Annotated in this window: 55 protein-coding genes, 1 tRNA gene and 2 pseudogenes (1 of these 58 cut by a window edge); 25 read left to right on the top strand and 33 right to left on the bottom strand. The window is 70.3% G+C overall.

Annotated elements, in window-relative coordinates; genetic code table 11:
• Window positions 1–103: 103 nt before the first annotated feature.
• Together ACWPOB_RS09300 and ACWPOB_RS09295 are read right to left on the bottom strand one after the other, a co-directional pair.
• Window positions 104–691 carry a hypothetical protein gene (locus ACWPOB_RS09300; RefSeq protein WP_455400620.1) on the bottom strand — a complete coding sequence of 196 codons (588 nt, stop codon included), beginning with the start codon at window positions 689–691 and terminating at the stop codon, window positions 104–106.
• A gap of 129 nt (window positions 692–820) precedes the next feature.
• Window positions 821–1,024: a cold-shock protein gene (locus ACWPOB_RS09295; protein ID WP_005248460.1), complete on the bottom strand. Its 204-nt coding sequence runs from the start codon at window positions 1,022–1,024 to the stop codon at window positions 821–823.
• A gap of 391 nt (window positions 1,025–1,415) precedes the next feature.
• On the opposite strand from ACWPOB_RS09295, the gene ACWPOB_RS09290 reads away from it, so the two are divergent.
• Entirely contained in the window at window positions 1,416–3,761 is a 2,346-nt protein-coding gene (locus ACWPOB_RS09290) for a DEAD/DEAH box helicase (RefSeq protein WP_455400619.1), read from the top strand.
• Between the two features lie 9 nt (window positions 3,762–3,770).
• Here ACWPOB_RS09290 and ACWPOB_RS09285 read toward each other — a convergent pair whose 3' ends face one another.
• Genes ACWPOB_RS09285 through ssd form a run of 7 tightly spaced genes read right to left on the bottom strand, consistent with a single transcriptional unit; the run spans window position 3,771 to window position 8,331 of the window.
• Window positions 3,771–4,115 (bottom strand): Rv3654c family TadE-like protein, encoded by a 345-nt coding sequence (locus ACWPOB_RS09285; RefSeq protein WP_455400618.1) that lies wholly within the window; start codon window positions 4,113–4,115, stop codon window positions 3,771–3,773.
• Window positions 4,112–4,426: a TadE family type IV pilus minor pilin gene (locus ACWPOB_RS09280; RefSeq protein WP_100059187.1), complete on the bottom strand. Its 315-nt coding sequence runs from the start codon at window positions 4,424–4,426 to the stop codon at window positions 4,112–4,114. The genes ACWPOB_RS09285 and ACWPOB_RS09280 overlap by 4 nt, the downstream gene beginning before the upstream one ends.
• A gap of 17 nt (window positions 4,427–4,443) precedes the next feature.
• Window positions 4,444–4,647, bottom strand: a complete 204-nt coding sequence (locus ACWPOB_RS09275) for a DUF4244 domain-containing protein (protein WP_100059186.1) — start codon at window positions 4,645–4,647, stop codon at window positions 4,444–4,446.
• A gap of 42 nt (window positions 4,648–4,689) precedes the next feature.
• Window positions 4,690–5,328: a type II secretion system F family protein gene (locus tag ACWPOB_RS09270; RefSeq protein WP_455400627.1), complete on the bottom strand. Its 639-nt coding sequence runs from the start codon at window positions 5,326–5,328 to the stop codon at window positions 4,690–4,692.
• Complete coding sequence (locus ACWPOB_RS09265; protein WP_455400617.1) at window positions 5,292–6,092, bottom strand: type II secretion system F family protein; 801 nt, start codon at window positions 6,090–6,092, stop codon at window positions 5,292–5,294. The genes ACWPOB_RS09270 and ACWPOB_RS09265 overlap by 37 nt, the downstream gene beginning before the upstream one ends.
• Window positions 6,089–7,261, bottom strand: a complete 1,173-nt coding sequence (locus ACWPOB_RS09260) for a TadA family conjugal transfer-associated ATPase (RefSeq protein WP_455400616.1) — start codon at window positions 7,259–7,261, stop codon at window positions 6,089–6,091. The genes ACWPOB_RS09265 and ACWPOB_RS09260 overlap by 4 nt, the downstream gene beginning before the upstream one ends.
• Window positions 7,258–8,331 carry a septum site-determining protein Ssd gene (ssd, locus tag ACWPOB_RS09255; protein ID WP_455400615.1) on the bottom strand — a complete coding sequence of 358 codons (1,074 nt, stop codon included), beginning with the start codon at window positions 8,329–8,331 and terminating at the stop codon, window positions 7,258–7,260. Before ssd ends, ACWPOB_RS09260 begins: the two co-directional genes overlap by 4 nt.
• Window positions 8,332–8,709: 378 nt before the next feature.
• Here ssd and ACWPOB_RS09250 point away from each other — a divergent pair, with 378 nt between their 5' ends.
• Window positions 8,710–9,552, top strand: a complete 843-nt coding sequence (locus ACWPOB_RS09250; protein ID WP_455400614.1) for an HAD-IB family hydrolase — start codon at window positions 8,710–8,712, stop codon at window positions 9,550–9,552.
• 409 nt (window positions 9,553–9,961) lie between these two features.
• Here the strand turns inward: ACWPOB_RS09250 and ACWPOB_RS09245 are convergent, their stop codons facing one another.
• Window positions 9,962–10,714, bottom strand: a complete 753-nt coding sequence (locus tag ACWPOB_RS09245) for an oxidoreductase (RefSeq protein WP_455400613.1) — start codon at window positions 10,712–10,714, stop codon at window positions 9,962–9,964.
• 204 nt (window positions 10,715–10,918) lie between these two features.
• On the opposite strand from ACWPOB_RS09245, the gene acs reads away from it, so the two are divergent.
• A complete protein-coding gene (gene acs, locus ACWPOB_RS09240) occupies window positions 10,919–12,856 on the top strand; it encodes an acetate--CoA ligase (protein WP_455400612.1) in 1,938 nt (645 codons plus the stop codon).
• 71 nt (window positions 12,857–12,927) lie between these two features.
• Here the strand turns inward: acs and ACWPOB_RS09235 are convergent, their stop codons facing one another.
• On the bottom strand, window positions 12,928–14,301 hold the full coding sequence (locus tag ACWPOB_RS09235; protein WP_455400611.1) for an MFS transporter: 1,374 nt from the start codon (window positions 14,299–14,301) through the stop codon (window positions 12,928–12,930).
• A 196-nt stretch (window positions 14,302–14,497) separates the two neighbouring features.
• On the opposite strand from ACWPOB_RS09235, the gene nhaA reads away from it, so the two are divergent.
• From nhaA to ACWPOB_RS09220, 3 genes are read left to right on the top strand one after another with little or no spacing between them, the layout of a single operon-like run.
• Window positions 14,498–15,715: a Na+/H+ antiporter NhaA gene (nhaA, locus tag ACWPOB_RS09230; protein WP_455400610.1), complete on the top strand. Its 1,218-nt coding sequence runs from the start codon at window positions 14,498–14,500 to the stop codon at window positions 15,713–15,715.
• Entirely contained in the window at window positions 15,712–16,212 is a 501-nt protein-coding gene (locus ACWPOB_RS09225; protein WP_006945547.1) for a phage holin family protein, read from the top strand. Before nhaA ends, ACWPOB_RS09225 begins: the two co-directional genes overlap by 4 nt.
• A gap of 8 nt (window positions 16,213–16,220) precedes the next feature.
• Window positions 16,221–17,165 carry an alpha/beta fold hydrolase gene (locus ACWPOB_RS09220; protein ID WP_455400609.1) on the top strand — a complete coding sequence of 315 codons (945 nt, stop codon included), beginning with the start codon at window positions 16,221–16,223 and terminating at the stop codon, window positions 17,163–17,165.
• Between the two features lie 12 nt (window positions 17,166–17,177).
• Here the strand turns inward: ACWPOB_RS09220 and ACWPOB_RS09215 are convergent, their stop codons facing one another.
• From ACWPOB_RS09215 to nth, 4 genes are read right to left on the bottom strand one after another with little or no spacing between them, the layout of a single operon-like run.
• Window positions 17,178–18,368, bottom strand: a complete 1,191-nt coding sequence (locus tag ACWPOB_RS09215; protein WP_100057385.1) for a MarP family serine protease — start codon at window positions 18,366–18,368, stop codon at window positions 17,178–17,180.
• Window positions 18,365–19,063, bottom strand: coding sequence for an NUDIX hydrolase (locus ACWPOB_RS09210; protein WP_100057384.1), 699 nt, complete (start codon window positions 19,061–19,063; stop codon window positions 18,365–18,367). The genes ACWPOB_RS09215 and ACWPOB_RS09210 overlap by 4 nt, the downstream gene beginning before the upstream one ends.
• Window positions 19,060–19,695, bottom strand: coding sequence for a TlpA family protein disulfide reductase (locus ACWPOB_RS09205; protein WP_455400626.1), 636 nt, complete (start codon window positions 19,693–19,695; stop codon window positions 19,060–19,062). Before ACWPOB_RS09205 ends, ACWPOB_RS09210 begins: the two co-directional genes overlap by 4 nt.
• A gap of 37 nt (window positions 19,696–19,732) precedes the next feature.
• A complete protein-coding gene (gene nth, locus ACWPOB_RS09200) occupies window positions 19,733–20,527 on the bottom strand; it encodes an endonuclease III (protein WP_165038364.1) in 795 nt (264 codons plus the stop codon).
• Between the two features lie 72 nt (window positions 20,528–20,599).
• Between nth and ACWPOB_RS09195 the strand changes: the two genes are divergently transcribed.
• On the top strand, window positions 20,600–20,869 hold the full coding sequence (locus ACWPOB_RS09195; RefSeq protein ID WP_029547213.1) for a hypothetical protein: 270 nt from the start codon (window positions 20,600–20,602) through the stop codon (window positions 20,867–20,869).
• A gap of 198 nt (window positions 20,870–21,067) precedes the next feature.
• A complete protein-coding gene (locus ACWPOB_RS09190) occupies window positions 21,068–21,742 on the top strand; it encodes a Crp/Fnr family transcriptional regulator (RefSeq protein ID WP_003935274.1) in 675 nt (224 codons plus the stop codon).
• A 63-nt stretch (window positions 21,743–21,805) separates the two neighbouring features.
• Here the strand turns inward: ACWPOB_RS09190 and ACWPOB_RS09185 are convergent, their stop codons facing one another.
• The 3 genes from ACWPOB_RS09185 to ACWPOB_RS09175 form a co-directional block, all read right to left on the bottom strand.
• Window positions 21,806–22,594: an MBL fold metallo-hydrolase gene (locus tag ACWPOB_RS09185; RefSeq protein ID WP_455400608.1), complete on the bottom strand. Its 789-nt coding sequence runs from the start codon at window positions 22,592–22,594 to the stop codon at window positions 21,806–21,808.
• Between the two features lie 67 nt (window positions 22,595–22,661).
• Window positions 22,662–23,141, bottom strand: a complete 480-nt coding sequence (locus ACWPOB_RS09180) for a RidA family protein (RefSeq protein ID WP_100055819.1) — start codon at window positions 23,139–23,141, stop codon at window positions 22,662–22,664.
• Window positions 23,142–23,146: 5 nt separating this feature from the next.
• The gene (locus tag ACWPOB_RS09175) at window positions 23,147–23,311 is read right to left on the bottom strand and encodes a DUF4177 domain-containing protein (protein ID WP_006945567.1); all 165 of its coding nucleotides are present in this window, start codon (window positions 23,309–23,311) and stop codon (window positions 23,147–23,149) included.
• A gap of 42 nt (window positions 23,312–23,353) precedes the next feature.
• Here ACWPOB_RS09175 and ACWPOB_RS09170 point away from each other — a divergent pair, with 42 nt between their 5' ends.
• Both ACWPOB_RS09170 and ACWPOB_RS09165 read left to right on the top strand, forming a co-directional pair.
• Window positions 23,354–24,367, top strand: coding sequence for an ArsA-related P-loop ATPase (locus tag ACWPOB_RS09170; RefSeq protein WP_100055820.1), 1,014 nt, complete (start codon window positions 23,354–23,356; stop codon window positions 24,365–24,367).
• A complete protein-coding gene (locus tag ACWPOB_RS09165; protein WP_455400607.1) occupies window positions 24,364–25,503 on the top strand; it encodes an ArsA family ATPase in 1,140 nt (379 codons plus the stop codon). The genes ACWPOB_RS09170 and ACWPOB_RS09165 overlap by 4 nt, the downstream gene beginning before the upstream one ends.
• A gap of 25 nt (window positions 25,504–25,528) precedes the next feature.
• Here the strand turns inward: ACWPOB_RS09165 and ACWPOB_RS09160 are convergent, their stop codons facing one another.
• Window positions 25,529–25,852 carry a WhiB family transcriptional regulator gene (locus ACWPOB_RS09160; RefSeq protein ID WP_026137870.1) on the bottom strand — a complete coding sequence of 108 codons (324 nt, stop codon included), beginning with the start codon at window positions 25,850–25,852 and terminating at the stop codon, window positions 25,529–25,531.
• A gap of 301 nt (window positions 25,853–26,153) precedes the next feature.
• Here ACWPOB_RS09160 and ACWPOB_RS09155 point away from each other — a divergent pair, with 301 nt between their 5' ends.
• Window positions 26,154–28,505: a penicillin-binding protein gene (locus ACWPOB_RS09155; protein WP_100055833.1), complete on the top strand. Its 2,352-nt coding sequence runs from the start codon at window positions 26,154–26,156 to the stop codon at window positions 28,503–28,505.
• A gap of 42 nt (window positions 28,506–28,547) precedes the next feature.
• Here the strand turns inward: ACWPOB_RS09155 and ACWPOB_RS09150 are convergent, their stop codons facing one another.
• Window positions 28,548–29,024 carry a GatB/YqeY domain-containing protein gene (locus tag ACWPOB_RS09150; protein WP_100055822.1) on the bottom strand — a complete coding sequence of 159 codons (477 nt, stop codon included), beginning with the start codon at window positions 29,022–29,024 and terminating at the stop codon, window positions 28,548–28,550.
• Window positions 29,025–29,089: 65 nt separating this feature from the next.
• Here ACWPOB_RS09150 and ACWPOB_RS09145 point away from each other — a divergent pair, with 65 nt between their 5' ends.
• From ACWPOB_RS09145 to ACWPOB_RS09135, 3 genes are all read left to right on the top strand, one after another.
• On the top strand, window positions 29,090–30,043 hold the full coding sequence (locus tag ACWPOB_RS09145; protein WP_100055823.1) for a metallophosphoesterase: 954 nt from the start codon (window positions 29,090–29,092) through the stop codon (window positions 30,041–30,043).
• A 54-nt stretch (window positions 30,044–30,097) separates the two neighbouring features.
• Window positions 30,098–30,171: transfer RNA gene (locus ACWPOB_RS09140), tRNA-Pro, on the top strand.
• A gap of 195 nt (window positions 30,172–30,366) precedes the next feature.
• Window positions 30,367–30,792, top strand: a complete 426-nt coding sequence (locus ACWPOB_RS09135) for a DUF5994 family protein (protein WP_455400606.1) — start codon at window positions 30,367–30,369, stop codon at window positions 30,790–30,792.
• Window positions 30,793–30,812: 20 nt separating this feature from the next.
• Here ACWPOB_RS09135 and ACWPOB_RS09130 read toward each other — a convergent pair whose 3' ends face one another.
• Window positions 30,813–31,535 carry a TetR/AcrR family transcriptional regulator C-terminal domain-containing protein gene (locus ACWPOB_RS09130; RefSeq protein WP_100055834.1) on the bottom strand — a complete coding sequence of 241 codons (723 nt, stop codon included), beginning with the start codon at window positions 31,533–31,535 and terminating at the stop codon, window positions 30,813–30,815.
• 116 nt (window positions 31,536–31,651) lie between these two features.
• Here ACWPOB_RS09130 and ACWPOB_RS09125 point away from each other — a divergent pair, with 116 nt between their 5' ends.
• The 4 genes and pseudogenes from ACWPOB_RS09125 to ACWPOB_RS09110 form a co-directional block, all read left to right on the top strand.
• Window positions 31,652–31,780, top strand: coding sequence for a hypothetical protein (locus ACWPOB_RS09125; protein ID WP_455400605.1), 129 nt, complete (start codon window positions 31,652–31,654; stop codon window positions 31,778–31,780).
• A 66-nt stretch (window positions 31,781–31,846) separates the two neighbouring features.
• Window positions 31,847–33,067, top strand: a complete 1,221-nt coding sequence (locus ACWPOB_RS09120; RefSeq protein WP_100055824.1) for a fatty acid desaturase family protein — start codon at window positions 31,847–31,849, stop codon at window positions 33,065–33,067.
• A gap of 70 nt (window positions 33,068–33,137) precedes the next feature.
• Window positions 33,138–33,683: pseudogene (locus ACWPOB_RS09115) on the top strand (ABC transporter substrate-binding protein); the annotation flags it as partial.
• A pseudogene (locus tag ACWPOB_RS09110) lies at window positions 33,674–34,993 on the top strand (GMC family oxidoreductase); the annotation flags it as partial. The pseudogenes ACWPOB_RS09115 and ACWPOB_RS09110, both read left to right, overlap by 10 nt.
• A 231-nt stretch (window positions 34,994–35,224) precedes the next feature.
• Here the strand turns inward: ACWPOB_RS09110 and ACWPOB_RS09105 are convergent.
• From ACWPOB_RS09105 to ACWPOB_RS09095, 3 genes are all read right to left on the bottom strand, one after another.
• On the bottom strand, window positions 35,225–35,971 hold the full coding sequence (locus ACWPOB_RS09105) for a maleylpyruvate isomerase family mycothiol-dependent enzyme (RefSeq protein WP_100055825.1): 747 nt from the start codon (window positions 35,969–35,971) through the stop codon (window positions 35,225–35,227).
• A gap of 65 nt (window positions 35,972–36,036) precedes the next feature.
• The gene (locus ACWPOB_RS09100; protein WP_455400604.1) at window positions 36,037–37,488 is read right to left on the bottom strand and encodes a family 43 glycosylhydrolase; all 1,452 of its coding nucleotides are present in this window, start codon (window positions 37,486–37,488) and stop codon (window positions 36,037–36,039) included.
• 140 nt (window positions 37,489–37,628) lie between these two features.
• Window positions 37,629–39,404 (bottom strand): cholesterol oxidase substrate-binding domain-containing protein, encoded by a 1,776-nt coding sequence (locus tag ACWPOB_RS09095; RefSeq protein WP_455400603.1) that lies wholly within the window; start codon window positions 39,402–39,404, stop codon window positions 37,629–37,631.
• Between the two features lie 291 nt (window positions 39,405–39,695).
• Here ACWPOB_RS09095 and ACWPOB_RS09090 point away from each other — a divergent pair, with 291 nt between their 5' ends.
• Window positions 39,696–40,826: an LLM class flavin-dependent oxidoreductase gene (locus ACWPOB_RS09090; RefSeq protein WP_165038379.1), complete on the top strand. Its 1,131-nt coding sequence runs from the start codon at window positions 39,696–39,698 to the stop codon at window positions 40,824–40,826.
• A gap of 13 nt (window positions 40,827–40,839) precedes the next feature.
• On the opposite strand, the gene ACWPOB_RS09085 is transcribed toward ACWPOB_RS09090, so the two are convergent.
• The 4 genes from ACWPOB_RS09085 to ACWPOB_RS09070 all read right to left on the bottom strand — a co-directional run bounded on the left by ACWPOB_RS09085 (window position 40,840) and on the right by ACWPOB_RS09070 (window position 44,526).
• Window positions 40,840–41,634 (bottom strand): metal-dependent hydrolase, encoded by a 795-nt coding sequence (locus ACWPOB_RS09085; RefSeq protein ID WP_100055827.1) that lies wholly within the window; start codon window positions 41,632–41,634, stop codon window positions 40,840–40,842.
• A gap of 144 nt (window positions 41,635–41,778) precedes the next feature.
• The gene (locus ACWPOB_RS09080; protein ID WP_100055828.1) at window positions 41,779–42,252 is read right to left on the bottom strand and encodes a Dps family protein; all 474 of its coding nucleotides are present in this window, start codon (window positions 42,250–42,252) and stop codon (window positions 41,779–41,781) included.
• Window positions 42,253–42,549: 297 nt separating this feature from the next.
• Entirely contained in the window at window positions 42,550–44,010 is a 1,461-nt protein-coding gene (locus ACWPOB_RS09075; RefSeq protein WP_455400602.1) for a catalase, read from the bottom strand.
• An 84-nt stretch (window positions 44,011–44,094) separates the two neighbouring features.
• Window positions 44,095–44,526, bottom strand: a complete 432-nt coding sequence (locus ACWPOB_RS09070) for a Fur family transcriptional regulator (protein ID WP_100055829.1) — start codon at window positions 44,524–44,526, stop codon at window positions 44,095–44,097.
• 137 nt (window positions 44,527–44,663) lie between these two features.
• Between ACWPOB_RS09070 and ACWPOB_RS09065 the strand changes: the two genes are divergently transcribed.
• Together ACWPOB_RS09065 and ACWPOB_RS09060 are read left to right on the top strand one after the other, a co-directional pair.
• Complete coding sequence (locus ACWPOB_RS09065) at window positions 44,664–45,464, top strand: DUF5602 domain-containing protein (RefSeq protein WP_100055830.1); 801 nt, start codon at window positions 44,664–44,666, stop codon at window positions 45,462–45,464.
• A 2-nt stretch (window positions 45,465–45,466) separates the two neighbouring features.
• On the top strand, window positions 45,467–46,264 hold the full coding sequence (locus ACWPOB_RS09060; RefSeq protein ID WP_455400625.1) for a DUF5602 domain-containing protein: 798 nt from the start codon (window positions 45,467–45,469) through the stop codon (window positions 46,262–46,264).
• Window positions 46,265–46,280: 16 nt separating this feature from the next.
• Here ACWPOB_RS09060 and ACWPOB_RS09055 read toward each other — a convergent pair whose 3' ends face one another.
• Genes ACWPOB_RS09055 through ACWPOB_RS09040 form a run of 4 tightly spaced genes read right to left on the bottom strand, consistent with a single transcriptional unit; the run spans window position 46,281 to window position 50,692 of the window.
• On the bottom strand, window positions 46,281–46,907 hold the full coding sequence (locus tag ACWPOB_RS09055; RefSeq protein WP_455400601.1) for an acetoacetate decarboxylase family protein: 627 nt from the start codon (window positions 46,905–46,907) through the stop codon (window positions 46,281–46,283).
• The gene (locus tag ACWPOB_RS09050) at window positions 46,900–48,615 is read right to left on the bottom strand and encodes an FAD-dependent oxidoreductase (protein WP_455400600.1); all 1,716 of its coding nucleotides are present in this window, start codon (window positions 48,613–48,615) and stop codon (window positions 46,900–46,902) included. Before ACWPOB_RS09050 ends, ACWPOB_RS09055 begins: the two co-directional genes overlap by 8 nt.
• Window positions 48,612–50,117, bottom strand: a complete 1,506-nt coding sequence (locus ACWPOB_RS09045; RefSeq protein ID WP_455400599.1) for a flavin-containing monooxygenase — start codon at window positions 50,115–50,117, stop codon at window positions 48,612–48,614. The genes ACWPOB_RS09050 and ACWPOB_RS09045 overlap by 4 nt, the downstream gene beginning before the upstream one ends.
• On the bottom strand, window positions 50,114–50,692 hold the full coding sequence (locus ACWPOB_RS09040) for a TetR/AcrR family transcriptional regulator (protein WP_100056815.1): 579 nt from the start codon (window positions 50,690–50,692) through the stop codon (window positions 50,114–50,116). Before ACWPOB_RS09040 ends, ACWPOB_RS09045 begins: the two co-directional genes overlap by 4 nt.
• Before the next feature lie 197 nt (window positions 50,693–50,889).
• Between ACWPOB_RS09040 and ACWPOB_RS09035 the strand changes: the two genes are divergently transcribed.
• The 4 genes from ACWPOB_RS09035 to ACWPOB_RS09020 all read left to right on the top strand — a co-directional run bounded on the left by ACWPOB_RS09035 (window position 50,890) and on the right by ACWPOB_RS09020 (window position 56,076).
• Window positions 50,890–52,056: an acyl-CoA dehydrogenase family protein gene (locus ACWPOB_RS09035; RefSeq protein WP_100056814.1), complete on the top strand. Its 1,167-nt coding sequence runs from the start codon at window positions 50,890–50,892 to the stop codon at window positions 52,054–52,056.
• Window positions 52,057–52,105: 49 nt separating this feature from the next.
• On the top strand, window positions 52,106–53,629 hold the full coding sequence (locus ACWPOB_RS09030) for an acyl-CoA synthetase (protein ID WP_455400598.1): 1,524 nt from the start codon (window positions 52,106–52,108) through the stop codon (window positions 53,627–53,629).
• 25 nt (window positions 53,630–53,654) lie between these two features.
• Window positions 53,655–54,995, top strand: a complete 1,341-nt coding sequence (locus tag ACWPOB_RS09025) for an MFS transporter (protein ID WP_455400597.1) — start codon at window positions 53,655–53,657, stop codon at window positions 54,993–54,995.
• 235 nt (window positions 54,996–55,230) lie between these two features.
• Window positions 55,231–56,076: a PhzF family phenazine biosynthesis protein gene (locus ACWPOB_RS09020; RefSeq protein ID WP_455400596.1), complete on the top strand. Its 846-nt coding sequence runs from the start codon at window positions 55,231–55,233 to the stop codon at window positions 56,074–56,076.
• A 46-nt stretch (window positions 56,077–56,122) separates the two neighbouring features.
• Here the strand turns inward: ACWPOB_RS09020 and ACWPOB_RS09015 are convergent, their stop codons facing one another.
• Window positions 56,123–56,342: the 3' portion of a DUF3703 domain-containing protein gene (locus tag ACWPOB_RS09015; protein ID WP_100056812.1), read on the bottom strand. The gene runs 122 nt beyond the window's last position; only the last 220 of its 342 coding nucleotides appear in the window; the start codon falls outside the window, past its right edge; it ends in the stop codon at window positions 56,123–56,125.

Genomic DNA, 56,342 nt, shown 5'->3' with positions numbered 1-56,342 from the left:
TGTCGTGCTTCTCCCCGACATGTATACCGACCCGTTCCCCGGACGCGGCCATACACAGGGTCGCACACCTGCGACGGAAGGCCCGTCACGTGTGATGCGGCGCCTACCGCACGCGCGGCCAGATCTGCCGCGCGCGGGGGTCGTCCGGCGGTGCCCCGATGTTCTCGACGAGACGCATCAACCTGCGTCGCCCGGACACCCGCAGGCCCGGTGCGGCGCCGCGCGTACCGATCAGCGTCGGCGCGATCCCGGCGCGCATCAGCGACTGGGCCAGCACCGCGTGGGTGTCCGGGGCGTGCGGATCCAGCCCCAGCACGTAGCGCTCGCCCTCGGCCTCGGCGCGGCCCGCCGCGAGCACCCATGCCCGCAGGGCTCGCGAGCCCGGCACCCATCCCGCCGGCACCGCCTTCACCGCACCCCGTGTCCATTCGGCCGCCACCGGGACGAGTTCCGGTAGGGCGGCGGTGCGCACCAGCGGGTGTCCCTCGTCCGTCCGGGTGACCTCCGGGGACAGCGCGGCCTGCGCCATCAGCTCCGCGATCGCGTCCGCCCGCCACGGCTCGTCCACGACCACGGAGATCCGTGCGCCGTCACCGGAGACCACCGCGTGGCCGTGCGCGGCCAGCAGGCCGCCGAGGTCGGCCGGGTCCGGGGGCATCTCCTCGGCCCCGAAGAACGACAGTTGGCTCACTCACCCGCCCTTCCTCCGCTACCTGCCGCAGAAACAGATCGTCCCCCCTCACCGATGGTGACGGGGGACGATCGAGGCTTCGGTCCCTGCGGACCGAGTCACGTCAGGCTCCGGCAGGAGCGTCGACGATCAGACCGCGCGAACGCCGGTGGCCTGCGGACCCTTGGTGCCCTGGCCGACCTCGAACTCCACGCGCTGGTTCTCCTCCAGGGTGCGGAAGCCGCTGCCCTGGATCTCCGAGTAGTGGACGAAAACGTCGGCGGAGCCGTCCTCGGGAGCGATGAAGCCGAAGCCCTTCTCCGCGTTGAACCACTTCACAGTGCCCTGTGCCATGCTTTTCCTTCTCTTTCTAACACCGGATGCGGCGGTTCGCGGGCGAGCGAGCCGCCGGGCCGGTTCCGACCGCTGTACTTCTTGATCCCCCCACAGGAAGAGCAAAGCACCGCGCTCGCAACCATCGATCCTGCGAGCCGTGCACTTTCTCAAGTCACCGAACACAGAAGCTGCGACCGATGTCAGTGAACCACGTTCCGGGCGCCGACAACAGTAGGCGGGCGCACAATTCGCCCGAAAATTTGATCTTGTATATCCCGACGGTAGGATTACTCGTCGGTACGGTTACGTCGATGTTACCCCGCGCGCGACCGGACACCGACCGAACGCCGGGAGCGATGGCCTACTACGCTGGTTTCCCATCCCGACCGCATCCTCCGGAGTACCCAGTGTGACCAGCTCGCCGCACCGCCGTCCCGTCGGCGACGGGCCGTCGAGCTTCGGCCACGAACTGCTCGAGCGGGTGCTTGCCGGCACGCCGGCCTCGGAGCATCCCCTCACCCACAGCGCGGACCTGCCCGCCCGCGACGTTCGCCACAGCGACTGGCCGGACTGGGCGTCCGACGCCGTCGTCCGGGCTCTGCGCGCCACCGGCGTGCCCCGGCCGTGGAGCCACCAGACAGAGGCCGCCGACCTCGCCGCCGGCGGGGAGCACGTCGTCGTCTCCACCGGCACCGCCTCGGGCAAATCCCTCGCCTACCAGCTGCCCGTGCTCACCGCCCTCGCCGAGGACCCGCACGCCACCGCGCTGTACCTCTCCCCCACGAAGGCGCTCTGCGCGGACCAGTTGCGCGCCGTCACCGACGTGACCGCCGCCGAGCCCGAACTCGGTCACGTGCACGCGTGCGCCTACGACGGCGACACCTCCACCGAACTGCGGCAGTGGGCGCGCAGCCACTCGCGGTGGATCTTCACCAACCCCGACATGCTGCACATGTCGATGCTGCCCGGGCACGCCCGCTGGTCCCGGTTCTTCCGCCGGCTGCGCTATGTGGTGGTCGACGAGTGTCACTCCTACCGCGGCGTCTTCGGCTCCAACGTGGCTCTGGTGCTGCGCCGGCTGCGGCGGATCGCCGCGCGCTACGGCGCCCGGCCGGTCTTCGTCCTCGCCTCCGCCACGACCGCCGACCCCGGCGCCGCGGCGTCCCGGCTCGTCGGCGCGCCCTGCCGGGAGGTGACCGAGGACGGCTCCCCGCACGGACCTCGCACCGTCGCGCTGTGGGAGCCGCCGCTGCTCGAGCAGGTGACCGGCGAGAACGGTGCCCCCGTGCGCCGCGCCGCCGGAACCGAGGCCGCCCGCATCCTCGCCGACCTCGTCGTCGAGGGTGCCCGCACCCTCGCCTTCGTGCGGTCCCGGCGCGGCGCCGAACTCACCGCGCTCGGCGCGCAGCGGCTGCTCGCCGAGGCCGCCCCCGAGCTCGTCGATCGGGTCGCCGCCTACCGCGCCGGTTACCTCGCCGAGGAGCGCCGCGAGCTCGAGGCGGCCCTGGCGGACGGCCGGCTGCTCGGTGCCGCCAGCACCAACGCCCTGGAACTCGGCATGGACATCGCCGGCCTCGACGCCGTCGTCGTCGCCGGATTCCCGGGTACCGTCGCGTCGTTCTGGCAGCAGGCCGGCCGGGCCGGGCGCCGCGGTGCGGGATCGCTGGTCGTGCTCGTCGCCCGCGACGATCCGCTCGACACCTACCTCGTGCACCATCCGGCGGCGCTGCTCGACAAGCCCGTCGAGGCGACGGTCACCGATCCCACCAATCCGTACGTGCTCGGCCCGCAACTGCTGTGCGCCGCACTCGAGCTGCCGCTCACCGACGCCGAGGTCGAGGAGTTCGGTGCGGCCGACGTGCTCGCCGCCCTGGCCGCGCAGGGAGCGATCCGACGGCGCCCGCACGGGTGGTTCGTCACCCCGGACACCCGTCCGCACTCCGACATCGACATCCGCGGCGGCATCGGCACCCAGATCGCCATCGTCGAGTCGGACACCGGACGGATGCTCGGCACCGTCGACGGCGGCCGTGCACCGGCGACCGTGCATCCGGGAGCGGTGTATCTGCACCGCGGCGAGTCGTTCGTCGTCGACGAGTTGCACCTCGACGACGGGATCGCGCTCGTGCACGCCGAGGACCCCGAATGGTCCACCTCCGCGCGGGAGATCACCGACATCGTCGTGACCGCCGTGGCGGAGCAGCGCTCGCTCGGGCCGGTGACCGTAGGCCTCGTCGAGGTCGAGGTGACCCATCAGGTGGTCTCGTACCTGCGACGGCTGCCGTCCGGCGAGGTGCTCGACAGCACCGACCTCGACATGCCGTCCCAGTGCCTGCCGACGCGCGCGGTGATGTACACCGTCACCCCCGAACTGCTCGACCGGTGCGGGATCGGACCGGAACGGGTACCCGGCGCGCTGCACGCCGCCGAGCACGCCGCCATCGGCCTTCTGCCGCTCGTGGCGACGTGCGACCGCTGGGACATCGGCGGCGTGTCCACCGCGGTGCACCCGGACACCGGGCTGCCCACCGTCTTCGTCTACGACGGGCATCCCGGGGGCGCCGGTTTCGCCGACCGAGGGTACGCGCGCATCGCCGAGTGGCTCGGTGCAACCCGCGCGGCCGTGACGGCCTGCGAATGCGCCGCCGGTTGCCCGTCGTGCGTGTACTCCCCCAAGTGCGGCAACGGCAACGACCCGCTCGACAAGGCCGGAGCGGTCGCGTTGCTGGGCGCGGTGCTCGACGCCCTCGCCTGACCTCGCGCCTCACTCGGCCGGCCCCGCCCGCGCGATCGCCCGGGCCTGCCGCCCAGCCGGCAGCGACACCTCGGCCCCGACCTCGACGACGGCGTCCCAGCCGTCGACGGTGCACGAGCGCACCTGCACCCGCATCCGCGCCGCGATCCGGTCCGCCTCCGAGCATGCGGTGCCCGACCCGCGATCGAGCGCACCGGCCACCGCCAGGGCCGCCAGGTCGGCCGCCGCCTGCGCCCGATGCCGCGTCGCGACCCCCGCACCCATCTGCACGAGCAGCCCGGTGACCACGATCAGCGCGACCGCGACGAAACACCCCACCACGCTCGCACTACCCCGCTCGTCCCCGAATGTCACTGCACCACTTCCGGTTCGAGCACGGCCACCGCCTCCGCCGTGAGGGTCACCATCGGCAGCAGCGGACCGTCCGCCGTCACCGTCGCCACGACGAGGTCACCGTCGGGGCGCACGGAGATCCGTGCGCCCTCCGGAGCGACCCGCGCCGCCACCTCCACCGCTCGCGCCCCGTCGCCGCGAGCCGCGAGCCGGGCGGCCTCCCGCGCCGCGTCCTGACACCGGAGCTGATTCGAAACACACAGCACCGCACCGAGACACAGCACGAGAACACTCACCAGCGCGGTGAGGGCGATCGCCGCCTCGACGGTCACCCCGCCGTCGTCCCCGCTCACACCGCCGTGTTCAGCGCGCGCTCGACGATGCCGGTGAGCGCGGTGACGATGTTGTCGCCGGTGACCACCGTGTACAGCACGGCACCGAACGCCGCCGCGGCGATCGTGCCGATCGCGTACTCCGCGGTGGACATGCCGTCCTCCGCCGCGACGGCATCGCTCAGCCGCTGCGCCGTCGCCCGAATCCCGTTGCCTACCATGGTTCCTCCCCTCCTTCGGCGCGGACCGTCCGCGCCGACGTCTCACAACAGCCCGTCGCCGAGCACGCGTCCCGCGAGCCCGATCACGACGGGCACGATGCCCAGGCACACGAACGCCGGCAGGAAACACAGCCCGAGCGGGCCGCTGACCAGAACCCCGGCGCGCTCGACGGCCGCAGCCGCCCGGTCCTCCGCCTGTTCGCGCTGTCGCTCCGCCACCTCGGCGACGATGCCCGACAGCGGGGCACCGGACCGTGCCGATCTCCGCGCCGCGCGGGCGAAGGCCTCCAGCGCCTCCGTCTCGGCGCCGGAGCCGTCCGACGTCGCGTCGCCGAGACCGCTCCACGCGTCCGTCGGGGCGGCCCCGAGCTCGAGACGGTCCGCGCCCCGACGCAGGGCCCGTGCGAGGGCCGGCGGCGCCGAGTCGGCGACCGCCCGGGCCGCCGTCGCCGTCGGCAGACCGGCACGCAGGCAGGCGGCCATCAGGTCGAACGCGGCGGGCACGGCATGCGGGTCGTCCGGCGCACCGCCGGAGTCGGCCGCTCCGCCGGACGTCGCGGCCCCGGCGGCGAGGGCCTGCAACCGTCGCGCCTGCAGATCCGGCAGGATCACGAGCGCCACGGCAAGGCACACCAGCGACGCCGTCACGACGCCACCCGAGTCGCGATCCGATCGGTCCACAGCAGCCCGACGCACGCCAACACGGTGCCCACCACCAGCAACACACCACCGAGACCGTCGCCGAGCAGCACCGTCACCGGCGCGGCCCCCATCATCTGCCCCAGCGCCACACCGAGCGCCGGAAGGGCCGCAAGCACCGTCGCCGTCGCGCGGGCCCCCGCCAGTCCCGCCTCGGTGCGCGAGCGCAGGCGCATGCGGCCGGACAGATCCGAGCGCGCGGCCGCGAGGAGTTGCGCCAGCGCCAACCCGTGCCGGTCCGACACCTCCCAGGCCGCGGCAAGCCGATCGAGCGACGCGGCGATCCCCGACTGTCCCGGCGCGCGGGCCGCGGCGCGCAGGCCGTCGGCTGCGCTGCCGCCGAGCCGGACCCGCGCCGCCGCGACGCGGAAGGCGTCGGCAGTCGGCCCGGTCGTCTCCCGCGCCGCCGTCGCGCACGCCTCGGCCGGGTGGGTGCCCACCTCGAGCTCGGCGACAACGGTTTCGAGCGCGGCGAGCAGGGTCCGCTGCTCGGCGTCGAGCGCGCGGTCCCGGCGCCGTCGCCGCAGCCGTCGCACGGTGGTGCCGGCGACGACCGCCGCCGCGACGGCGGGCGCGACTCCGAGCAGCAGCACCGGGAGGACGCACAGCCCGACCGTCACCTCCTGCGGCGGCCGCCACGACCGTCCGGCGGCGACCGTCGTGCGCAGCGCCCGCAGCCGCGGCGTGGCGACCGCACCCGGCGCCACCAGCACGGCCGCGGCCAGGCACAGGGCCGCCGCGGTCACCGCGGTTCCCGTCGACGGAAGAGCTGTTCGAGTCGGTCCATGCCGGCCTCCGTGCCGCGCTCGTGGGTCCACGCGGGCGCGACAACGACACCCGACACGGTGTCCCGCTGCACGACGCCGATCTCCGTCAGCCGGCGGGTCCCGTCGGGGGTGCGGTGCACGTGCAGAACCACCTGCACCGCCGCGACGAGCTGGCTGTGCAGGGCGGCCCGGTCCAGGCCGCCGAGGGCGGCGAGCGCTTCGAGCCGCGCCGGCACCTCGTCCGGCGAGTTGGCGTGCACCGTGCCCGCGCCGCCGTCGTGACCGGTGTTCAGTGCCGTCAGAAGATCGACGACCTCGGCGCCGCGCACCTCGCCGACGACGATGCGGTCGGGCCGCATCCGCAGCGCCTGCCGCACGAGGTCGCGCACCGCGACCTCACCGACGCCTTCGACGTTGGCGGCGCGGGCGACGAGCCGCACGACGTGGGGGTGGGCGGGAGCGAGCTCGGCGGCGTCCTCGACGCACACGATCCGCTCGCCCGGGTCCACCGTGCCGAGCAGTGCCGCGAGCAGGGTGGTCTTGCCTGCCCCCGTGCCCCCGACGACGAGGAAGGCGAGCCGGGCGGCGACGATCCGCCGCAGCAGCCGATAGGCGTGCGGATCGACGGCGCCGCGATCACGCAGCGCGTCGAGCCCCTGGGTGGCGGGCCGCAGCACGCGCAGCGACAGGCAGGTGCCGCCCTGCGCGACGGGCGCGAGGACGGCGTGCAGGCGCACACCGAAATCGCCGTGCCCGGGTAGCCGGCCGTCGACCCACGGCTGCGCGTCGTCGAGTCGCCGTCCGGCGAACAGCGCGAGGCGCTGGGCGAGTCGCCGCACCGACGCCTCGTCCGGGAAGACGACGGGGGCGAGCCGCAGCCCGGCGCCGCGGTCGACCCAGACCCGGTCCGGGGCGGTGACGAGGACGTCGGTGACGCCGGGCTCGGCGAGCAGCGCTTCGAGCGGGCCGGCGCCGGAGAGCTCGGTCTGCAGGTGCCGCAGGGCCGTGAGCAGGTCGAAGTCGCCGAGAACCCCGCCGGATTCCGCACGCAGCGCGGCGGCGACGCGGTCCGGCGTGGGTTCGCCGGCCTCGGTCGCGAGCCGTTCGCGGACCCGGTCGAGCAGCTCGGCGGTGAGGACGGCGCTCATGCCGCCCACCGCGAGCCCGGCTCGGGTCCGGTCAGCACGTCGAGGACGGACTCGGCGGCGTGGACGAGTGGAGAGCGCCGTCCGAGCCGCAGTCCGCCGCGTTCGAGCGCCGCGGCGAGCCCGGGCTGCGCGCGCATCGTGGTGATCAGCGGCAGCCCCACCACGTCGGCAACGTCCCGGCCGCGCAACCCGCCGGGGGCCGGGCCGCGCACGACGATGCCCTGATTGGTGTTCTGTTCGGCGACCCAGCCGGCGACCCGCCCCGCGGCGAGGGCGGCGCGCACGCGGGCGGGCACCACCAGCACGGTCAGGTCGGCGGCCGCCACCATCGCCTCGGCGGCGGGCCCGCGACTGCGGGGCACGTCGCACACCACCAGGTCGCCGGAGCGGCGGACGGTGTCGAGCACGGCGGTGACCGCGGCGGGTGCCGGCTCGGACGTGGACTCGCGATCTGCGGACAGCACGCCGAGTCCCGGCAGCCATTCGGGCACCGCATCGCGCAGGGTCCGGGCGGAGAGCCGGCCACGATCGACGGTGAGACCGGGCCAGCGGACACCCGGCCGGTCCTCGATTCCGGTGAGGACGTCCAGTCCCCCGCCCAGGGGGTCGCCGTCGACGAGGAGGGCTCCCGCACTGCGCCGGAAGGCGGCGACCGTCCATGCCAGGGCGGCTGCGAACGTGGACGCGCCGGCGCCGCCGCAGCCGCCGAGGACAGCGACGACGTGGCCGCCGCCCGCGTCGGGCTCGGCGGCCGCGCCGAGCACGGTGAGCAGTTCGACCTCGTCGTCGGGCAGCCCCACCACGTGTTCGGCGCCGACCGCGGTGGCCGCCTGCCAATCGGGGAGGTCGGCGCCGCCGACGGTGACCAGGACGATTCCGCCTCGCCGGGGGAGCTGCTGCGCGCATGCCAGGGCCGCGGTGCGGTCGATCACGACGAGTCCGGCGTCGAGCCAGGTTCTGCGCGGCGGTGGCGTCGCCGTCTCACCGACGGTGCGGTCGGAAGCGGCCGCCACGCGACGCAGGCTCGCCATCAGCGCGGGATCGTCGACGAGGGCCAAGACGTCGGTCATGGTGCCCAGCCTGCGCGGCGGCCGGGCGCCCCGGAAGCGGGTAGCGGGGGGAACCGGCGAATCTGTGGATGAACGCGCTGCCTGTGGATGAACGCGCCCGGCTCCGAAAGGTCCCGGAACAGAGGACGACCCTCGCCAGGGGGGGAGGAGGCGAGGGTCGTCATGTTCAGCCCCGGGGGGTCGGGCTGAACACCCCCTGGACTATGTCCAGGTGTCGTCGATACTACGCCCCGACCCGATATTTGCAAGTTCAACCGTCGCGCGTTTCACGCAGTGTGCAGGTTCAACCGTCGCGCGTTTCACGCAGGTGGAGGGGCCGGACGACCGGCCGGAGCGCAGGGCGTACCGGGAAGGAGCAGTCACACCTATTGTGGTGCCGTGACCGACGCGACCGTGGCCCCGACCCAGTCCGGCCGAATCGCCGCCTTCTTCGACCTCGACAAGACCGTCATCGCGAAGTCCAGCGCGCTCGCCTTCAGCAAGCCGTTCTTCGCCCAGGGGCTCCTCAACCGGCGGGCGGTGCTGAAGAGCAGTTACGCCCAGTTCCTGTTCATGCTCTCCGGGGCCGACCACGATCAGGTGGAGCGCATGCGGGCCCACATCGCGGCGATGTGCATGGGCTGGGATGTCGAGCAGATCAAGTCGATCGTCGCCGAGACGCTGCACGACATCGTGGATCCCCTGGTCTTCGCCGAGGCCGCCGATCTCATCGCGGACCACAAGCTCCGCGGGCACGACGTGATCATCGTGTCTGCGTCCGGGGAGGAGGTGGTCACTCCCATCGCAGCGGCACTGGGGGCGACGCACAGCACCGCCAGCCGGATGCGGATCGAGGACGGCCGCTACGCCGGGGAGCTGGAGTTCTACTGCTACGGCGAGGCCAAGGCGGAGGCGATACAGGCGCTGGCGCTACAGTACGGTTACGATCTCGCGCGCTGCTACGCGTACTCGGACTCGTCGACGGACATTCCGATGCTGCGGGCCGTGGGCCATCCGCGCGCGGTGAATCCGGATCGGGTACTGCGTCGAGAATCTCTCGAAAACGGTTGGCCGATACTTACTTTCACTCGTCCTGTGCCGCTCCTGCACCGACTCACCGCGACGCCGCCGGCCGCCGTCGCCGCGACGGCCGCGATCACGGCGGGCGCGGTGGCGGCGGGCGCGGCGACGTACCTCGCGCTGCGCCGACGGCACCGGCCGGGGTTCGCGGCGCGCGGGTGACGGTCCCGAAAATGGGTCTTGCCCCCCTCGGAGACCGGGAGTAGAAAGGAGTTACGGAAGGACGGAAGGCCAAGAGCGAATCGGAAGAGAAGGTTCGATCTCCCGACCGGAATTCCCAGCACGGACACCGAGCACCCACGCGGAGCCGATGCCACTATAAGGGCAGAAGTGTTGTGGGCTTGCGAGATTCGGGTCTTCGAAGGCGAACACCCCGCACCCGTTGCGAGGACGAACCAGCGATATCCGAACCCTCGCCGAGGCCAGTGACACACAACCCATGCAGCACGCTTGGTAACTCGGCAGTCCGTGCCGGCGGGCGACGCCACCGAAGTCATTCGGCGACGTCGCCCGCTTACATGTGGTCACCTGCACGAAAATCGGTGACAGGCAAGACGATTCACTCTCCGGATTATCCTCCGGCGAAGGCGTCCGCGATTGATGTCGCCTCGCGCGCGCCCGCTTCCAGCCCGCCGCAGCAGAAGACGACCCAGCCCCCGACGCCCTCCGGGGTGCCCGACTCGAAGCCCGCGAGCCCGTCGCGGTAGGCCTGGGCGCGACGCATCCAGCTCACCTCGGGAACGCCGAGATTGTGCACGTCCAGCCCGCTCGCGACCGACACGAGGCGGGACGCCGCCCGGGCGATCACGCCGTCGGCGACACCGAACGGGCGCAGCACCGCCAACTCGCCGTGCACCACCGCGGCCAGCACCGGTGCCGGCGCCCGGGTGCCTCCGGTCACCAACTGGGCGAGGGCGTCGAGCCGCTCCCCCACGCCCGGTTCCGTGCGGGGCCGGCCCAACGCCTCCGCCTCGTCGACAAGGTCGGCCGCCGCGAGCAGGTGCAGGCGCGCAAGGGCCTGCAGGGGCGCGCGCTGCCAGGTGGACACCATGACGGCCAGACCGTCGCCGTCGAGCGCCTGCGCCACCCGCAGCGCACCGGCCAGGATCGGATCACCCGCCTCCCCCGGCGGCGGCAGTTCCATCGATCCGCCGTCGAGCGCGGCGGACGCCCGGGCCGCCCGAACGGACGCCTCGGCGGCGGTGTTCGGCCAGCCGCGCCGGTTCGTCTTGTGCCGGTGCACCTCGGCGAGGGCGTCGCGCGCCCGGTCCGCGGCATCACGCACTCCGGGCAGGTCGAGCAGGGGCTGCAAGGGGTCGGTCACGGCATCCGACGGTACCGGCCGGTGCCGACCGCCCGCGCCTGCGGTTCCACTGGCCGCGGAGTCCGACCGCCCGTCGCGCGGGACCGACCGATTGTCGAAAGTGACCAGGTTGCAGCCGGATGCAACGGTGCGATGTCGATCACAGGTGACTACCCTCACAGATGCCCGAACTGTTTGGACCGACCGGAAAGAGGCCCCGCAACCATGACGAGCGCAGCGCAGGACCACGAACAGCAGGTGTACCCACCGAGCCCCGAGTTCGTCGCCACCGCCAACGCCGGTCCCGAGTTGCAGGCCGCCGCAGACGCCGACCGGCTCGGATTCTGGGCGACGCAGGCGCAGCGGCTGGACTGGGCCACCGAGTGGTCCGAGGTGCTGGACTGGTCCGACGCGCCGGTGGCGAAGTGGTTCGTCGGCGGCTCGCTCAACGTCGCGTACAACTGCGTCGACCGGCACGTCCTCGCCGGCAACGGCGACCGCGTCGCCATCCACTTCGAGGGCGAGCCCGGCGATTCGCGCGCGCTGACCTACAACGACCTGCTCGCCGAGGTGTGCAAGGCGGCGAACACCTTCACCGAACTGGGCCTGGTGGCCGGCGACCGGGTGGCGATCTACATGCCGATGATCCCCGAGGCGATCGTGGCGATGCTGGCCTGCGCCCGCCTCGGCCTGACCCACTCGGTGGTCTTCGCCGGGTTCTCCTCGCACGCGCTGCGCTCGCGCATCGACGACGCGCAGGCCAAACTCGTCGTCACCGTCGACGGGCAGTGGCGCCGTGGCCAGGCCGCCCCGCTCAAGCCGGCCGCCGACGAGGCTGTCGCCGATGCGGCGTCGGTGCAGCACGTGCTGGTGGTCAAGCGCACCGGCATCGACGTCGAGTGGACCGAGGGACGCGACCTGTGGTGGCACGAGACGGTGGACAAGGCCTCCGCCGAGCACGAGGCGCAGCCGTTCGACGCCGAGCACCCGCTGTTCATCCTCTACACCTCGGGCACCACCGGTAAGCCCAAGGGCATCATCCACACCTCGGGTGGCTACCTGACGCAGGCCTCGTACACCCACCACTACGTGTTCGACCACAAGCCGGGGAAGGACGTGTACTGGTGCACCGCCGACATCGGCTGGGTCACCGGGCACAGCTACATCGTGTACGGGCCGCTGAGCAACGGCGCGACCCAGGTCGTCTACGAGGGCACCCCGAACTCGCCGAACGAGCACCGGCACTTCGAGATCATCGAAAAGTACGGGGTGAGCATCTACTACACCGCCCCGACCCTGATCCGCACCTTCATGAAGTGGGGCCGGGACATCCCCGACGCGCACGACCTGTCCTCGATCCGGCTGCTCGGTTCGGTGGGCGAGCCGATCAACCCCGAGGCGTGGCGCTGGTTCCGGGAGGTCATCGGCGCCGGCGAGGCCCCGATCGTCGACACCTGGTGGCAGACCGAGACCGGCGCGATCATGATCTCGCCGCTGCCGGGCATCACCGCCACCAAGCCGGGTTCGGCGATGGCGCCGCTGCCCGGCATCTCCGCCAAGATCGTCGACGACAACGCCAAGCCGCTGGGGGCCGGCGGCAACGGCTACCTGGTGCTCGATCAGCCGTGGCCGTCGATGCTGCGGGGCATCTGGGGCGACATGGACCGCTACAAGGACACCTACTGGTCCCGGTACGCCGAGGAGGGCTGGTACTTCGCCGGCGACGGCGCGCGCTACGACGAGGACGGCGCCCTGTGGGTCCTCGGCCGCGTCGACGACGTCATGAACGTCTCCGGACACCGGATCTCGACCTCCGAGGTCGAATCCGCCCTCGTCGGGCACCCGGCCGTCGCCGAGGCCGCCGTCGTCGGTGCCGCCGACGAGACCACCGGCCAGGGCATCGTCGCGTTCGTCATCCTGCGCGAGGGCGTGGAGAACACCGGCGATCAGCTCATCACCGAACTGCGCAACCAGGTCTCCACCGAGATCTCCCCGATCGCCAAGCCCCGGCAGATCTCGATCGTGCCGGAACTGCCCAAGACCCGCTCCGGCAAGATCATGCGCCGCCTGCTGCGCGACGTCGCCGAGGGCCGCGAACTCGGCGACACCTCCACCCTGGTCGACCCGAAGGTGTTCGAGGCGATCCGCGCTCAGGGCAAGTAGGCAGCGGAGCTGCCGGTGCGTCCTTTGGGTTGTCGTAGCCGCCTGAAGGACGCACCGGCCGCGAAGCGGCCCTATACCTCCTCGAGGTGGCGGTCCTTGGTCTCGTGCATCACGAGCAGCGCGACGAAGGTGAGCGCAGCGGCCACCAGCAGGTACACACCCACCCAGCCGACGCCGTAGGTGGTGGCGAGCCACGTCGCGATGAACGGGGCGACGGCCGCGCCGAGGATGCTCGAGACGTTGTAGGCAATGCCCGAACCGGTGTAGCGCACGTTGGTCGGGAACAGTTCGGGCAGCACGGCGCTCATGGGGCCGAAGGTGAAGCCCATCAGGATCATGCCGATGATCAGGAACAGGAGCATGCGCGGTTCGCTCATGCCCTCCGGGGCGAGCAGGATCCCGAAGGTCAGGCCGAACACCATGATGACTCCGGTGATGACCAGCAGCGTGATGCGGCGGCCGTGGCGATCGGCGAGACGACCGGACACCGGGATCGCGGCCGCGAAGAACAGCACGGCGACGAGTTGGAGCACCAGGAAGTCCGAGTACTGGAAGCCGGCGCCGGTGCCGCCCTGGGCGGGGGTCTTGCCGGTGCCGTGGCTGAGCACCCAGGTCGTCATGAGGTAGAAGAGGGTGTACGTCGCGAGCATCACGAAAGTGCCGATGATCAGCTGACGCCAGCTCGTCCTGAACACCTCGGCCAGCGGCGTCTTGACCTTCTTGCCCTCGGCGACGGCCCGGGCGAACACCGGGGTCTCCTCCAGCTTGAGCCGCACGTAGAGGCCGATGATCACCATCACGGCGCTGAGCAGGAACGGGATCCGCCAGCCCCACGTCAGGAACGCGCTGCCCAGGTCGGGATCGGCGTTGTCGTGGTTCAGGAACAGCGTGATGATCAGGAACAGGCCGTTGGCCAGGAAGAATCCGATCGGCGCGCCCAACTGGGGCCACATGGCGGCCCAGGCCCGCTTACCCTTCTCGGCGGTCTCGGTGGCCAGCAGCGCCGCGCCGCTCCATTCGCCGCCGAGGCCGAGGCCCTGGCAGAAGCGCATCAGTGCGAGCAGTGCCGGGGCCAGCAGTCCCACCTGGTGGTACGTGGGCAGGATTCCGATGAGGAACGTCGCGATGCCCATCGTCAGCAGCGAGCCGACGAGGGTGGCCTTGCGGCCGATGCGGTCCCCGAAGTGGCCGAACAGGATCGAGCCGACCGGCCGGGCGACGAACGCGAGACCGAACGTCGCGAGCGAGGCGAGCAGGGCGGTGGTGCCGTTGCCCTTCGGGAAGAACAGGTGCGGGAACACCGACACGGCGGCGGTCGCATAGATGTAGAAGTCGTAGAACTCGATCGAGGTGCCGACGGTGCTCGCGACGATGATGCGGCTGCGCGGTACTCCCGCGACCAGCGATCCGTCCCGGCCGGCGGTGTTGTCGAGGGAAGTGCTCACGAAACCAGCTCCAGAGATTCACATGATGGGAATCGATCCCAGTTGCTAGGAAAGTGAACACCTCCTTTCCCAAGCGAATCAAATCGGACATCGGTCGTCCGGGCCGGCGACGGCTACGATTCGTGCCGGGATACGCCGGGAAGCCCGTTCGGCGGCGCTCCCCGCGTACCCCGAATTCGCGGATCGAAAGGCCTTCGTGAACCAGCCACTGCGCTCGGAACTCACCCGATACCTGCGTACCGAGACCGTCGGCGGCGCGATCCTCCTGGCCGCCGCCGCCGTGGCCGTGCTGTGGGTCAACTCCCCGCTCGGACCCGCCTACGAGGCGCTGCGCGACTTCCCCCTCGGGCCGGAATCGCTGCACCTGAACCTCACCGTCGGCACCTGGGCGCAGGACGGCCTGCTCGCCGTGTTCTTCTTCGTCGCCGGACTCGAACTCAAACGCGAGCTGGTGATCGGTGAACTGGCGGACCGTAAGAGAGCCCTGCTGCCGGTCATCGCCGCGTGCGGCGGCGTGCTGCTCCCGGCGCTCATCGCCGCCGCGGTCGGGTGGGGCAGCCCGGGCATGGACCGCGGCTGGGCGATCCCCGTCGCCACCGACATCGCTTTCGCGCTCGGAGTCCTCGCCCTCACCGGTTCCCGCATCCCCACCGGCGCGCGCGTATTCCTGCTCAGTCTCGCCGTCGTCGACGACCTCATCGGCATCGCGCTGATCGCCGTCCTGTTCACCACTTCCATCGCGGCGCTGTGGCTGCTCGGGACCGTCGCATGCGCCGCCGCCTACTGGTACGCCCAGCACAAGCGGATCACGACCTCGTGGCTGTATGTCCCACTGGCGCTGCTCACCTGGTACGGCATGCACGAGGCCGGGATCCACGCCACCATCGCGGGCGTCGTGCTGGGCCTGCTCACCCGCGTCCGCGCCGACCCGGGCGAGCGGCAGGCACCGGCCGAACGGCTCGCCCACGACATCCAGCCCTGGTCCGCCGGCCTGTGCGTGCCCCTGTTCGCGCTGTTCGCCTCCGGCGTCCCCATCAACGGTGAGGTCCTCGGTGACGTGTTCACCAGCCCGGTGGGCCTGTCCGTCCTGCTGGGCCTGCTGATCGGCAAGACCGTCGGCATCTTCGGCGCGTCCTGGCTCGCGATCCGCGTGGGCGTGGCCACCAAGCCGACCGGGCTGGCGTGGCAGGACCTGCTGGCGCTCGCCGTGCTCGGCGGCATCGGATTCACCGTGAGCCTGCTCATCGCCGACCTCTCGCTCGCCGGCATCGACGGCGGGGCACCCGCGGAGATCGCGAAGGCGTCCGTCCTCGTCACGTCACTGATCGCCTCGCTGCTGGGATCGACGCTACTGTTACGGCGTGGGCGAGCCCACCGTAGTCAATACGAACCAACTGGAGGGGTCGACAAGTGAGCGTGACGAACGGGAACCGGAAGCAGGGTGACGGGGTACCGACGAGCATCTCGTCCATTCCGCTGACCGAGGTGCGCGCCCGCACTCCTCAGGAAGCGAGCATCGGGGACCTGGTCCGCGATGCCACGGCGCAGGTCTCGACGCTGTTCCGCGCCGAGGTCGAACTCGCCAAGGCCGAGGTCACCGGGGAGGTGAAGAAGGGCCTGCAGGGCAGCCTGTTCTTCATCCTGGCCTTCGCGGTCCTGGTGTTCAGCTCGTTCTTCTTCTTCTTCTTCCTCGCCGAACTGATCGACATCTGGACGCCCCGCTGGCTGGCGTTCCTGATCGTCTTCCTCATCATGGTCGTGGTCACGGCGATCTTCGCCCTGATCGGCTACCTGCGGGTGCGCAAGCTGCGCGCCCCGGAGAAGACCATCGACTCGCTCAGGCAGGCCCGTACCGTCCTGCCGCAGCAGCACGACGCGGAGCCGGCACCGGGCCCCCGGCACGCGCGCTGACCCTCCACATGCAGGGCACCGTGTCCCTCCCCGACCCGTCCACGGTCCGGTACCCCGGGCCGTGGACGCACCGCGACATCCACGCCAACGGCATCCGCCTGCACGCCGTCGAGGCCGGCCCGTCCGGCCCCGACGCGCCGCTGGCGCTGTTCCTGCACGGGTTCGCCGACCTGTGGTGGTCGTGGCGCCACCAGCTCACCGCCTTCGCGGACGCCGGATACCGCGCCGTCGCCGTGGACCTGCGCGGCTACGGCGACTCCGACAAGCCGCCGCGCGGCTACGACGGCTGGACCCTGTCGGGCGACGTCGCCGGCCTCATCCGCGCCCTCGGCTGCTCCGAGGCGACGCTGATCGGACACGCCGACGGCGGGCTGGTGTGCTGGGCGACGGCCGTGCTGCACCCGCGGCTCGTCCGGGCGATCGCCCTCGTGGACTCGCCGCACCCGATCTCGCTGCGGGACGCGGCGCTGCACGACCGTGCGCAGCGGGCGGCGCTGTTGCCCACGTTCCTCGCCTACCAGGTGCCGTGGCGGCCCGAACGCACGCTCGTGCGCGACGACGGGTGGGAGATCGAACGACTGCTGCAGGCCCGTTCCGGCGCGCGGTGGCAGCAGTCGGACGAATTCCGGGAGGTCGCGGAGCGGATGCGGTCGGCCATCCGGATTCCCGGCACCGCGCACTGCACGCTCGAGTACCAGCGCTGGGCGTTCCGCAGCCAATGGCGGCCGGACGGACGCCGGTTCATGGCCGCGATGGACAAGACGCTGGCCCTGCCGGTCCTGCAACTGCACGGCACGCTGGACCCGTACGTGGTGCCGGCGACCGTGCGCCGGTGCGTACGCCACGCTCCGGGCCGGAAACTGCTCATGATCGACGACGCCGGGCACTACGCCCACCAGGAATGCGCCGACGACGTGACCGCCGCGCTGCTCGACTTCGCCGCCGGACTGTAGGGACGCCCCGGCTCAGGCGATGCACGTACCCGTCGCCACCGCCGCGAAGGAATCGTCGGCCAGTTCCAGCTGACTGCTCACCTCCGCCGCGGTCAGCACGAACCCGGTATCGCTGTTGTCCACGGCCGCGCCGAACACGACGCCGAGCACCCGGCCCTGCTCGTCGACGAGCGGCCCGCCGGAGTTGCCCTGACGGATCGAACCGCGGACGGTGTACACCTCCCGTTCGACGGTGCCGGAGCGGTAGATGTCCGGCCCCTGCAGGTCGAGCGTCTCCCGGATGCGTGCGGCGCTCGCCGTGTACGGGCCCCCGCCGGGATATCCGAGGACGAGGGCGTCCTGGCCCGAATCGGCGGGCGCGGGCGCGAACGCGAGTGGCGCCACGTCGAGTCCCGGCACCGAGAGGATCGCGACGTCGACGGCGGGATCGAACAGCACGACCTCGGCGTCGAGCGCCCCACCGAGCGTCTCCACCGACACCGCCGACGTGCCGGCGACGACATGTGCGTTGGTCATGACGCGTTCGGGCGCGACGACGAACCCGGATCCCTCGAGCGCACGCTGGCAACTCGGCGCGACGCCGTTGATGCGCAGCACACTCGGGTGCAGGTCGAGCGCGACGGGACTGGCGAGCACGCTCGGGTCCGGCGGCTCCACCTCGGTGATGGGCGTGCGGCCGAACGGGCCGATCACCTCCGGCAGGCCCGAGGTGTCGAGCAGCGCCGAGAACTCCTTCGGGACGCCGCGCAGCCAGTCCGGGGCCAGCACGTCGACCGTGGCCAGCACCCGGGAGCCGCGTACGGCGGCCGAGATCTCCGGTTGCGACGACGCGGTGAGCGGAATCGCGAGCAGCCACGCCGCCACCAGCACCGCCACGGCCTGCAGACCGGCCCCGACCACGCTGTCGACGCCCCGCGCGACGGGGCTGTGCATGTTGCTCCGCGCCGCCCGGCCGAGCACCATTCCCGCGACCTCGCCGATGATGACGAGCACGACGATGAGCGCAATCCCGGCGAGGATCCGCATCCGCCCCTCCTCGACGTGCACGAGCACGTGCGGGGCGATGAGGATGCCGGCGACCGCGCCGAGCACCACGCCGAGGAACGCCAGCGCAGACGCCACCGCGCCCTGCCGCAGGCCGGACGACGCGGCCACGAGCACGACCAGCAGGATGAGCAGGTCGATCCATCCGGACGGTGTCACGGTTCGACCACCCCTGTCTCGAGCTCGGCGAGCGTGACCTCGAAGTCACGGATGTCGGTGTGGTCCCACGCGATCTCCCAGCCCGACACCGCGAACAGGCCCGCCAGGATCCCCGCCGTGAACCCCCACACGAGCATGTCGTCCACGAGGAACGCCGGTCCCTGGTAGCCGCGCTCGTGCCGGATCTGGAAGCGGTTGTCCGGATCGAGCAGGTCGTGCAGAGAGACCCGCACCACCCGGACGGCCTCGCGGGGATCGACCACCCCGATGGGGGTGGGCTTCTCCCAGAAGGCGACCACCGGGGTGACGTCGTACCCGGACGGTGGGATGAAGATCTCGGGCAGCACCGTCAGCGGACGGACGCCGGCGGGGTCGAGGCCCGTCTCCTCCTGCGCCTCGCGCAGCGCGGTCGCGATCGGGCCGTCGTCCTCCGGGTCGGCGGCGCCACCCGGGAAGGCGACCTGACCGCTGTGCTGACGCATCGTCGGCGCCCGCTGGGTGAGCAGGACATCCGCGTCGGCGGGCAGACCGCCCCGCGCGAGGGGATCGGGTTCGGACGAGCCACCGAACAGCACGAGCACGGCCGCCGGACGGACCGTGAACCCGTTCGGTGCGCGGCGGTCGAGCACCGGGTTGACCTGGTGCGGATCGCTCGGCGCAACGGTGGACACGCGGCGCAGCCAGTACGGCGTCATACCTTCACCCCCAGATGGTTCTCCACGGCTGCGGCGACCTCGTCGGCGCTGCGGAACGGCTGAGGCAGCACCTTCGCGACGGAACCGTCGGGCCGGATCAGCACCGTCACCGGCAGCACGGGCGGCGATTGCACCGCCGCCTGCACGCGCGCGGACCCGTCCTGCACCCCCGGCAGCCGCACGGCGTACTCGGCGAGCCGGGACAGCGCGTTGGCCTCGTTGGGGTCGGTGTGGACGGTGACGACCGCGACCGCGTCACCGGCACGCTGCGCGTACTCCTGCAGGTAGGGCAGTTCCTCGGCGCACGGCCCGCACCACCAGGCCCACAGGTTCACCAGCGCGGGCCGGTCCGCGAGCGCGGCGGCCAGGTCGACGCTGCTGCCGTCGCCGAGGCACTCGAACCGCAGCCCCGCGAGCGGGCCGGCCCCGTCCCCGGCCCCGTCCCCGGCCGGGGCCGGGCAGGGCTCGAGCGCCGCCGCGGCACGCAGCGGCGCGAGGGATTCGGGGGTGTCCTGGGCGCGACGGTCCACCGGCGCCGCGGTCGGGCGGCCGCCGTCGGCGGCCGACGCCGGGTCGTCGGCGTCGCGGGGCCAGATCGCGACGATCAGGGCCACCACGACGACGAGGGCCACCAGGCTCCAGCGGCCTGCGCGGGTCAGTTGCACCGGGTCACCGTCCGGCCAGTTCGAGCAGGTGCTCGGTCTCCGGTCCCTTCACCAGCGCGGCGGCGGTCACGGGGTCGGTGGGTCCGGTGCCGTAGGACGGGCAGTCCTTGGCCAGCACGCAGATGCCGCAGGCGGGTTTGCGGGCGTGGCAGACGCGCCGGCCGTGGAAGATCACCCGGTGCGAGAGCAGGGTCCATTCCTTGCGGTCGACGAGCGCGCCGACGGCGTGTTCGATCTTGACGGGGTCGGTTTCCTCGGTCCACTTCCAGCGGTGCACGAGACGCTGGAAGTGGGTGTCGACGGTGATGCCGGGGATGTCGAACGCGTTGCCGAGGACCACGTTGGCGGTCTTGCGGCCGAATCCGGGAAGTGTGACGAGATCCTCAAGGCGGCGCGGCACCTCGCCGTCGAACCGCTCGAGCAGGGCCTGTCCGAGGCCGATCAGGGAGTTGGCCTTGTTGCGGTAGAAACCGGTGGGCCGGATGTACTCCTCGAGCTCGGCCCGGTCGGCCTCCGCGTAGGCGCGGGCGTCCGGGTAGCGGGCGAACAGGGCCGGGGTGACCTGGTTGACCCGCACGTCGGTGCACTGCGCGGAGAGGATCGTAGCGACCGCCAACTCGAGCGGCGTGGTGAAGTCGAGTTCGCAGTACACGTGGGGGAACGCCTCGGCGAGCCGCCGGTTCATGCGGCGTGCCCGCCGCACCAGGGCGAGCCGGCTCTCGGGTTTCCGCTCGCCTCCGGACACGCGTCGTCGGCGCACGTCGGGACTCTCGGACGGGGTCGCATGCACCTGCTCCACTGTACGTACCCGGCCGGTCGCGGATTCGGCGCTGTGTCGCTTCTGAGACCTTTCTTGTGTTTACTTCCCGGTATGCAAGCTCTTGCTGTCGTGCTCTTCCCCGTGCTGCTCATGCTGTTCGCATTGGCGATGGAGCGGGTCGAGTCCCGGCTGAGCCGTCTGTCCGTTCGCCAGCAGGAGGTCGAGGAGTTCCTCGACAAGGCGAGCCACGACGACGTCGCCACCCTGGCCAGGGAGGGATTCCCCCACGCTCTCGCCCGGTTCCACCGCCGTCGGCGGCGGGTCCTCGTCATGGAGCTCGACGATGCGGAGTCCGACATGGGAGCGCGCCGCGCGAGCTGATTTCGGGACGCATCGGTAGGATGCGTGGGCGTTGCTGCAGGAACGGCACGACAGCTGTCGTGGTGTCAATCACTCATGCCGAGTGCGCGCACAGTAGACTTCGTTTCCGTACGCGTTGCAGGTGGCCTGTCCGGGCGCCCGTGGACGTCGTGCAGACCCGGCAGCATGACGACGAGAATATTCCCCAAAGGAGCGCACGTGGACGACGTCCTGGCCAGAGCAGGCATCTTCCAAGGAGTCGAACCCTCGGCGGTTGCGGCGCTGGTCAAAGAGCTTCAGCCGGTCGATTTCCCCCGCGGACATGTCATCTTCAACGAGGGTGAGCCGGGCGACCGCCTGTACATCATCGTCTCCGGCAAGGTGAAGCTCGGCCGCCGCTCGCCGGACGGCCGCGAGAACCTGCTGACCATCATGGGCCCGTCCGACATGTTCGGTGAGCTGTCGATCTTCGACCCGGGCCCGCGCACCTCCACCGCCACGACCGTGACCGAGGTCCGCGCCGTGAGCATGGACCGCGACGCCCTCAAGGCCTGGATCGACCAGCGCCCGGAGATCGCGGAGCAGCTGCTGCGCGTGCTCGCGCGCCGTCTGCGCCGCACCAACAACAACCTGGCCGACCTGATCTTCACCGACGTGCCCGGTCGCGTCGCGAAGGCTCTGCTGCAGCTCGCGCAGCGGTTCGGCACCCAGGAGGCGGGCGCGCTGCGCGTCACGCACGACCTGACCCAGGAGGAGATCGCACAGCTCGTCGGCGCCTCCCGCGAAACCGTGAACAAGGCGCTCGCCGACTTCGCCCACCGCGGCTGGCTGCGGCTCGAGGGCAAGAGCGTGCTCATCTCCGACTCGGAGCGCCTCGCCCGCCGCGCGCGGTAACACCCGTTCCCACGAATCGAGGCCGGTGCATCGTCGATGCACCGGCCTCGAGTGTTCGGGAGGTCAGGCGAAGCTGCGCAGGTACTCGAGCTGGACGTTGACCGACTTCTCCGCGGCCGGCCACAGCGACGGGTCCACGTCGGCGTACACGTGCTCGACGACGGATCGCGGCGTGGCGTCGTCCCCCAGCACCCGCAGCGCGGCCCGCACCTGGCCGAGCCGCTCCTCCCGATGGGCGAGGTAGCCGCGGGCGATGGACTCGAGGTCGGGCAGGTCCGGTCCGTGCCCGGGCAGAACGGTGTAGCCGGCGCCGAGGTCGATCAGCCGGCGCAGCGACCCGAGGTAGTCCCCGAGGTCGCCGTCGGAGTCGTCGAGGACGGTGGTGCCCCGACCGAGGATGGTGTCGGCGGTGAGCACGCTGCGGTCGTCCTCGACGACGAAGGACAGCGAGTCCGCCGTGTGGCCCGGCGTGGCGAGTGTCCGGATGCGCAGCCCGGCCGCCTCGATCACCTCGCCGTCAGCCAGGCCCGCTCCCCCGCCGTACCGGTGCCGGGCGTCCACGGCCCGCACCGCGCTGCCGGTGAGTTCGGCGAACCGTCCGGCACCGTCGGTGTGGTCGCCGTGCCGGTGGCTGACCAGGGTCAGCGCCACGGGCACCCGGGCGACGCGCGCGAGGTGCGCCTCGTCGAGCGGGCCCGGATCGACCACGACGCACTCGTCGCTGCCGGGCGCCCGCAGGATCCAGGTGTTGGTGCCGTCGAGCGTCATCATCGACGGGTTCTCCGCCAGCACCACCGCGGCATTGGCGGTGACCTGTCGCAGCTGCGCGTACGCGGGGTGAACCAGCGTCATGATCCGGCCTCCTCCGTCGGAAGGTGTGGGGTGCATCCCACTCTAGATCCGGCTCACCCCGCGCCCGTCAGCGCACCTCGGCGATGATCTCGACCTCGACGGGAGCGCCGAGCGGCAGTTCGGCCACGCCGACGGCGGAGCGGGCGTGCACGCCCGCCTCCCCGAACACCTCGCCGAGGAGTTCGGACGCGCCGTTGATCACACCCGGCTGGCCCGTGAAGCCCTCCGCCGAGGCGACGAAGCCCACGACCTTCACGATGCGGACGAGGTTGTCGATGCCGACGAGGCCGTCCAGCGCGGCCAGCGCGTTGAGCGCGGCGATGCGCGCCGCGGCCTTGGCGTCCTCGGCCGAGACGTCGGCGCCCACCTTGCCGACGAGACCGAGTGTGCCGTCGACGAACGGCAGCTGGCCGGAGGTGTAGACGTGGTCACCGGTGCGGACGGCGGGAACATAGGCGGCGACGGGTGCCGCCACCGGCGGCAGGCTCAGACCCAGTTCGGCGAGCCGCGCCGTCCAGTTCCGCCCCGCGGAATCCTCTGCTGCCACGCGACTCAGCCCTTCGGGCGCTTGAGGTAGGCGACGTGCTGCTCGCCGGTGGGTCCCGGGAGCACCGACACAAGTTCCCAGCCGTCGGCTCCCCACGTGTCCAGGATCTGCTTCGTGGCATGGGTCAGCAGGGGCACCGTCGCGTACTCCCACGTTGTCAATTCGCTCATGTCTCGACCCTATATGCGCACCGGACTTATAGGCTCGACGTCGTGGCATCAACGACTGCTGAACACGACGTCTGGCCGGCGAAGGCCGCACAGGCGCGGCTGCACTTCGTTTCGGGCAAGGGCGGTACCGGTAAGTCGACCGTCGCGGGGGCGCTGGCCCTGGCCCTGGCGGCGGGCGGCCGCAAGGTGCTGCTCGTAGAGGTCGAGGGACGGCAGGGCATCGCGCAGCTGTTCGACGTGCCGCCGCTTCCGCCGGTCGAGACCAAGATTGCCACAACGGACAGCGGCGGCGCCGTGCATGCCCTCGCCATCGACATCGAGACGGCCTTCCTCGAGTACCTGGACATGTTCTACAACCTCGGGTTCGCGGGACGGGCGATGCGCCGGATCGGTGCGATCGAGTTCGCGACCACGCTGGCGCCGGGCCTGCGGGACGTGATCCTCACCGGCAAGATCAAGGAGACCGTGGTGCGTACCGACCGCACCGGCGAACCCGTGTACGACGTGGTCGTGGTGGACTCCCCGCCGACGGGACGCATCGGCAGCTTCCTCGACGTGACCAAGGCGATGGCCGACCTTGCCAAGTCGGGTCCGATCCGGTCGCAGAGCGAGGGGGTGGTGCGGCTGCTGCACTCCGACGAGACGATGGTCCACCTGGTCACGCTGCTCGAGGCGCTGCCGGTTCAGGAGACCGCCGACGCGGTGGCCGAGCTGCTCGCGGCGGACCTGCGGCTGGGCACGGTGATCGTCAACCGCACCGCCCCCGACTTCCTGCCCGAGGAGATGGTCGACGAGGCCGCCGCCGGCCGGATCGACGCGGAGGCCGTACGCGAGGGGCTCGACCGCGCGGGGGTCCCCCTCGGCGACGAGGACTTCGCGGGTCTGCTGACCGAGACGATCGAGTACGCATCCACCCTGCAGGCGCAGCAGGTCAGCGCCGCCCAACTCGACGAGGTGAACGTGGCACGAATGCATCTGCCCGCGCTGGCGGACGGCGTGGATCTCGGCGGGCTGTACGAACTCGCCGAGCAGCTCGGCGAACAGGGCGTGCGGTGACCGCGCCGCGGGCGCACCACGCGCCCCCGCTCGACGTCCGGTCCATCCTCGCCGACCCCTCGTCGCGCATCATCGTGTGCACCGGCGCGGGCGGGGTCGGCAAGACGACGACCGCGGCGGCGCTGGCCCTGCGTGCGGCCGAACAGGGCCGCAACGTCGTGGTGCTGACGATCGATCCGGCTCGGCGGCTGGCACAGGCGCTGGGCGTGCAGGCCCTCGACAACAGCCCGCAACTCGTGCAACTGGGGCCGGACGCGAAGGGCGAGCTGCACGCGATGATGCTGAACATGCGCCGCACCTTCGACGACATGGTGCTCGAGCATTCGGCGCCGGAGAAGGCGCAGCAGATCCTCGACAACCCCTTCTACCAGACGGTGGCCTCGTCGTTCTCCGGGACGCAGGAGTACATGGCGATGGAAAAGCTCGGGCAGCTCGCGGCGAGCGACACGTGGGATCTGATCGTGGTCGACACCCCACCGTCGCGGAACGCGCTGGACTTCCTCGATGCACCGCAGCGGCTCGGGGCGTTCCTGGACGGCCGGATGATCCGATTGTTCACCGCGCCGGGCCGCGGGCTCGGGCGGCTGGTCACGGGCGCGATGGGCCTGGCCCTGAAGGCGGTCTCGACGATCGTCGGCAGCCAGATGCTCTCGGACGCCTCGGCTTTCGTGCAGTCCCTCGATTCGATGTTCGGCGGGTTCCGGGAGCGGGCCAACCGCACGTACCAGTTGCTGCAGCAGCCGGGCACCCACTTCATGGTGGTGGCCGCGGCCGAACCGGATGCGCTGCGCGAGGCGTCGTTCTTCGTCGAGCGGCTCTCCGAGGACCGGATGCCGCTCGCGGGTCTGATCCTCAACCGCACGCATCCCACGCTGTGCCCGCTGCCGGCCGACCACGCCCTGACCGCGGCAGATCTGCTCGAGGAGCAGGGCCGGAAGGAGAACGCGCCGGCCGAGGCCGTGCTCCGGGTCCATGCCCATCGGGCGGTGACGGCGAAGCGGGAGCTGCGGCTGCTGGCCCGGTTCACGAGCGCGCACCCGCGGGTGCCGGTCGTCGGCGTGCCGTCGCTGCCGTTCGAGGTCTCGGACCTCGACGGGCTGCGCGCCGTCGCCGATCAGATGACCCGCGAGGCGTAACCTCGCGGGTCTCGGAGGTGCGCGGTCAGACGGCGTTCTGGTGCTGACGCTGCGCTTCGAAGAAGTCGGCCCAGGAGTCGACTTCGGGGTGCTGCTTGAGCAGCGCCCGGCGCTGACGTTCGGTCATCCCGCCCCACACGCCGAATTCCACGCGGTTGTCGAGGGCGTCGGCGCCGCACTGCAGCATCACCGGGCAGTGCCGGCAGATGACTGCGGCCTTGCGCTGGGCTGCGCCGCGGACGAACAACTGATCGGGGTCCACTTCTCGGCATCGGGCTTTCGATACCCATGCGATGCGTGCTTCTGCTTGGTCTACGTCGAGCCGGGCCATCGGGGTGGTCATGTGCATTCAGTTGCCCCTTACTCTCCGAACGCCGTGTCACGGGGTCCTGGAAGGCGCGCAGAATCGGCGGCGTAGCACGACGGATCTGCACCACATTCCTATTCAGGTGTTATCTGCATCACACTGAGGACTCAATCTAGGTAAAGACTTCCCCGGATGCAAGGCGGAGAAACACTTTTCTGGTACGCCCGTGCATCACTGCACGTCGGAGGGCTTTTGCCAGCGCAACGCGCACACGGGAACGCGTGCGCCGGGGTCTGCGCCCCGCGGTGGCACGTACTGTGTAGGCGTGTCGATCGGAAAAACGGTGGCGAAGCTCGCAGGATGCACGGCACTGGGCGGAGTCCTGCTGGCCGGTGTGATGTTCCCGGCGGCCGGAGGCTTCGGCTACGTGTCGAACCGCGCCGCGGACACGGTGGACAACAGTTCCGCCGAACTCGTCGAGGGCGTGGTGCCGGCGGTCACCACGATGACCGATGCGGCGGGCACCCCCATCGCCTGGCTCTACGACCAGCGCCGGTTCGAGGTGCCGAGCGACCAGATCTCCAACGAGATGAAACTCGCGATCGTCTCCATCGAGGACAAACGCTTCGCCGAACACCAGGGCGTGGACTGGCAGGGCACCATCCGCGCCTTCCTCACCAACACCACCAGCGGTCAGGTCGAGCAGGGCGCGTCCACGATCGACCAGCAGTACGTGAAGAACTACCTGCTCCACGTGGTCGCTAAGACCGACGCCGAGCGGCGCGCGGCGATCGAGACGACACCCGCGCGCAAGATCCGGGAGATCCGGATGGCGCTGACGCTCGACGACGAGCTGACCAAGGACGAGATCCTCACCCGCTACCTGAACCTCGTGCCGTTCGGGAACGGGTCCTTCGGCGTGCAGGACGCCGCCCAGACGTACTTCGGCATCGACGCGAAGGATCTGAACGTCACCCAGTCCGCGATGCTCGCCGGCATGGTGCAGTCCAGCTCCGCGCTGAACCCGTACACCAATCCGGACGGCGTGCTTGCGCGACGCAACGTCGTGCTCGACACGATGATCCAGAACATCCCCGAGCGTGCCGCCGAGATCCGGGCCGCGAAGGAGCAGCCGCTCGGCGTCCTGCCCGAGCCGAAGACCCTGCCGCGCGGGTGCATCGCGGCGGGCGACCGCGGGTTCTTCTGTGAGTACGCCCTGCAGTACCTGGCCGAGGCCGGGTTGGCGCGCGAGCAGATCGACAAGGGCGGATACCTGATCCGCACCACGCTCGACCCCGAGATCCAGAACTCGGTCAAATCGTCACTGGACAAGTTCACCAGCCCGACCGTCGACGACGTCGCGACGGTGATGAACGTGATCCGGCCCGGGGAGGATTCGCACCGCGTCCTGGCGATGGGGTCGAGCCGCGTGTACGGCCTCGACGGCGGGGCCTCTCAGACGGTGCAGCCGCAGCCGTACTCGCTGACCGGTCACGGCGCCGGCTCGGTGTTCAAGATCTTCACCGTCGCCGCGGCGATGGAGAAGGGCCTCGGCACCAGCGCCGTGCTGGACGTGCCGTCCCGCTACAACGCCCGCGGCCTCGGCGACGGCGGTGCCCCCGGATGCCCGCCGGCCACCTATTGCGTCGAGAACGCCGCACCGTACCCGTCGAAGCTGTCGGTGCCGGACGCGCTCGCACAGTCCCCCAACACCGCCTTCGTCAAGCTGATCGAGGCCACCGGTGTGGACGCGGTCGTCGACATGTCGGTGCGGCTGGGCCTGCGCTCGTACGCGCAGCCCAACACGTCCGGCTTCGGCGAGCAGAGCATGGTCGACATGCAGAAGGCCCAGCACCTCGGCTCGTTCACGCTCGGCCCCACCTGGGTGAACCCGCTGGAGCTGTCGAACGTCGCCGCCACGCTGGCCTCGCACGGCAAGTGGTGCCCACCGACGCCGATCGACGCCGTGTTCGACCGCGACGGCAAGCCCGTGCCGATCACCCAGCAGGCGTGCGAGCAGGTCGTCGAACCGGGGCTGGCCGACACCCTCGCCACCGCCCTGAGCAAGGACACCGCGGGCGGTGGTACGGCGTCCGGTGCGGCCGGATCGGTGGGCTGGAACCTGCCGGTGGCGGCGAAGACCGGAACGACCGAGTCGCACATGTCGTCGGCGTTCGTCGGGTTCACGAACAACCTGGCCGGGGCGGTCTACACCTACGGCGACTCCCCCACGCCGGGGCAGATCTGCAGCGGACCCGTGCGCCCGTGCTACGACGGCAATCTGTTCGGCGGCACCGAGCCGGCCCGCACCTGGTTCACGGCACTGCTGCCCGTCGCGAACAAGTTCGGCCCCACCGAGTTGCCGCCCGCGGACCAGAAGTACGTGCGCGGCGCCGGCAATGCCCAGGTGCCCAACGTCGTGGGTCTGAACCGTCAGCAGGCGAGCCAACGGCTGATCGACGCCGGCTTCCAGGTGACGGAGACGACGGTCAAGGCGGAGGGCCGCAGCGGCACCGTCGCCTCGGTTTCCCCGTCCGGGTCGGCCGTCCCGGGGTCCACGGTGACCATCTTCGTCAGTGACGGCTCGGTGCGCGCCGCGCCCCCGAGCCCGAGCGCGACCCCCGGCCGACCGACCGAGAGCCAGGTGCCGGACACGACGGTGCCGGCCGCACCGGCGCCGATCCCGGGACGATGACCGTCGCCGCCCGGTCGCGTGACGACCGGGCGGGGTTTTCGGCTACAGGCGCGACTTGACGGCGGCGGACAGGCGCTTGCCGTCGGCCTTCCCGGCGGCGATCGCGGTCGCCGCCTTCATGACCTGACCCATCTGCCGCGGCCCGGGCCGCTCCCCGATCTCCTCGGCGACCTGCGCGATGGCGGTGTCCGCGACGTCGGCCAGCTCAGCGTCGTTGAGCGGCGTCGGCAGGTACTCGTCGATGATGCGGGCCTCGGCATGCTCCTTCGCCGCCAGTTCGCCGCGACCGTTCTCGGTGTACACCTCGGCAGCCTCGCCGCGCTTCTTCGCCTCGCGCGCGAGCACCTTCACGACATCCTCGTCGGTGAGCTCGCGCGCCTGCTTGCCGGCGACCTCCTCGGTCTGGATGGCGGCGAGCAGCATGCGCAGCGTGTTGATGCGCAGCGGATCCTTGTCCTTCATCGCGGCCGTGAGGTCGGCGCGGAGCGTGGACTTGAGCGAGGACGTGGTGTCGGACATGCCTCGACGCTACGCGGCGCCCTGCGAACCCGTGCGCGGACGAGCCCCGGCGGTACGCTGGAGAGGTGCCAGACGTTCCCAATCTTCGACGTGCCGCGATCGGCGCGGCCGGTGCCGCCGCCCTGGGCCTCGGTTACGCGACGCTCATCGAGCGCAACGCCTTCGCCCTGCGGGAGGTGACGCTCCCGGTCCTTGCGCCGGACGCCTCGACGCTGCGCGTGCTGCACCTGAGCGATATCCACATGACGCCCGGGCAGCGGCTCAAGCAGAACTGGCTCCGCGAACTCGATCGCCTCGAACCCGACCTCGTAGTCAACACCGGCGACAACCTTGCGCATCCGAAGGGGGTCCCCGCCGTCGTGCAGGCGCTCGGCGGTCTGCTCGCCCGGCCGGGGCTGTTCGTCTTCGGCAGTAACGACTACTTCGGGCCGCGGGTGAAGAACCCGCTGAAGTACTTCGACCGCGACCACGAGCGCGTGCACGGCGTGCCGCTGCCCTGGAGCGATCTGCGCGCCGCGTTCAGCGAGCGCGGCTGGCTCGATGTCACGCACGTGCGACGCGAACTCGAGATCGCCGGGGTGCGCATCAGCGCGGTCGGTGTCGACGATCCGCACATCGACCGGGACCGGTACGACACCGTCGCGGGTCCGGCGAACCCGGCGGCGGATCTGCGGCTGGGGCTGACCCACTCACCCGAGCCGCGCGTGCTGGACCGGTTCGCGGACGACGGCTACGACCTCGTGATGGCGGGCCATACCCACGGGGGCCAACTGTGCCTGCCGCTGGTCGGCGCGCTGGTGACCAATTGCGGGCTGGACCGGTCGCGGGTCAAGGGCGTGTCGCGCTGGGGCTCGCACATGCGGTTGCACGTGTCGGCGGGCATCGGCACGTCGCCGACCGCGCCCGCCCGGTTCTGGTGCCGGCCCGAGGCGACGCTGCTGACGTTGATCCCGGCCCCGCGCGAGCAGGCTCGCAGCACCGCGGACGCGGGCACCCGGAGCACGTTTTCACCGCACTGACCAGGCGATTTAACCGTCACCCCGATCGTGCTGTAAGCTGACCGAGGTTCGAAACGGGGTGTGGCGCAGCTTGGTAGCGCGCTTCGTTCGGGACGAAGAGGTCGTGGGTTCGAATCCCGCCACCCCGACTCGTGAAGGACCCGATCGGGGCCCCTTCTCCACCCGGAGAAGGGGCCCCGATCCCGTTCTCCGGGTCTCGGCACGACGCGCCCGACGCGCCGGTGACGTACGGTGAGCAGACCGGCACGTTTCCCGCCTCGAGCGCCCGGCTCGACGCCTCCCGGTGACAAGTCGGTCTCCTCGAGGCCGCGCAAGGAGCGTCCATGACGCACAACCACTCCGTACCGTCGCGACGCCCCCCTGCTCGATTCCCCACCCCGACCCAGACTCCCCGCGTCCTGCTCCGGCCGAGCTCGGCACCACCGTCACCGATCGACGGATCATGGTTCCCGTGGACCGCGAACCTCACCGATGAGCTGGACGACCTGATCTCCGCGCTCACCCTGCGACTCGGCCCCGTTGCCCGGGTCTGCTTCGACTGGAACGCCCTGCAGATATCGCGAAAGCGAATCGACGAGTTCGACCTCGACTCCGGCGGTATCGCACTGCGCGAGCCGGCACCCGGACAACCACCGCACACGATGTACATCCTCGGGTGCAACGGCGCCCAACTCGTGCTGGTACTCCTGTCCCCCGATACCGAACCGGATCACGCCTACGGCATCATGCGCACGTTGGCGGATTCGTAGGTCCGGCCGGCGCCGGCGGCTCATCCGGACGGCCGACCGTCCACGGAGTCCAGTGTTGCCCTCAGGCCGGAAAAGAAGAGGTCGAGGCCGCGTTCGAATTCGGCGGCGCCGTCGTAGGAGGCCAGTATCGGCGCGAGACTGCGCAGGAGAGGGAACTCGTCGATCGGTAGGCGATGCAGTCCCAGGCGGAGCAGGTCGTCGGATTCCTCGGGCCGCTCGACGAGTTCCTGCAACTCGTCGAGGACGTGACCGTGGAGGAATCCGAACAAGGCCCGGTAGACGTGCAACGCATCGGCCGCGGAGAAGCCGGCCCGGGTGAGCAAGGTCAGGATGCCTTCGAGCGGGCGCAGAGTGCCGAGCGGCCGCAGCGCGAGGGGTGTGGCCAGGGGGCGGGTGACCAGCAACGGAACCACGTGCGGGTGGTCGAGGGCCAGTCGACGGAAATCCCTTGCCACCGTTCGTAGCTGATCTTCCCAGTCGCCCTCCTGGGGGTCGACGACCAATTGCTCGAGGACGATTTCGGCAACTCCGTCGAGGAGGGCAGCCTTGTTCGGCGCGTGACGGTAGAGGGTCATCGGATCCCGGCCGAGAGCCTTACCGAGGCGGCGCATCGAAAGCCCCTCGACGCCGTCGCGATCGATGATCGTGAGCGCAGACGCAAGGATCAACTCCCGGGCTCGAGTGTTCCCGCCGGACCTGCCGTCGTCGGATCCGATCGAGCGGCCCGCAGGAAGCTTCGGCATCACGGACTCCTCTCCGTTCGTCTCCACTGTAGCTCTATGCCGTAGGTCTACAGCGTTGACACCTCGAGTGCTGCGGGTGTTGACTGGGTCTACCCCCCAGGGCCTCGGAGGCCGCCATGATCAACGTTCTGCGACCGAACCCCCTGCTCGCTGCCGTGATCGTCGGGCCCGGAGGGCCGAGCGACAGCGACCGAGAACACGACTCCACGGGGTACGCCGTGGCAGGCCGCCGCAACCACTACTGATGCAGTCCTGCCGTGCGGGGCCGAATCCGGCATCGCACGTTGCGGACTCGATACGGAAAGAACACGATGGCGATCTCCGACATCAAGGAATATGCGCACCTCACCGCGGAAGACGTCGAGGCGCTCAGCACCGAACTGAACGGGATCCGCCGGGATGTCACCGAGTCGCTCGGCGCGGCGGACGCCGCCTACATCCGGCGCACGATCGCATTCCAGCGTGTACTGGATGTCGCTGCCCGGCTGATGATATGCGCCAGTAGGGCACCGTCCGGGTGGGTTCTAGGGGTGACAGCACTCGCCGTGGCCAAGAGTGTGGAGAACATGGAAATCGGCCACAACGTCTCGCACGGGCAATGGGACTGGATGAACGACCCGGAAATCCACTCCACCACGTGGGAATGGGACATGGCCGGGCTGTCCTCACAGTGGCGGTACTCCCACAACTACCGCCACCACGTCTTCAACAACGTCGTCGGCGTGGACGACGACCTCGGCTTCGGTGTCATCCGGATCACCCGCGACCAGCCTTGGCAGCCAGGCAATCTGGCGCAACCGCTGCGAAACCTGCTGTTGGCAATCACATTCGAATGGGGGATCGCCCTGCACGGTCTGCATTCCGCGCACGAACACGCCGACAGCGAGGCCGAGAAGACCGTCCACAGCCGTGCATTGATGGGAAAGGTTGTCCGCCAATCACTCAAGGACTACCTGCTCTTCCCTGCCCTCAGCGGTCGTCGCTGGCGGCGTACCCTGGTGGCCGACCTGGTCGCGAATCTGCTCCGGAACCTGTGGTCGTACGTGGTGATCTTCTGCGGGCACTTTCCGGACGGCGCCGAGAAGTTCACCGTCGTCGAGCTCGAGCGCGAGACAAGGGCGGAATGGTATCTCCGGCAGATGCTCGGAAGTGCCAATTTCCGCGCCGGCTCGGTGATGGCCTTCATGAGCGGTAACCTCTGCTACCAGATCGAGCATCACCTGTTCCCGGACCTTCCCAGCAACCGCTACGCAGAGATCTCCACGAAGGTCCAGGCGCTGTGCGAGAAGTACGATCTGCCGTACACCACCGGCTCGCTCGTCCGTCAGTATTTTCTGACGCTGCGCACAATCCACAAGCTCGCTCTGCCTGATCGATTCCTGCGCGCGACCTCCGATGACGCCCCGGAAACCGCCTCCGAACTGAAGTTCCGCTCCCCGACTACCGCGCCGGCCGTTCCGCCGGGGTCCCCGCGGCCCCGCCGTCGGACAGTTCTGCGGACCCTGCACATCGACCGGCGCAACCGCCGGTGAGGGACCCGACAACGGGCTGATCCTCCGGGGTGGAGCCACGGAGGAACAGAGGCAAGGATAGCCTGCCCTCATGCACAAGCTCAGACATCTCGGCCGCCTCACCGCCGCGGCCCTGCTCGTCACCTTCACCGTCGCAGCGTGCGGCGGCGCGGCCGAGTCGACCCGCGACACCGGCTCCGGCAACACCGACGTGGCCACCGGCGGCCGGCTGTTCGCCACCGCCGACGAGGAGACGGCGAAGCTCGGCAGCGACGCCGCACCCGGCCGGTTCCCCCGCGTGGTCACCCACGCTCTCGGCGAGACGGAGATCGCGGCCAAGCCGCAGCGCGTCGTCGTGCTCGACGGCGGCGAACTCGACGACGTCCTCTCCCTCGGCCTCACACCCGTGGGCATCGCGAGTCCCGAGGGCGCGGCGGAGCAGCCGTCGTATCTCGCGGACCGGCTCGCCGGTGTCGCCGACGTGGGCACGATCAACAACCTCGATCTCGAGGCCATCGGCGCGCTGCGGCCGGATCTGATCGTCGGCAGCAAGCTCCGCGCGGACAAGATGTACCCGCAGCTGTCCGCCATCGCCCCGACCGTGTTCTCGATCCGGCCCGGTTTCCCGTGGAAGGAAAAGTGATCGGCGGCGGCGGATCCATCAACGCTCAGGTCTTCACCCGGGGTGCGCGCGAGGACTACGACGAGTGGTCCCTCAAATACGGCTGTGCGGGTTGGTCGTTCGAGGAAATCCGGAAGTACTTCCTGCGGTCCGAGGACAACGAGCGACTGTCGGCGCCACATCACGGCGTGGGCGGTCCACTCGCGGTCTCCGACCCGGTGAACCCGCACCCGCTCTCCAAGGCGTTCGTGCAAGCAGGACAGGAGTTCGGTCTGCCCTTCAACGGAGACTTCAACGGCGCGAACCAGTTCGGAGTCGGTCTCTATCAGACGACGACGAAGAACGCCCGCCGATGCAGCGCCGCCGTCGGCTATTTGGCACCCGCACGGAAGCGGGGCAACCTCACCGTTCGCACGAACGTCACCGTGTCCCGTGTTCTGCTGGACGGCAAGCGTGCCACCGGGATCGAACTCCTCACCGATCACGGGGTGGAGTCGTTCAGGGCGTCGCGTGAGGTGCTGATCGCCGCCGGGGCCTTCGGCTCCCCGAAGATCCTGCAGCTGTCCGGCATCGGTAACCCCGAGGATCTGAAGAACGCGAATGTCGCTGTCGAACATTCTCTTCCGGGTGTCGGACGCAACCTGCACGATCACTGCGATCTCGATGTCATCTACGAGCTGAACCGATACCAGAGCCTCGACCGGCTCAACCTGGTTCGCCCGGCGACGGCGGCCGCCGGTCTCGAGTACGCGGCGTTCCGGCGAGGACCGCTCGCGTCCACCGTGGTCGAGGCCGGCGCGTTCAGTTTCGGACACGCGAACGAGTCGATCCCGGATCTGCAGTTCCACTTCCTGCCTGCGGCGGGCGTCGAGGCCGGAGTTGCGGCAGTGCGCCCCGGGTACGGATGCACCCTGAACTCGTACTCGTTGCGACCGGAAAGTCGTGGATCCGTGAAGATCCGGTCCGGCGATCCCACCGACATGCCACTGATCGACCCGAACTTCCTTGCCACCGAGTTCGACCTCGAATCGAGCATCGAAGGGCTGCGGCAGAGCCGCGAAATCATGGCGCAGTCGTCCATCGCGCGCCATATCAAGGCCGAGCACCTCGCGGGTGGGATGTCGGTCGAGACCAAGGACGACTACGTGAAGTTCGTTCGTGCCTACGGCCGCACGTCGTACCACCCGGTCGGAACGTGCGCGATGGGAGTCGGTGACGACGCCGTCGTCTCACCCGATCTCAAGGTCGTCGGCATCGAAGGACTGCGCGTCGTCGACTCGTCCGTCATGCCGCGAATCGTCAGCTCCAACACCCAGGCGCCCACCGTCATGATCGCCGAGAAGGCGGCCGACTTGATCCGCGCGGAAGCGTACGAGCGACGACGTCCCCTGCCGGCGCGCACACTGTGGCGCGCATTCTCGTGCGCCGACAGAGTTCGGCGTGCGCGCTGCGCACGGGCGCGCAGGGGTGGGCCGGGCGGTGGGTGTGCACGCCCCGACGCGGAGCCGAAGGGCACTTTCACGTCACCGAACCCCCGAACTACTCATGGATTCGGTTCAGATCGTCACCTCGTCGCGCCAACGCGTCAGCAGCGCGGCGTCACCGAACACGTCGAATCGATCGAGGGACGCCCGGTTCCACAGGAGGAGCAGCAGATCCGACGCCGACCCGCGTACTGCGACGTCCCCCTCGGAGTGGGTGTGAACGACGGAAGGTTCGTCGGCATCGAAGGTGATCAACCATTCGCCCTCGCCCGCGGCGAGGGCGGGGTCGGTCGCATGCAGGTGCATCGTCTTCCCCGACCCGGCCGGCGACCCGGCACTCCCCGCCCCGCCGAGGGCACGGAACGGGAGCAGCACCCCGAAGAGTTCGTCGATGCCCTCGACGGCCAGCGCGATGTCGACGGGCGTGGTGCCCACGCCCGCGGCGAGCTCGGCGTCGATCCGGTGCAGCGCAGTCTCGACCGCCATGCGACGGACCCAGAACGAAGCCGGTTGCGGTCCGGCGAAGGTCTGCTCGTCGACGTGCGGATCGGCCGACTGCACGGCCTCCGTCAGCTCCTCGAGTCCGTCCCGCACCCACGCGACGACGGCGGCCCCGGCCGGAGCCGGTGGGATCTCGGTGCGACCGCCGGTGCGCAACCAGCCCGCCGCGTTCCGGTGCACTCGGCCGACGTGCCCGAGAAGCCGTTCGACGGACCAGCGCGGGCAGGTCGGGACCGGCCGGTCGAGCCGGCCTTCGCCGGCGGCGAGCAGCCGCTCGGTGTCTGCGCGCAACAACGCCGAATAGGAGGCTCGATCCATCCCTCGATTATGGGCGGCTCCCCCGGCGCGCCGAAGCCCCGGCGCGCCGTGGTGGGACCGCACGGTCAGCGGGCCGTCTCGCGCACTCGCAGTGTCACCACCTCGAGGGGGGCGCCGACGTCCGAGAGCCCGTCGGATTTGCGGGCGGTGACGGCACCGAACTCGACCGTCTCCACGCCGTGGGTGCCGGCGAAGGCGTACAGGCCGTAGGTGCCGTTCGCCGCACTGTCGCTCACCGTGAAGGCGATTCGCTCCTCGCGGGTCTCCCCCGGCGCCAGATCGACGTCGATCGGGCCCAGGACCGGCTCGCCTTCCTCGCCGTTCGGACGGACCGCGCTGCCCCACACCTGACCCGTGTAGGGCGCGTCGCCGGGTGCTTCGACGAGCATGGTGGCTTCGATCACCCCGCCCGAGGCGGGCAGCGTCGTGGCCGTGTCGGCCGTGAGCGAGACGCGTACGGGAAGATCCGTCCGGGGAACGTCGGGGCGGGTCGACGACGGGGACCCGTCGCCGATCTCCGGCCAGCCGTTGGCCCACACGATCCGGTCGATCATGCCCTCCCGTCGCTGGGCACCGCTGGGAAGCTGGAGATCGTCGCGGGGAATCGCGTGGTAAACGATCCAGTCGTCGCCGGCGTCGTCGGTCACCACCGTGTTGTGCCCGGGTCCCGCCCACGGATCACTGCCGGCCAGGATGAGCGCGCCGCCGCCGCCGTCGAGGTCGTCACCCTTGCGGTCGACGTACGGGCCGGTCAACGACTCGGACCGGCCGACGAGCACCCGGTAGGCGGTGTCTGCGCCGTTGCAGCAGTGGCCGGAGGAGAGGAACAGGTAGTAGTAGCCGTCGCGGTATTCGACGTGCGGCCCCTCGAAGCGTTCGTCCGCGACCCGGACCGGTTCGCCTGCGGGGGCGGTTCCGTCCGCTGCGAGCGGGATGGCGTAGACGCCCTTGAAGTTCCCGACGAACATCGTCTTCGTCGTGCCGTCGTCCCACACGAACGGATCGATCGTGCCCTGGACGCCGACGTCCTCGGCACAGAACACGGGACGGCCCAGGTCGGTCCACGGGCCGGCCGGTCCGGGTGCGGTGGCGAGGCCGATGCACGGATTCGCCCCGTCCGGCAGCGCGTAGTAGAGGCTGTACCCGGTGTCCGACTCGATCACGTGGGGAGCCCAGACGTAGTTGTTCGCCGGATGCCATCCGGGAATCTCGGAGAACACGTCGTCGACGTACATCCAGTCCGTGAGGTCGAAGGACTTGAAGACGGACATCCCCCGCAGTCCCCGGCCGTCCCCCCAGTCGTCGCCAGTGGTGTACATGTAGTACGCCCCGTCGGGCGCCCGCACGATGCTGGGGTCGGCCGCGACGGGCTCGACGATCGGGTTCGCCGCGCCGGGTGGCGCCGGCGCGATCAGGAAGGCGAGCAGCGACATCGCCGCCGCGACGGACCCCCGGCGGACGTGGCGTCGAGCCGCGTGTGTACCGCCCGCCTTCTTCCCCGTCTCGAACTTCCGCACGTCGCTCCCACCGTCGGACTCACATGGAACGGGGCAAATGTATACGGATGTGACTGGTGTGAGAGTTGTGAACGGCGGAAGCGGCGGGATCGAAACCGAACCGTGCCCTCGGACCGTAGCGGGAACCCCTCCCGCGGCCCCTACACCGGCGGCAGCAGCCGGTCCAGGAAACCGTTGCTGAACACCCGGTGCGGATCGTGCCGATCGAACGACGCGCGCGCCGCGTCCCAGCCCTCGTCGGCGGACAGCCCGGTGCGGTACATCGCCGGGATCGTCTCGCCGAGGAACCGCGAATCCCGATGTCCCCCTTGCTCGTCGAACGCCCAGCCCTTCGACCACTCGGACCGGAAGGTGGCGTAGTCACCGGAGTAGTGGTCGGCCATCCACTGCTCCATCTCCCGGAAGAACGCGGACTGCCCCGCGGTGCCGGGAATGGAGACGACGTTCATCCAGATGGCGGTGTCCCAGTCGGGCCGGTCGGGACGGGGACGCACGGCCGACAGATTCGGCGCTCCCGCCGAGCCGACGAGCACCTCCGACTGGTCGTCGACGGTGCACAGTCGCACCTCGAACGGCATGTTGACCGGATACTGCCCGAGCGAGGCGTAGTGGGTCATCCGCTCGCGCAGCCAGGTGGTGAACTCGTGGACGACGCGGGCGATGTTCGCGCGCCGCGTGACGACCACCCCGCCGCCGGCGATGACGCGCAGCGTAGTGGCCCGCAGGTAGAACAGCAGGTCCTTCGACCAGCCCCACAGGTCGGCGGTGCCGGTGGCGGCGAGACCGGCGGCGACGGCCCCGAACTGACCGGCACCGAAGGCCGGGGTGGCAGCCTGCATCCCGCTCGCCACCTGACCGAGAGGGGTGGTGACCTCCTCGGGGATGCTGTCGGAGAAGAAGTAGTTGTACGGGCCGTGCACCTCGCGCGCGGTCGGCGGCTTCTCGGGGCACACCGACCAGATCTTCAGCCACGGCGTCTCGGTGAAGGGGAACCAGATCGCCTCGACGCGCCCGGACTCCTCGACGAACCGCTCGAAGGTACGGCCCGGGGAACCGGGCGGGGCGAACAGTTCCTGCCACGGCACGTCGGTGAAACTCTGGCAGCGCAGCCGGTAGTTGGCCCCGGCCTGCAGGGTCACCGAGGTGACGAAGCTGCGGCCCAGGTGGGCGAGCAGGGGCGTGATCTCGGGTTCGGACCGACGGAACTCGCGCAGTTCGTAGGCGCCGGCGGCGGCGTTCCACACGACGGCGGTGAGGGCGACGACGAGGTTCGACAGCGAGCCGAACGACTGGCCGGGGAGCGCACGCTCCCCCGCGGCCGGATAGGTGGCGCCGTGCGCGCCGATCGACAGCGCGCCCGCGATGGTGATGTCGCCGATCGCGGGGGCATTGGCCCAGCCGAGGCCGTGCTGTTCGAGCGCGGTGAGGATCGACTCGATGCCCGCGCCCGCGCCGGCGGTGACGGTGGCGGGTGTTCCCGCGGGATCGACGGTGACGGCGTTCAGGTGTGCCATCGTGTCGATCAGCACGATCTTCTCGACGCTCTCGCCGGGCACGACGGTCAGCGGGCTCCAGCTGTGCATGGTGCCGCGCGGCCGGACGCGGTAGCCGTGGGCGCGGGCCCAGTCGGCGATGCGCACGACGTCGTGCGCATCGCGTGCGGTGGCGGTCCACACCGCGTCGAAGCGGATCGTCCGGGCCCAGTTCTCGAAGCGCTGCTGGGCCAGCGGGATGTCTGCGGGGAACTCCGGCGGTGCCGGAATGGTGGCGCGCGGATCGCCGGCCGGGACCGCGCCGGCGGGTGTCCAGGCGAGACCGGTCAGTGCGACGGCACCGGCGGCGCCGAGAAAGCCTCGTCGGCTGAGGGTCGTGGTCGAGGCGGGGTCGCCGTCCGTCCGGGCGTCGCGGGGGTCCACCGGGCTGGGCTCCGATCTGGGAAGAGGCAGAAACAGAGCAAAAATAGAACAAGTTCTCTTTCGATGCCAGTGGTTCCGTAATGCGCCGCCGAACCGGCTGAACGCCGCCGTCCACGACCGGAGCGAGGACGTAGGACCCTTGCCCCGGACCCGGGCACGGGCAGACAGTGACAAGTGCCGTTGCACGGCGGCGACAGAGTGCCGTTGCACGGCGGCGACAGAGTGCCGTTGCACGGCGGCGACAGAGCACCGCCGGCCGCCGGTGAACGGACAGGCCCGGAAGGGAACGCCATGACGTCTACCACGATCGATACCGGCGTGTACGTCTCGTCCGACCCGCCGTGGCGCGAGGTGCGGATCATCACGGCGCTGGCGAGGTATGGCGGGCTGACGTCGCTGTTCGTCTGGGACCATTTCCAGGAGTTCTACCCGACCGCCCTGTGGGACAGGACCTTCACCCGTTTCAGCGATCAGGTGTCGAGCCCGCACGAGGTGTTCGACTACCAGACCCTCCTCGGGGCACTGGCGGCCCATGCGGGGAGGATGCGGCTCGGGGTGGCAGTGAGTGAGCCGATCCGGCGCCACCCGGTGCTGCTCGCTCAGGCCGCCCTGACCCTGGCGCATCTGACCAAGCGCGCACCCATCCTCGGCCTGGGCTCCGGGGAGCGAATGAACACCGAACCGTACGGGCTGTCACAGGCACACCCCGTCGAACGACTCGGCGAAGCCCTGCAGATCGTCCGCCGCTGCCTCGACTCGCACGGCCCGTTCGACTTCGACGGCACGCACTTCCATCTGGACGGTGCGGTGATGGACCTGCAGGCCCCAGCCGGGCGCACCCCGGAGATCTGGATCGCCGCCCACGGACCTCGGATGCTGCAGTTGACCGGGCGCTACGGCGACGGGTGGCTGCCGATGACCATCGCGCTGCGCACCCCGGACGAGTACGCGGCGAAGCTGGCGCGCATCCGTACCGCCGCCGCCGAGGCCGGCCGCGACCCCGACCGGATCGTGCCGGCGTTGGTGGCCTACGTCCTCGTCGCGCCCACACAGAAGCGGGCGCAGGCGATGCTGCACAGCCGGATGATGCGGTACTGGACGCTGCTGTTCTCTGCCGAGCACTGGGCCGCGGCCGGCGCGGTACATCCCTTCGGGCCGGAGTTCCGCGGCTCGGTCGACGTGATCCCGGAACGCTACGACCGGGCCCGGTGGGAAGAGGCGCTCGCGGCGGTGCCCCCCGAGGTCACCGAATACGGATTCCTCGTCGGCACACCGGGCCGGATCACTGCGCGGCTGCGGGAGTTCGGGGAGGCCGGGCTGCGGCATGTGGTGCTCGGCACCACGTCGTCCTACCTGTCGCTGCAGGACTGGGCATTCACGGCGCCCGCCGTGCATCGCATCGCCGCGTCGCTGCGCAGGTGAGCACCTCGAGGACCTACACCCCGACGGCTTCCCGCAGGAGTTCCGGCGCGCCGTCGATCGACCACACCGCTATCGCGACCGCGGCGATCGTCAGCCCTGGACCGAGGATCGCCAGTTCGAAGGCGCCGCCGGCGCGGATGGCAAGGAACCCGGGCATCCTGATCTCCCACCAACGCTCGCCGCGCCACGGCACGAACGGCGCGAGGAACGGTATGCCCTCCTTGGTGACGGCGTCGCCCAGGCAGTGCGTCGCGCACCCCAGCGCCACCGACACCCCGAGGCCCACCGAACCGACCTCTCCGGGGAACCAGTTCCACATGAGCACCGACAGCACCGCCGAGGTCGCGGTCACCACGAGCCAGCCGTTGCGCTTGGCCCATCCGTCCGCGAGCCCGCGCAGCGCCAGGCCGAGCGTGACGAACAGGACGGCGACGACCGCGACCCGGTCGAACCGGGCGACGAGCGTGGACACCCCCGCCCCCAGCAGGCCTGCGAACAGGGCCGTGTGCGTCAGCGTGCGATGCCCGCCGCGACGGCTGCGGTCGCGGCGGCCCTTGGTGAGCGTGTAGTAACCGAGCGAGAGGTTGTCGATGCCGCGCGCCGCGACCTGACTCACCGGCCCGAAGGACCGCGCCACCGTCGACTGGGGCGTGTCGAGATCCGGCAGGAGGGCCGAACCGGCGCAGACCGCGGCGAACGCGAACGTCTCGGCCGTGGATGTGGGCCCGCCCCACTCGCGGGGCAGCACGTCGGCGACGAGGAGGCCGACCAGCGCCCCGGACACCGCGTGGGTGGGACCCATGACCATCGCTGCAGGCACCTTTCGATCGGAGAACGAACCGATGTCAAACGTAGCAATCACATCCGACACTTCAGTAACACAGGTGTTCGATCGCCCGGCGCACACGAAGGGCCACCCGCGGGAGCGGGTGGCCCTCACGGACGCGACGGCTCAGGCGAGCTGCGCCTGCCACATCCAGTGCGTCTGCTCGAGGCCGGCGGTCTGGGCGATGAGCAGATCCTGAGTGACCGGGTCCGCCTCGTCCGTCGCCGCGATGCGCTCGCGCAGGCGTCCGATGACGGCCGCGAGGTTGTCGGTGATCACCGCGACGACCTGCTCGTCCTTGGTCCAGCCTGGGCCGAAACCCGTGGTGCCGGAGTCCTGGGCGACGGTGGTGGCCCGGCCGTCCGGGCTGACGCCGATCGCCGTGAGGCGCTCCGCCACCTCGTCGGTGTAGGTGCGGGCGGCCGTGACGATCTCGTCCAGCGCGAGATGCAGGCTGCGGAACTGCGGGCCGACGACGTTCCAGTGCGCCTGCTTGGCGATCAGGCTCAGGTCGATCATGTCGACGAGGGTGCCCTGTAGAGCGTCCCCGGCGACCTTCTGCTGGTCCGGGTTCAACGTGCTGGTGATCGGTCCGGTCATGATCGGAGCTCCTATCCGTGTCGATGTGCCTCCCGGCGGCGACGGACGTCGCGCGCCGGCCGTCCTTCGGACATACTCCCCCGCTTCAACGCTCGCCGCGGTGGCCGAGTTCCGCGCGGCCGCAGGCAACGAAGTGGACACGGGATCCCTTCGGCCCGGAGTGTCCGTGGCAGCCGCGGCCGCGCGGGCGGATGATGGAGGAAGAATCCGTATCGAGGGAGGACAGAGTGATGCAGACGGTCATCGTGTGGATACTGGCCACCCTCCTCTACTGGTGGGGCATACTCTGACGGGAGGTCAGGCCCGCCCCGCCCGCACGCCCTCCTCGACCTTCTTGCCGAGATCGGCGTCGACGTTCGACCAGTATTCGAAGATCCGCTCGTACAACGCCGCCGCGGTCCCCCCGAGGATGTGGCCGACGATGTTGCCCACCAGCCGCTCACGGGCCGCGTCGTCGAGCACCTCGCGGACCAGTGTGCCGGCCTGACCGAAGTCGTCGTCCTCGGCATGCCGGACGTAGCCGGCCCGCACCGCCTCGGTGCCGAACTCCCACAGACCCTCGTCGCCGGCGGCCTGCGGGTCGGCGTGCGGGCCGCCGAAGCTGTTCGGCGCATACACCGGGGTGCCCGGGTCGTTGAACGAGTACCGCATGGCGCCGTCCTTGGAATACGAGTTCACCTCGTTCTTCGGCGCGTTGCCCGGCAGCTGCGCGTGGTTCGCGCCGATGCGGTAGCGGTGCGCGTCGGCGTAGGAGAACACGCGGCCGAGCAGCATCTTGTCCGGCGACAGGCCGATGCCCGGCACGATGTTCGACGGCGCGAACGCGGCCTGCTCGATCTCGGCGAAGAAGTTGCGCGGATTGCGATTCAGCGTCCAGGTGCCGACCTCGATCAGCGGGTAGTCGCGCTGCGACCACACCTTGGTCAGGTCGAACGGGTTGAAGCGATACCCCTCAGCCTCGGCCACCGGCATGATCTGCACCTTCAGCGTCCAGCTGGGGAACTCGCCCCGCTCGATCGCGTCGTGGAGGTCGGCGCGGTGGTAGTCGGGGTCGGTGCCGGCGAGGCGGTCGGCCTCGGCCTGCGTGAGGAATTCGATGCCCTGGTTCGTCTTGAAGTGGTACTTGACCCAGAACCGCTCTCCGGCGGCGTTGACCCACTGGTAGGCATGGGAGCCGAAACCGTCCATGTGGCGCCAGGTTCGGGGGATACCGCGGTCACCCATCAGCCACGTCACCTGGTGGGCGCTCTCGGGTCGCAGCGTCCAGAAGTCCCACTGCATGGTGTGGTCGCGCAGACCCGAACCGGGTAGCCGCTTCTGGGAGTGGATGAAGTCGGGGAACTTGATCGGGTCCTTGACGAAGAACACCGGGGTGTTGTTGCCGACGAGGTCGTAGTTGCCGTCCTCGGTGTAGAACTTCACCGCGAAACCGCGCGGGTCACGCCACGTGTCGGGGCTGCCCTGCTCCCCGGCGACCGTCGAGAAACGAACGAGGGATTCGGTTTTCGCGCCCGGCTGGAACAGCTTGGCCTTGGTGTAGGCACTGACGTCGCCCGTGACGACGAGTTCGCCGAACGCGCCGCCGCCCTTGGCGTGCACGACGCGCTCCGGGACCCGTTCGCGGTTGAAGTGGGCGAGCTTCTCGATCAGGTAGTGGTCGTGCAGCAGTACGGGGCCCTGCGCTCCTGCGGTGAGCGATTCGTCGTCGCTCGCGACCGGGATGCCGACGTTGTTGGTGGTGGGGCGGGGATTCGTCATGGTGATCCTCCTCTGGAAGGGTGCACGCTCCGCGCCACGTCGCCGCGGTGCGGGTCGTAGGCGGAGTGGAGAAATGTTGCGGGACTACGTCTCTCGGCAGTCGGGGCACAGCCCCCAGAACGTCACTTCGGCCTCGTCCACGACGTAGCCGTGGTCGTCCGAGGGCTCGAGGCACGGCGCCGCTCCGACGACGCACTCGATGTCGGTGACCGCGCCACAGCTGCGGCACACCAGGTGGTGGTGGTTGTCGCCGATCCGGGTCTCGTACCGGGCCGGCGAACCCGCGGGTTCGATGCGGCGCAGGAGCCCGGCCCCGACGCACGCCTTGAGCACGTCGTACACCGCCTGCGTGGAGACGGAGCCGAGTTCGCTCCGCACCGCGGCCGCGATCTCGTCCGCGTCGGAATGGGGATGCGCGGCAACCGCACCGAGCACGGCAACACGCGGAGCGGTCACCCGCAGACCCACGGAGCGCAGTTGCGCCGTGGGGTCGAGGTGCTCATCCGCTCGCTGCATGACCCCAGTATGCCCATTTTCTGGAATTAGTCAAGAAAAGGGTAGCGGGATCGGTCCGCACACGATCCCCTGATTCCGCACAACGGACCCGCCGGCCGGGTCTACCCTGCTTCTCAGCCCACCGGAAGAGGTTCGCCATGCGCACCAACCCCCTCTCTCGCGCCTCCGGGATCGCGATCGCGGCCGGCACCGCGCTCACCCTGCTGCTCGGCTGCTCCAGCGGATCCGACACGGAATCCGATCCCTACTCCTACGGCCCCACCGTCGACGTCGGCGACGGCACGGCCCGCACCTACGTCGAGCAGGGTGACGACGGTGCCCCCACCGCGATCGGGGTCCGCTTCTCGGCGACGGCGCTCGACGGCCTCTCCGACGCCCTCGAGGTGCACACGCTCGAGTTCCCGGCCGAGGCGGACGAGACCGCGTTCGACCACCTGACCATGGACTGGAACCCGCACGGGCACGAACCGGTGGGACTGTTCGACCAGCCCCACTTCGACATCCATTTCTACATGATCGGCGCCGAGAAGATTTCCGAGATCGACCCGGCCACACCGGGGTACGCCGAAGCAGCGGCCAACATGCCCGAAGCCCGGTACATGCCGGCCGACTACGTGCCCGCCGGTCCGCCGGAGATGGCGCTCGTCCCGCAGATGGGGATGCACTGGGTCGACGGCACCTTGCCGATCGCGCCGGGACAGTACGACTTCACCCAGATCCTCATCGAGGGATCCTGGGACGGCGAATGGACCTTCATCGAGCCGATGATCACCCGCGACTGGCTGCTCACCCGCCCCACGATCGACGAGCCGGTGAAACAGCCCGAGGCCTATCAGCAGAGCGCGTACTACCCCACCACCTACTCGGTGAGCTTCGACGACCAGGCGCAGGAGTACGTCGTCGAACTCGGTGGACTCACCATGCGAGAGGAGTCGTGACAGTGGTGCACCTTCGCACGTTCGCGGTGCTCGGAGTCGTCGGCGTGACGGCGACGGCGACGGCACTCGTCGTCGGTTCCGTGGCCGGAGCCCAGGGCTCCACGTCCGTCGACGGCCCGCCCCGCCCCGTCGGAAACGGATCGGCGCACACGTACGTCACCGTCGGACCCGACGACACCCCCACCGCGATCGGCGTCCGCCTCGATGCCGCCGCCCTCGACGGCCTTACGAGCGGTCTGCTGCCCACCACCGAGGCCTACGTGCTCGACGTTCCCGACGGGGCGCCCGCGACGGTCGTCGACCATGTCACGCTGGACTGGAACTCTCACGGCCACAATCCGGAACACGGGTTCGACCAGCCGCACTTCGACGTGCACTTCTACCTCGTCGACACCGCGACGGTGGAGTCGATAAACCCGCTCGTCCCCGGGTATCTCGAGCGGGCGGCGAAGCTGCCGGACCCGAAGTACCTCCCGGACGGCTACGCGCCGTCGGATCCCCAGCCAATTCTCGGCACCGTCCCCAACATGGGACTGCACTGGCTCGACACCGCCGAGCCGCACGGGCACTTCACCGAGACGGTCCTGCAGGGCTCGTGGGACGGCCGGCACGTCTTCATCGAGCCGATGATGACCAGGGACTGGCTGGCGTCCCGGCCCGACCTGCACGAGGAACTGCGGCAGCCGAGCGCGTACCAGCAGTCCGGCTACTACCCCACCACCTACTCGGTGACGTGGGACGACGCGGCCGGGCAGTACGTCGTCGAACTCGGTGGGCTCACGATGCGCGAGGCGTCGTGAGCCCACCGCAGGTTCCCTAGCGCACCGTCCGGGCCGGGCCGATGCTCATCCGGCCCGACGTGATGACGATGCCGTGGTGCGTCCCCGGCAGCAGCCACCGTCCCAGGGTCGGGCCCTGCGCCTCGACGCGGACCCGGGCGTAACGGAACCGTCCCCTCAGCCGTGCCGTGGCGCGGGCCTGGCTGCCGTCCGGTTCGGGCTGTGCGAACGCCAGTCCGCCGACGATCGGCAGTTCCGGACCGCGCGGGGTCGCGTCGGTGTCCACCTTCCATGTGTCGCCCGTGGCGGAGAACCGGCCGGTGACGTCGCCGGTGAACGCAGCGAGCACCTTGGGCAGATGCCAGTGCTCCCGCCCGCCGTGCACGGACGCCTCGGAGTCCACGGCGATGAACGGCACGGCCATCGCCGGGATCAGTCCCGGGCGCAGGACGGGACTCGCGAGCACCTCGCGGTAGGGGCCGACGGGCGATTCGAGATAGTCCACCACCATCGCGAGGGTGAACGGCAGGGTCCGGCCGCCGGGGCCGAACTGGGCCGCCCCGGGCGCGCTGCGGTGCCACCACAGGGCCGCGCGCGCCCGCGCCGACCACGGCGGCGGCGCGGACGTCGGCCAGTCGGTACGTTCGTCGGTGCTCTCAGGCACGCTCCACAACACGGGCGGCCTCCTCTCGTCGGACGGGATGGATGGGCAGGCGCAGCGCCGCGGGAGCCGACTCCGGAACGCTGGGCCGCACCGGCCGCACCGGAGTGACCGGCACGTAACCGGATGCGAGCGTCGGGCGTGGATCGGCCTCACCCTTGTTGGGCCACAACGCCATCGCCCGCTCGGCCTGCGCCGTGATGGTGAGCGACGGGTTCACGCCCAGGTTGGCGCTGACCACGGATCCGTCCACGACGTGCAGGCCCTCGTGGCCGTAGGCGCGCAGGTAGGGATCGACGACACCGGACTCGGGCGAGTCCCCGATCACGCAGCCGCCGAGGAAGTGCGCGGTCATGGGAATGTTGGCCAGGTCCGCAACCGATCCGCCCGCGTCGCCGTCGATCTTGTCGGCGACCCGCCGGATGGCCTCGTGACCCACCGGAATCCACTCCGGTGGTGGCGCGCCGGGTCCGCGACGGCTCGTGAGCCGGCGTCCGAACGGCCCGCGCGTGCTCGCCAGTTCGAGGGAGTTGTCGTCGGTCTGCATGACCAGCGCGATCACGGTCCGCTCGGACCAGCGCCGCACCGACAGGGTGCGCAGGACGGCGGCGGGGTTACGGGCCGCCACTGCGAGGAACTTCACCAGCCGCGGTGTCCGGCCCCCACCGTCGACCAGGAGGGCCTGCAACAGCCCGATGGCGTTGCTGCCCTTGCCGTACCGAACCGGTTCGATGTGGGTGTGGTCGTCCGGGTGGAAGGAGGCGGTGATCGCGATGCCGCGGGAGTAGTCCACGGTGCGGTCCTGCGCCGTCGCGGCGAGCACCGCTTCGGAGTTGGTGCGCACCACCGTGCCCAGTCGCGGCGACAACCGCGGCAGGGCACCGGTGTCGCGCATCGCGAGCAGCAGCCGCGACGTGCCGTAGGTGCCGGCGGCAAGCACCACCTGGTCGGCGGTGAACACGGTGTGGCGCTTGCGGATCCGGTTCGTGCTGCGGGTGCGGACCTCGTATCCCCCCTCGGGGCGCGGGCGGATCTCGGTGACGGTGGTGAGCGGATGGATCGTCGCCCCGGCTCGCTCCGCAAGGTACAGATAGTTCTTGACGAGGGTGTTCTTCGCGCCCACCCGGCAACCCGTCATGCAGCCGCCGCACTCGGTGCAGCCGGTGCGCTCGGGCCCGGCGCCCCCGAAGAACGGGTCCGGCACCGTCTTCCCCGGCTCGCCGAAGAACACGCCGACCGGCGTGGTGGTGAACGTCTCGCCGACCCCCATCTCCTCGGCCACCGAGCGCATCACCTCGTCGGCGGGGGTCGTCAGCGGATTCGGGCGCACGCCGAGCATCCGCGCCGCCTGCTCGTAGTACGGTCCGAGCTCGGCCTGCCAGTCGGTGATGTGCCCCCACTGCGGGTCCTGGAAGAACCGGGCCGGCGGCCGGTAGAGGGTGTTGGCATAGTTGAGCGATCCCCCGCCGACGCCGGCGCCCGCCATGACCAGGACGTCGGGCAGCAGGTGGATGCGCTGCACGCCGTAGCAGCCCAGGGCCGGGGCCCACAGGTACTTGCGCAGTCGCCAGCTGGTCTTCGGCAGTTCGTCGTCGGCGAAGCGGCGGCCGGCCTCGAGAACGCCGACGCGGTAGCTTTTCTCGGTCGCGCGCAGCGCGGCGACGCTGCCGCCGAAGCCGGACCCGACGACCAGCACGTCGTAATGGGTCATGCCGCAATCCTTTCCGAAGCGGGACGGGTCACGTAGTTCTCGGGATCGAAGCGCTTGGCCCGGGCGCGGTACCGCCAGGTGAACGTCGGCCACATCACCGAGTTGCGCCCCTTGCGGTCGAGGTACCAGCTGTGGCAGCCGCCCGCGTTCCACACCGTGCCGGCGAGGGCGGGGTCGAGTTCGGCGTTGTAGTCGCGCTGCGCGCCGGCGGTCACCTCGACGGTGGCCAGTTCCCGGGACCGCATGGTGCGCAGGGCGTCCGCGATGTAGGCGGCCTGCGATTCGAGCATGTACACGATCGAGCTGTGGCCGAGGTTGGTGTTCGGCCCGTACATCAGGAAGAGGTTGGGGAAGCCGTGGACCGAGACGCCCAGGTAGGCGCTGGGGCTGCCGTTCCAGGACTCGGCCAGGGTGCGGCCGTCGTGCCCCCGGATGTGCCGGGCCACGGGCGGTTCGGTGACGGTGAAGCCGGTGCCGAAGATGACGGCGTCGACCTCGTACTCGTTGCCGGTCTCGTCGACGACACCCTTCTCGGTGACCGCGGTCAGCCCGGAGGCAACCACGGTGACGTCGGGCCGGGTGATCGCCGGGAACCAGTCGTTGGACAGCAGGATCCGCTTGCACATGATCCGGAACCCCGGGGTGAGCTTCGTCCGCAACTCCGGATCCGGGACCTGCTTGTCGAGGACCGACAGCGCTCGGCGCTCGAACAGCGGCACGAGCCACCGGCGCGCGAACGGCCGTGTCATCCCGACGACGTACGTTTCCTTCTGCCCGTAGACGGCCCCACGAACGATCTTCTGCGCGAGCGGGAAACGCCGGTAGAGGGCGCGCACCGGACGCGCAATGGTGTGATCGTGCTTGGGCATGACCCACGAGGCGGTGCGCTGGAACAGCGTCAGGTGCCCGACGGTGTCGACGATGGCGGGCACGAACTGGATCGCGGAGGCGCCGGTGCCGATCACGGCGACGCGCTTGCCGCGCAGGTCGTAGTCGTGGTCCCACTCTGCCGAGTGGAACATCTTGCCGCGGAACATTTCCAGGCCCGGCACCTTCGGGAGGGTCGGGGTGGACAGCGCGCCGGTCGCCGAGACCAGCACGTCGGCGGTGAGGTCGCCACGCGACGTCGACACGATCCAGCGGGCGCTCTCGTCGTCCCACTGCGCGTCGCGCAGTTCGCACCCGAACATCGTCCGGTCGGTGACGCCCTGTTCCGTCGCGACCCGCCGCAGGTAGGCGTAGATCTCCTCCTGGGTGCCGTGGGCCTTCGACCAGTCCGGTTCGGGCGCGAAGGAGAACGAGTACAGCGCGCTCGGCACGTCGCAGGCCGCACCCGGGTAGGTGTTCACCCGCCAGGTGCCGCCGACGTCGTCGCCCCGCTCGATCACGAGGACGTCGGCGCGCGGGTCCTCACGCAGCAGCGTGGCCGCTATGCCGATGCCCCCGAAACCGGCCCCCACGACGAGCGTGTGGACGTGCGGCGGGAGGGTCTCGATGCTCACTTCATCACCAGTTCCTTCCAGACCGGGAGCAGCCGCTCCCGGATCTCACGATCCGATTCGGGGGTACGCATCAGGGCGGCGACGGCGAGTCCGCGGGCCAGCTCGATGCTCAGGTCGATTCCGTCGGGGCCCATCCGGTCCCCCATGATCTCGAGGCAGCCGACCCGCAGCGCGTCGGAGACCTTGCGCTCGAGGGGGATCACCGCCTCGTGCAGGGCGGGATCGGTCCGGGCGGCCACCCACAGCTCGAGCGCGGCGTGGAACAGCGGTCCACGGAACGCGTCGGTGAGGACGTCGAGGCCACGCTCGGGGTCCGGGCTGGCCTCGAGGATCTCCGTGAGGCGCTTGTCGACGAGGTGCTCGACCGCGGCGACGACGAGCGATTCCTTGGTCGGGAAGTGATGCAGCTGCGCACCCCGGGACACCCCGGCCCGTTGGGCGATGACCTGGGTGGTGGTGCGGGCGTAGCCGAGTTCGACGAGCGAGTCGACGGCCGCGTCCAGGAGTTTCGCCCGGGTCACGGCGGTGCGCTCGGCCTGCGTGCGCCCCGTGCCCTTAGATGTGGTTCGAGTCACAAGAACGGACGGTAACAGCAAAACAACAAACAGTCCAGACTGCTTGCAAGTTTTTAGCGGAGATACATATCCGCAGCTGAGGGCGCCGGCCACCCGGAAAGCGGATGGATTTCAACCGTTGACTATTTCAATCATTATTGATCTACTGTGATCTGCGCGACAAACCACGAGGTCGCAGAAGGAGGACCGCCGTCTCCATGAGTGCCGTGTCGCTCGAACGCACCATCTACGAATCCGACCACGACGCGTTCCGCGAAACCGCGCGACGCTTCGCCGAGCGCGAGGTCGCGCCCCACCTCGCGGAGTGGGCCGCGGCGGGCCGCGTCGATCGCGAGCTGTACCGGCAGGCCGGCAAGCTCGGCCTGCTCGGTGTCGCCGTGCCGGAACGGTTCGGCGGCGGGGGCATCGACGATTTCCGGTTCGGCGCCGTGCTCATCGAGGAACTCGCCCGCGTCGGCGCCCAGGCCGTCACGATGGGCTTGTCGGGATTCAACGACCTGGTCGCCCCGTATTTCGCGGCCCTCGGCACCGATGAGCAGAACCATCGCTGGCTCGCCCCCATGGTCGCCGGCGAGACGATCGGCGCGATCGCCATGACCGAACCCGGCGCCGGCAGCGACCTCGCCGCCGTCGCCACCACCGCGCTTCCCGACGGCGACCACTTCGTGCTGAACGGCAGCAAGATCTTCATCTCCAACGGCCTGCTCGCCGACACGATCATCGTCGTCGCGAAGACCGATCCCGCCGCCGGGAAGAACGGGGTGAGCCTGCTCGTCGTCGAGGACGGCATGCCGGGGTTCACGAAGAACGGTCCGCTCGACAAGGTGGGCCTGTCCGCGCAGGACACCGCCGAGCTGGTGTTCGACGACGTCCGCGTGCCCCGCGCCAATCTGCTCGGCGAGGAGAACCGGGGCTTCGGCTATCTGCGGCACAACCTGCCGCAGGAGCGGCTCAGCATCGCGGTGACCTCCATGGCCCTGATGACCCGCACCTTCGAGACGGCGCTGCGCTACGCCACCGACCGCACGGCGTTCGGGCAGCGCATCGCCGACTTCCAGGCCAACCGCTTCTACCTCGCCGAACTGGCCACCGAGATCGAGATCGCGCAGGTGTTCGTGGACCGTTGCATCCTCGACGCCGCCCACGGCCGGCTCGACGAGGTGACGGCGGCGATGGCCAAGTGGTGGGTCACCGAACTGCATCTGAAGGTGGTGCACCGGGCCGTGCAGCTGCACGGCGGCTACGGGTTCATGAAGGAGTACGACGTCGCCCGCGACTATCTGGACTCCCGGGCCGGGACCCTCTACGGCGGCACCACGGAAATCATGAAGGAGATCGTCGGCCGCCGGCTCACCCGGACGTAGTCGCTTCGGCCACAGACCATCCCGAATCCCAAGGCATCGAGGAGATCCCGTGCTCAACCAAGGTACCGGAACCTGGCCGCACCGACGCGCCCGGCAGGCCCCCGACGCGGTCGCGCTCGACTTCCGCGGCACCACCGTCACCTACCGCGAACTCGACGAGCGGGTCACCCGGCTCGCCCACGCCCTGCGCGCCCGGGGTATCGGCCCCGGAGACCGGGTCGCGCTGTTGTCCGCGAACCACCCCGCCTACCTCGAGGTGCTCTTCGCCGCCGGCCTGCTCGGGGCCGTGTTCGTGCCGCTCAACGCCCGGCTGACCACCCACGAAGTGGAGTACTGCCTGGCCGACTCCGGCAGCGCCGTCCTGATCCATTCCGCCGCCCTCGCGGACGTCGCCGACGCAGCCGCCACCGCGGCCGGCACCGCCCGGCGCGTGGTCCTCGACGGGGAACCCGACGGCCGGGCCGTCGGCTACGAGGAGATCATCGCGACCGCTCCCGCCGACCGTCTCGATGTCCCGGTCACGCACGACGACCCGTGCTTCATCATGTACACCTCCGGCACCACGGGCCGGCCCAAGGGCGTCGTCCTCACCCACGGCAACGTGGTGTTCGCAGTGATGAATCCGATCGTCGATCTCGACTTCCTCTCCGACGAGGTGGCCCTGGTCGCCGCACCGCTCTTCCATACCGCCGCCTTGAACTTCGTCGCCCTGCCGACCCTGCTCAAGGGCGGCACCGTGATCATCGAGGAAGGCTTCGAAGCCGGGCAGATCCTGCACCTGATCGAGACCAAGAGGGTCACCTACTCGTTCGGGGTGCCCACGATGCTCGACGCGATGAGCGCCCACCCGAACTGGGACCGCACCGATCTGAGTTCGATCCGTCGCTGGATCGTAGCCGCCGCACCGGTACCGCCGCGGACCCTGCAGACCTACACCGCCCGCGGCGTCCGCCTCTGCCAGGGATACGGATTGACCGAGACCGGTCCGGGCGCACTGATCCTCACGCCCAAGGATGCCGAGCGCAAGCTCGGCACCGCGGGCGCCCCGCACTTCTTCACCGACGTGCGCGTCGTCGACCCGGACGGCACCGAGGTCGCCCCCGGCGACCGCGGCGAGATCCAGATCTCCGGCCCGAACGTGATGCGGCGGTACTGGAATCGCCCCGACGCCACCGCCGACGCGTTCACCAGCGACGGCTGGTTCCGCTCCGGCGACGTGGGGGTTCCCGACGAGGACGGCTTCGTCACGATCGTCGACCGGCTCAAGGACATGATCATCTCGGGTGGCGAGAACATCTATCCCGCCGAGGTGGAGGCCGCCATCCTCGACCTGCCCGGCGTGCTCGGCTGCGCCGTCTTCGGTGTGCCCGACGAGAAGTGGGGTGAGGTGGGCCGGGCCGCCGTCACCCTCGCCGACGGCGCCACCCTCACCGAGGACGAGCTGTTCGCCTTCCTCGGCGAGCGCCTCGCCAGGTACAAGATCCCCAAGTCCCTCCTCGTTCTCGACGAGATCCCCCGCAACGCCACCGGAAAGATCCGCAAGGACAAGTTGCGCGAGCAGTACGCCCACTGACCCGACCGCCACTGCAGGAGCTCCCATGACCGTCACCGCATCCGCGGACATCACTGCGGCCCAGAGAAAGAAGGAAGTTCGACGCGTCGTGCTGTCGAGCTACCTGGGCAGCACCATCGAGTTCTACGACTTTCTGCTCTACGCGACCGCGGCAGCGATCGTCTTCGCACCCGTGTTCTTCTCGGACCTGTCCCCGCTCGCCGGGACCATCGCGTCGATGGGCACGTTCGCCGCGGGCTACCTGGCCCGCCCTTTCGGCGGCGTCGTCTTCGGGCACTTCGGCGACAGGTACGGCCGCAAGTCGATGCTGCTGATCTCCATGACGGTCATGGGCGTCGCGTCGTTCCTCATCGGTCTCGTCCCGCCGGCGTCGGCGATCGGATCCTGGGCCGCAATCATTCTCGTGCTGCTGCGCGTGTGCCAGGGCATCGCCGTCGGCGGTGAGTGGGGCGGCGCGGCGCTCATGTCCCTCGAGCACGTCGGAGGGCGGGGGCGCGGCTTCGCCGCCTCGTTCACCAACGCCGGCGCACCCACCGGTTCACTGCTCGGCACCCTCGCCCTGGCGCTGGTGGCGCTGCTGCCCGAGGACGACTTCCTGTCGTGGGGCTGGCGCATCCCGTTCCTGCTGTCCGCGGTGATGCTGGCCGTCGGCCTGTTCGTCCGGGCGAGGGTGTCCGAGAGCCCGCTGTTCCGGGAGGCGATGGCCAAGCAGGCCGAGGTGGATGCCACCGCGGTCGACAGGCGGACCCCGCCGATCCTGAGCATCCTGCGCCGTCCGCGGAACCTGCTGCTCGTCGCCCTGGGGTGCATGGCCAGCTTCGGCATCCAGACCATGTTCACCACGTTCGCCATCGGGTACGCGTCTCATTCCGGGGTGACCCGATCGCAGGCGCTCATGGCGTTCGCCGTCTGCCAGTTCATCGCGATCTTCACCCTGCTCGGATTCGCCCGCCTCTCCGACCGCGTCGGCCGGCGACCGGTGATGCTGTTCGGTCTCGGCGCGTTCGTCGTGCTGATCGTGCCGATCCTGGCGCTGCTGTCGTCCGGCAACGTCGCCCTGGTGACGCTCGGGTTCGTGCTCGGCTTCGGCGTCTGCCAGTCCGCGACCTACGGTCCGATGGCGGCGTACATCGCCGAGCAGTTCGGCACCGCGGCCCGGTACACCGGCGCCTCGCTCGGCTACCAGGGCGCGACACTGCTCGGCGCGGGCTTCACGCCGGTGATCCTCGCGTCGCTGCAGGCGGCCGCCGGCGGCGGCACCGGCCTGGTCGCGGCGTTCATGATCGGGCTGGCAGTCCTGAGCGCGGTGTTCATCCTCCTGGCGAAGGAGAGCAAGGACCGCGACCTGAGCACGTACGAGCACTGAATCCCTCGAACGGTGAAGGGCGCGCAGGGACTTCCCTGCGCGCCCTTCGTCGTTCAGCGCCGCGTCGGCACGTGACCGATCCCGGCCTCGAGGTGGTTCGGATCGATGCGGTCGAGCGTCGCGGAACGGATGGTCGGCACTGCGCCCATCGCAGAGTCGCCGGCATATTCGGATGCGCCCCGCCGGCGCCGCGACCACAATCGTCGGGACGGAACCGACGAAGGAGACACAGCCGATGGTGCAGCCACGTTCCCGGGACTTCGCTCAGGTCGACGTGTTCGCCGCCGAGCCGTACCGGGGAAACCCGGTCGCGGTCGTCCTCGACGGCGCCGGCATCCCCGACGAGGCGATGGCGCAGTTCGCGGCGTGGACGAACCTGTCCGAGACCACGTTCGTCCTTCCCCCGACGACCCCCGAGGCCGACTACCGGCTGCGCATCTTCACCCCCGGCGCGGAGATCCCGTTCGCCGGCCATCCCACGCTCGGCTCGGCGCACGCGTGGCTCGAGGCCGGCGGCGTGCCGAAGACTCCGGGCCTTCTCGTCCAGGAATGCGGAGCCGGACTCGTCGAACTGCGCCACACCGACGAGTCGGCAGCGTTCCGCGCCCCCGAGCTGGTCCGTCGCGGCGACCTCGACGAGGACCACCTGGCCCGCATCGCCCGTGGCCTCGGGATCGCGCGCGAGCGGATCGTGGCCCACAACTGGGTCGACAACGGGCCCGGCTGGGCTGCGGTCCTGCTCGAGTCCGCGCAGGACGTGCTCGACCTCGAACCCGACGACCAGCACATGCGCGACCTGATGCTCGGGGTCGTCGGCCCCTACCCGCCGGGATCGCCGCAGCAGTTCGAGGTCCGCGCCTTCGCCGCGCCCGTCGGCGTCAAGGAGGACCCGGTGACGGGAAGCCTCAACGCCGGTGTGGCCCAGTGGCTGATCGGCGCCGGCATCGCTCCGGCCGACTACCGGGCGAGCCAGGGGACGCGCGTCGGCCGCCGCGGCATCGTGACCGTGCACTCGTCGGGCGACGAGGTGTGGATCGGCGGACACAGCACGACGTGCATCCGCGGGACCGTGCACCTGTAGGAGCCGGTCGTGACCGGGGCCCGCTCCTCCGAACCCGGGTGGGCGACTACGCCGACAGCACCCGGGCCAGATCGGCCGGAACCGGCATCGGCGTCGTCAGGCCGGCGGCGACCCGTCCGGTGTTGCCTTCGGGATACCGCCCGGTCATCGAACCGGGAGCAGCGACGACGATCCGCACGACCTGCCCGAGGGCCTCGCGGCGGTCACGGCAGCGCAGCGCCAGGGCGAACATCGCGACGTGATTGCAGGTGTGCAACCACGGATCC

Source organism: Rhodococcus sp. 2H158 (assembly GCF_053764755.1).
This window is presented reverse-complemented; position numbering and strand designations above follow the sequence as displayed.

Excerpts from the sequence above, each read along its gene's own strand:
- ACWPOB_RS09295 (WP_005248460.1), bottom strand. The coding sequence starts at position 1,024 with ATGGCACAGGGCACTGTGAAGTGGTTCAACGCGGAGAAGGGCTTCGGC.
- ACWPOB_RS09275 (WP_100059186.1), bottom strand. The coding sequence starts at position 4,647 with ATGGTAGGCAACGGGATTCGGGCGACGGCGCAGCGGCTGAGCGATGCC.
- ACWPOB_RS09260 (WP_455400616.1), bottom strand. The coding sequence starts at position 7,261 with ATGAGCGCCGTCCTCACCGCCGAGCTGCTCGACCGGGTCCGCGAACGG.
- ssd (WP_455400615.1), bottom strand. The coding sequence starts at position 8,331 with ATGACCGACGTCTTGGCCCTCGTCGACGATCCCGCGCTGATGGCGAGC.
- acs (WP_455400612.1), top strand. The coding sequence starts at position 10,919 with ATGACGAGCGCAGCGCAGGACCACGAACAGCAGGTGTACCCACCGAGC.
- ACWPOB_RS09220 (WP_455400609.1), top strand. The coding sequence starts at position 16,221 with ATGCAGGGCACCGTGTCCCTCCCCGACCCGTCCACGGTCCGGTACCCC.
- ACWPOB_RS09210 (WP_100057384.1), bottom strand. The coding sequence starts at position 19,063 with ATGACGCCGTACTGGCTGCGCCGCGTGTCCACCGTTGCGCCGAGCGAT.
- ACWPOB_RS09195 (WP_029547213.1), top strand. The coding sequence starts at position 20,600 with ATGCAAGCTCTTGCTGTCGTGCTCTTCCCCGTGCTGCTCATGCTGTTC.
- ACWPOB_RS09185 (WP_455400608.1), bottom strand. The coding sequence starts at position 22,594 with ATGACGCTGGTTCACCCCGCGTACGCGCAGCTGCGACAGGTCACCGCC.
- ACWPOB_RS09175 (WP_006945567.1), bottom strand. The coding sequence starts at position 23,311 with ATGAGCGAATTGACAACGTGGGAGTACGCGACGGTGCCCCTGCTGACC.
- ACWPOB_RS09160 (WP_026137870.1), bottom strand. The coding sequence starts at position 25,852 with ATGCACATGACCACCCCGATGGCCCGGCTCGACGTAGACCAAGCAGAA.
- ACWPOB_RS09150 (WP_100055822.1), bottom strand. The coding sequence starts at position 29,024 with ATGTCCGACACCACGTCCTCGCTCAAGTCCACGCTCCGCGCCGACCTC.
- ACWPOB_RS09135 (WP_455400606.1), top strand. The coding sequence starts at position 30,367 with ATGACGCACAACCACTCCGTACCGTCGCGACGCCCCCCTGCTCGATTC.
- ACWPOB_RS09130 (WP_100055834.1), bottom strand. The coding sequence starts at position 31,535 with ATGCCGAAGCTTCCTGCGGGCCGCTCGATCGGATCCGACGACGGCAGG.
- ACWPOB_RS09125 (WP_455400605.1), top strand. The coding sequence starts at position 31,652 with ATGATCAACGTTCTGCGACCGAACCCCCTGCTCGCTGCCGTGATCGTC.
- ACWPOB_RS09120 (WP_100055824.1), top strand. The coding sequence starts at position 31,847 with ATGGCGATCTCCGACATCAAGGAATATGCGCACCTCACCGCGGAAGAC.
- ACWPOB_RS09105 (WP_100055825.1), bottom strand. The coding sequence starts at position 35,971 with ATGGATCGAGCCTCCTATTCGGCGTTGTTGCGCGCAGACACCGAGCGG.
- ACWPOB_RS09090 (WP_165038379.1), top strand. The coding sequence starts at position 39,696 with ATGACGTCTACCACGATCGATACCGGCGTGTACGTCTCGTCCGACCCG.
- ACWPOB_RS09085 (WP_100055827.1), bottom strand. The coding sequence starts at position 41,634 with ATGGTCATGGGTCCCACCCACGCGGTGTCCGGGGCGCTGGTCGGCCTC.
- ACWPOB_RS09080 (WP_100055828.1), bottom strand. The coding sequence starts at position 42,252 with ATGACCGGACCGATCACCAGCACGTTGAACCCGGACCAGCAGAAGGTC.
- ACWPOB_RS09075 (WP_455400602.1), bottom strand. The coding sequence starts at position 44,010 with ATGACGAATCCCCGCCCCACCACCAACAACGTCGGCATCCCGGTCGCG.
- ACWPOB_RS09070 (WP_100055829.1), bottom strand. The coding sequence starts at position 44,526 with ATGCAGCGAGCGGATGAGCACCTCGACCCCACGGCGCAACTGCGCTCC.
- ACWPOB_RS09065 (WP_100055830.1), top strand. The coding sequence starts at position 44,664 with ATGCGCACCAACCCCCTCTCTCGCGCCTCCGGGATCGCGATCGCGGCC.
- ACWPOB_RS09050 (WP_455400600.1), bottom strand. The coding sequence starts at position 48,615 with ATGACCCATTACGACGTGCTGGTCGTCGGGTCCGGCTTCGGCGGCAGC.
- ACWPOB_RS09035 (WP_100056814.1), top strand. The coding sequence starts at position 50,890 with ATGAGTGCCGTGTCGCTCGAACGCACCATCTACGAATCCGACCACGAC.
- ACWPOB_RS09025 (WP_455400597.1), top strand. The coding sequence starts at position 53,655 with ATGACCGTCACCGCATCCGCGGACATCACTGCGGCCCAGAGAAAGAAG.
- ACWPOB_RS09020 (WP_455400596.1), top strand. The coding sequence starts at position 55,231 with ATGGTGCAGCCACGTTCCCGGGACTTCGCTCAGGTCGACGTGTTCGCC.